This is a genomic window from Frigidibacter sp. RF13 (assembly GCF_026626305.1).
Taxonomy (GTDB): domain Bacteria; phylum Pseudomonadota; class Alphaproteobacteria; order Rhodobacterales; family Rhodobacteraceae; genus TMP-24.
In genome coordinates this window covers 112908-168164 of the sequence record NZ_JAPNUE010000004.1, presented here as the reverse complement: position 1 = coordinate 168164, position 55257 = coordinate 112908, and the positions used below count along the sequence as shown (strand labels likewise).

54 protein-coding genes and 2 tRNA genes (2 of these 56 running past the window's edge) are annotated in these 55257 nt (G+C 64.7%); 29 read left to right on the top strand and 27 right to left on the bottom strand.

Translation table 11 applies throughout. The features are described from left to right. The 3 genes from OU426_RS10705 to OU426_RS10695 form a co-directional block, all read right to left on the bottom strand. Nucleotides 1–226: the 5' portion of a hypothetical protein gene (locus tag OU426_RS10705; protein ID WP_267633974.1), read on the bottom strand. Its footprint begins 113 nt before the window's first position; the window shows 226 of its 339 coding nt (coding positions 1–226); its start codon is at nt 224–226; the stop codon falls past the left edge of the window. Between the two features lie 4 nt (nt 227–230). Further along, nucleotides 231–2015 (bottom strand): SLC13 family permease, encoded by a 1785-nt coding sequence (locus OU426_RS10700; RefSeq protein ID WP_267633973.1) that lies wholly within the window; start codon nt 2013–2015, stop codon nt 231–233. Nucleotides 2016–2169: 154 nt separating this feature from the next. Beyond that, entirely contained in the window at nt 2170–2985 is an 816-nt protein-coding gene (locus OU426_RS10695) for a TIGR00282 family metallophosphoesterase (RefSeq protein WP_267633972.1), read from the bottom strand. A 171-nt stretch (nt 2986–3156) separates the two neighbouring features. Here OU426_RS10695 and OU426_RS10690 point away from each other — a divergent pair, with 171 nt between their 5' ends. Continuing rightward, entirely contained in the window at nt 3157–3783 is a 627-nt protein-coding gene (locus OU426_RS10690) for a hypothetical protein (protein WP_267633971.1), read from the top strand. A gap of 54 nt (nt 3784–3837) precedes the next feature. Here the strand turns inward: OU426_RS10690 and OU426_RS10685 are convergent, their stop codons facing one another. Both OU426_RS10685 and mgtE read right to left on the bottom strand, forming a co-directional pair. Continuing rightward, nucleotides 3838–4404 carry a 5-formyltetrahydrofolate cyclo-ligase gene (locus tag OU426_RS10685; RefSeq protein ID WP_267633970.1) on the bottom strand — a complete coding sequence of 189 codons (567 nt, stop codon included), beginning with the start codon at nt 4402–4404 and terminating at the stop codon, nt 3838–3840. Then, a complete protein-coding gene (gene mgtE / locus OU426_RS10680; RefSeq protein WP_267633969.1) occupies nt 4401–5798 on the bottom strand; it encodes a magnesium transporter in 1398 nt (465 codons plus the stop codon). The genes OU426_RS10685 and mgtE overlap by 4 nt, the downstream gene beginning before the upstream one ends. Nucleotides 5799–5925: 127 nt before the next feature. Between mgtE and guaD the strand changes: the two genes are divergently transcribed. After that, entirely contained in the window at nt 5926–7218 is a 1293-nt protein-coding gene (gene guaD, locus OU426_RS10675) for a guanine deaminase (protein WP_267633968.1), read from the top strand. Nucleotides 7219–7298: 80 nt separating this feature from the next. Here guaD and OU426_RS10670 read toward each other — a convergent pair whose 3' ends face one another. Both OU426_RS10670 and OU426_RS10665 read right to left on the bottom strand, forming a co-directional pair. After that, the gene (locus OU426_RS10670; RefSeq protein ID WP_267633967.1) at nt 7299–8540 is read right to left on the bottom strand and encodes a flavin monoamine oxidase family protein; all 1242 of its coding nucleotides are present in this window, start codon (nt 8538–8540) and stop codon (nt 7299–7301) included. A 76-nt stretch (nt 8541–8616) separates the two neighbouring features. Continuing rightward, nucleotides 8617–9957 carry an 8-oxoguanine deaminase gene (locus OU426_RS10665; protein ID WP_267633966.1) on the bottom strand — a complete coding sequence of 447 codons (1341 nt, stop codon included), beginning with the start codon at nt 9955–9957 and terminating at the stop codon, nt 8617–8619. Nucleotides 9958–10199: 242 nt separating this feature from the next. Between OU426_RS10665 and rpmG the strand changes: the two genes are divergently transcribed. Continuing rightward, on the top strand, nt 10200–10367 hold the full coding sequence (gene rpmG / locus OU426_RS10660) for a 50S ribosomal protein L33 (RefSeq protein WP_023666545.1): 168 nt from the start codon (nt 10200–10202) through the stop codon (nt 10365–10367). Between the two features lie 75 nt (nt 10368–10442). Here rpmG and OU426_RS10655 read toward each other — a convergent pair whose 3' ends face one another. The 3 genes from OU426_RS10655 to OU426_RS10645 all read right to left on the bottom strand — a co-directional run bounded on the left by OU426_RS10655 (nt 10443) and on the right by OU426_RS10645 (nt 13101). Next, entirely contained in the window at nt 10443–11840 is a 1398-nt protein-coding gene (locus OU426_RS10655) for an arylsulfotransferase family protein (protein WP_267633965.1), read from the bottom strand. Nucleotides 11841–12040: 200 nt separating this feature from the next. After that, entirely contained in the window at nt 12041–12763 is a 723-nt protein-coding gene (locus tag OU426_RS10650) for a Bax inhibitor-1/YccA family protein (RefSeq protein WP_267633964.1), read from the bottom strand. A 113-nt stretch (nt 12764–12876) separates the two neighbouring features. After that, on the bottom strand, nt 12877–13101 hold the full coding sequence (locus tag OU426_RS10645) for a YjiS-like domain-containing protein (protein WP_267633963.1): 225 nt from the start codon (nt 13099–13101) through the stop codon (nt 12877–12879). Between the two features lie 127 nt (nt 13102–13228). Between OU426_RS10645 and OU426_RS10640 the strand changes: the two genes are divergently transcribed. Then, on the top strand, nt 13229–14140 hold the full coding sequence (locus OU426_RS10640) for a LysR family transcriptional regulator (protein ID WP_267633962.1): 912 nt from the start codon (nt 13229–13231) through the stop codon (nt 14138–14140). Here OU426_RS10640 and OU426_RS10635 read toward each other — a convergent pair. After that, nucleotides 14068–15039 carry an NADPH:quinone oxidoreductase family protein gene (locus OU426_RS10635; RefSeq protein WP_267633961.1) on the bottom strand — a complete coding sequence of 324 codons (972 nt, stop codon included), beginning with the start codon at nt 15037–15039 and terminating at the stop codon, nt 14068–14070. The two genes, OU426_RS10640 and OU426_RS10635, sit on opposite strands and share 73 nt — an antisense overlap. Nucleotides 15040–15362: 323 nt before the next feature. On the opposite strand from OU426_RS10635, the gene OU426_RS10630 reads away from it, so the two are divergent. After that, nucleotides 15363–15725: a helix-turn-helix domain-containing protein gene (locus OU426_RS10630; protein WP_267633960.1), complete on the top strand. Its 363-nt coding sequence runs from the start codon at nt 15363–15365 to the stop codon at nt 15723–15725. A 99-nt stretch (nt 15726–15824) separates the two neighbouring features. Continuing rightward, nucleotides 15825–16634 (top strand): inositol monophosphatase family protein, encoded by an 810-nt coding sequence (locus tag OU426_RS10625; protein ID WP_267633959.1) that lies wholly within the window; start codon nt 15825–15827, stop codon nt 16632–16634. Between the two features lie 114 nt (nt 16635–16748). On the opposite strand, the gene OU426_RS10620 is transcribed toward OU426_RS10625, so the two are convergent. Continuing rightward, nucleotides 16749–17870, bottom strand: a complete 1122-nt coding sequence (locus OU426_RS10620) for a PA0069 family radical SAM protein (protein WP_267633958.1) — start codon at nt 17868–17870, stop codon at nt 16749–16751. A 165-nt stretch (nt 17871–18035) separates the two neighbouring features. Between OU426_RS10620 and OU426_RS10615 the strand changes: the two genes are divergently transcribed. From OU426_RS10615 to OU426_RS10605, 3 genes are all read left to right on the top strand, one after another. Further along, nucleotides 18036–18734, top strand: a complete 699-nt coding sequence (locus OU426_RS10615; protein ID WP_267633957.1) for a cobalamin B12-binding domain-containing protein — start codon at nt 18036–18038, stop codon at nt 18732–18734. 131 nt (nt 18735–18865) lie between these two features. Beyond that, on the top strand, nt 18866–19039 hold the full coding sequence (locus OU426_RS10610) for a hypothetical protein (protein WP_267633956.1): 174 nt from the start codon (nt 18866–18868) through the stop codon (nt 19037–19039). Continuing rightward, nucleotides 19036–19662, top strand: a complete 627-nt coding sequence (locus tag OU426_RS10605) for a DUF1638 domain-containing protein (protein WP_267633955.1) — start codon at nt 19036–19038, stop codon at nt 19660–19662. The genes OU426_RS10610 and OU426_RS10605 overlap by 4 nt, the downstream gene beginning before the upstream one ends. Nucleotides 19663–19752: 90 nt before the next feature. Here the strand turns inward: OU426_RS10605 and OU426_RS10600 are convergent, their stop codons facing one another. After that, complete coding sequence (locus OU426_RS10600) at nt 19753–20181, bottom strand: SufE family protein (RefSeq protein ID WP_267633954.1); 429 nt, start codon at nt 20179–20181, stop codon at nt 19753–19755. 120 nt (nt 20182–20301) lie between these two features. Here OU426_RS10600 and OU426_RS10595 point away from each other — a divergent pair, with 120 nt between their 5' ends. Next, entirely contained in the window at nt 20302–20778 is a 477-nt protein-coding gene (locus OU426_RS10595; RefSeq protein WP_267633953.1) for an SH2 domain-containing protein, read from the top strand. Between the two features lie 127 nt (nt 20779–20905). Here the strand turns inward: OU426_RS10595 and rnd are convergent, their stop codons facing one another. The 4 genes from rnd to OU426_RS10575 form a co-directional block, all read right to left on the bottom strand. After that, complete coding sequence (gene rnd / locus OU426_RS10590) at nt 20906–22063, bottom strand: ribonuclease D (RefSeq protein ID WP_267633952.1); 1158 nt, start codon at nt 22061–22063, stop codon at nt 20906–20908. Nucleotides 22064–22228: 165 nt separating this feature from the next. After that, entirely contained in the window at nt 22229–22816 is a 588-nt protein-coding gene (gene purN / locus OU426_RS10585) for a phosphoribosylglycinamide formyltransferase (protein WP_267633951.1), read from the bottom strand. Further along, nucleotides 22813–23856 (bottom strand): phosphoribosylformylglycinamidine cyclo-ligase, encoded by a 1044-nt coding sequence (gene purM / locus OU426_RS10580; protein WP_267633950.1) that lies wholly within the window; start codon nt 23854–23856, stop codon nt 22813–22815. The genes purN and purM overlap by 4 nt, the downstream gene beginning before the upstream one ends. 63 nt (nt 23857–23919) lie before the next feature. Beyond that, nucleotides 23920–24342, bottom strand: coding sequence for an ABZJ_00895 family protein (locus tag OU426_RS10575; protein ID WP_267633949.1), 423 nt, complete (start codon nt 24340–24342; stop codon nt 23920–23922). A 95-nt stretch (nt 24343–24437) separates the two neighbouring features. Here OU426_RS10575 and OU426_RS10570 point away from each other — a divergent pair. From OU426_RS10570 to OU426_RS10525, 10 genes are all read left to right on the top strand, one after another. Next, nucleotides 24438–24514 (top strand) — tRNA-Ile (locus OU426_RS10570). Between the two features lie 355 nt (nt 24515–24869). Beyond that, nucleotides 24870–26957 carry an oxidoreductase gene (locus OU426_RS10565; RefSeq protein ID WP_267633948.1) on the top strand — a complete coding sequence of 696 codons (2088 nt, stop codon included), beginning with the start codon at nt 24870–24872 and terminating at the stop codon, nt 26955–26957. Between the two features lie 91 nt (nt 26958–27048). Further along, entirely contained in the window at nt 27049–28563 is a 1515-nt protein-coding gene (locus tag OU426_RS10560) for a trimethylamine methyltransferase family protein (RefSeq protein WP_267633947.1), read from the top strand. A gap of 7 nt (nt 28564–28570) precedes the next feature. Further along, nucleotides 28571–30589, top strand: a complete 2019-nt coding sequence (locus tag OU426_RS10555; protein ID WP_267633946.1) for a CocE/NonD family hydrolase — start codon at nt 28571–28573, stop codon at nt 30587–30589. Between the two features lie 18 nt (nt 30590–30607). Beyond that, the gene (locus tag OU426_RS10550) at nt 30608–31558 is read left to right on the top strand and encodes an ABC transporter permease (RefSeq protein ID WP_267633945.1); all 951 of its coding nucleotides are present in this window, start codon (nt 30608–30610) and stop codon (nt 31556–31558) included. A gap of 7 nt (nt 31559–31565) precedes the next feature. Further along, nucleotides 31566–32399: an ABC transporter permease gene (locus tag OU426_RS10545; RefSeq protein ID WP_267633944.1), complete on the top strand. Its 834-nt coding sequence runs from the start codon at nt 31566–31568 to the stop codon at nt 32397–32399. After that, nucleotides 32396–33367, top strand: a complete 972-nt coding sequence (locus tag OU426_RS10540) for an ABC transporter ATP-binding protein (RefSeq protein ID WP_267633943.1) — start codon at nt 32396–32398, stop codon at nt 33365–33367. Before OU426_RS10545 ends, OU426_RS10540 begins: the two co-directional genes overlap by 4 nt. After that, nucleotides 33364–34323 (top strand): ABC transporter ATP-binding protein, encoded by a 960-nt coding sequence (locus OU426_RS10535; protein WP_267633942.1) that lies wholly within the window; start codon nt 33364–33366, stop codon nt 34321–34323. The genes OU426_RS10540 and OU426_RS10535 overlap by 4 nt, the downstream gene beginning before the upstream one ends. A gap of 15 nt (nt 34324–34338) precedes the next feature. Then, nucleotides 34339–35889, top strand: a complete 1551-nt coding sequence (locus tag OU426_RS10530) for an ABC transporter substrate-binding protein (protein WP_267633941.1) — start codon at nt 34339–34341, stop codon at nt 35887–35889. A gap of 35 nt (nt 35890–35924) precedes the next feature. Further along, entirely contained in the window at nt 35925–36521 is a 597-nt protein-coding gene (locus OU426_RS10525) for a TetR/AcrR family transcriptional regulator (protein ID WP_267633940.1), read from the top strand. A 3-nt stretch (nt 36522–36524) separates the two neighbouring features. Here the strand turns inward: OU426_RS10525 and OU426_RS10520 are convergent, their stop codons facing one another. From OU426_RS10520 to OU426_RS10500, 5 genes are all read right to left on the bottom strand, one after another. Next, nucleotides 36525–37334 carry an ABC transporter permease gene (locus tag OU426_RS10520; protein WP_267633939.1) on the bottom strand — a complete coding sequence of 270 codons (810 nt, stop codon included), beginning with the start codon at nt 37332–37334 and terminating at the stop codon, nt 36525–36527. Next, the gene (locus OU426_RS10515) at nt 37331–38143 is read right to left on the bottom strand and encodes an ABC transporter permease (RefSeq protein WP_267633938.1); all 813 of its coding nucleotides are present in this window, start codon (nt 38141–38143) and stop codon (nt 37331–37333) included. The genes OU426_RS10520 and OU426_RS10515 overlap by 4 nt, the downstream gene beginning before the upstream one ends. Before the next feature lie 51 nt (nt 38144–38194). Further along, complete coding sequence (locus tag OU426_RS10510) at nt 38195–39310, bottom strand: ABC transporter substrate-binding protein (RefSeq protein WP_267633937.1); 1116 nt, start codon at nt 39308–39310, stop codon at nt 38195–38197. 52 nt (nt 39311–39362) lie between these two features. Beyond that, nucleotides 39363–40418, bottom strand: a complete 1056-nt coding sequence (locus OU426_RS10505) for an ABC transporter ATP-binding protein (RefSeq protein ID WP_267633936.1) — start codon at nt 40416–40418, stop codon at nt 39363–39365. Between the two features lie 103 nt (nt 40419–40521). Further along, nucleotides 40522–41406, bottom strand: a complete 885-nt coding sequence (locus tag OU426_RS10500; RefSeq protein ID WP_267633935.1) for a LysR substrate-binding domain-containing protein — start codon at nt 41404–41406, stop codon at nt 40522–40524. Nucleotides 41407–41612: 206 nt separating this feature from the next. Between OU426_RS10500 and OU426_RS10495 the strand changes: the two genes are divergently transcribed. The 4 genes from OU426_RS10495 (at nt 41613) to OU426_RS10480 (ending at nt 46126) form a co-directional block, all read left to right on the top strand. Then, nucleotides 41613–43229 carry a zinc-binding metallopeptidase family protein gene (locus OU426_RS10495; RefSeq protein ID WP_267633934.1) on the top strand — a complete coding sequence of 539 codons (1617 nt, stop codon included), beginning with the start codon at nt 41613–41615 and terminating at the stop codon, nt 43227–43229. A 15-nt stretch (nt 43230–43244) separates the two neighbouring features. Continuing rightward, a complete protein-coding gene (locus tag OU426_RS10490) occupies nt 43245–44174 on the top strand; it encodes a dimethylarginine dimethylaminohydrolase family protein (RefSeq protein ID WP_267633933.1) in 930 nt (309 codons plus the stop codon). A gap of 96 nt (nt 44175–44270) precedes the next feature. Next, complete coding sequence (locus tag OU426_RS10485; RefSeq protein WP_267633932.1) at nt 44271–45071, top strand: dimethylarginine dimethylaminohydrolase family protein; 801 nt, start codon at nt 44271–44273, stop codon at nt 45069–45071. A gap of 53 nt (nt 45072–45124) precedes the next feature. Further along, nucleotides 45125–46126: a GT-B fold glycosyltransferase domain-containing protein gene (locus OU426_RS10480; protein WP_267633931.1), complete on the top strand. Its 1002-nt coding sequence runs from the start codon at nt 45125–45127 to the stop codon at nt 46124–46126. A gap of 24 nt (nt 46127–46150) precedes the next feature. Here the strand turns inward: OU426_RS10480 and OU426_RS10475 are convergent, their stop codons facing one another. Further along, complete coding sequence (locus OU426_RS10475) at nt 46151–46621, bottom strand: nucleoside deaminase (protein WP_267633930.1); 471 nt, start codon at nt 46619–46621, stop codon at nt 46151–46153. Between the two features lie 23 nt (nt 46622–46644). Then, entirely contained in the window at nt 46645–47526 is an 882-nt protein-coding gene (locus OU426_RS10470) for a phosphotransferase (RefSeq protein ID WP_267633929.1), read from the bottom strand. Nucleotides 47527–47678: 152 nt separating this feature from the next. Between OU426_RS10470 and OU426_RS10465 the strand changes: the two genes are divergently transcribed. Further along, nucleotides 47679–48431: a DeoR/GlpR family DNA-binding transcription regulator gene (locus OU426_RS10465; protein ID WP_267633928.1), complete on the top strand. Its 753-nt coding sequence runs from the start codon at nt 47679–47681 to the stop codon at nt 48429–48431. Nucleotides 48432–48437: 6 nt separating this feature from the next. Here OU426_RS10465 and OU426_RS10460 read toward each other — a convergent pair whose 3' ends face one another. After that, on the bottom strand, nt 48438–48740 hold the full coding sequence (locus tag OU426_RS10460) for a chorismate mutase (RefSeq protein WP_267633927.1): 303 nt from the start codon (nt 48738–48740) through the stop codon (nt 48438–48440). A 364-nt stretch (nt 48741–49104) separates the two neighbouring features. Here OU426_RS10460 and OU426_RS10455 point away from each other — a divergent pair, with 364 nt between their 5' ends. From OU426_RS10455 to OU426_RS10440, 4 genes are all read left to right on the top strand, one after another. Beyond that, complete coding sequence (locus tag OU426_RS10455; RefSeq protein ID WP_267633926.1) at nt 49105–49707, top strand: acyl-homoserine-lactone synthase; 603 nt, start codon at nt 49105–49107, stop codon at nt 49705–49707. A gap of 221 nt (nt 49708–49928) precedes the next feature. Further along, complete coding sequence (lon, locus tag OU426_RS10450; protein WP_267633925.1) at nt 49929–52334, top strand: endopeptidase La; 2406 nt, start codon at nt 49929–49931, stop codon at nt 52332–52334. Nucleotides 52335–52420: 86 nt separating this feature from the next. Next, nucleotides 52421–52816, top strand: coding sequence for an HU family DNA-binding protein (locus OU426_RS10445; protein WP_267633924.1), 396 nt, complete (start codon nt 52421–52423; stop codon nt 52814–52816). A 12-nt stretch (nt 52817–52828) separates the two neighbouring features. After that, nucleotides 52829–52903, top strand: a tRNA-Val gene (locus OU426_RS10440). A 90-nt stretch (nt 52904–52993) separates the two neighbouring features. Here OU426_RS10440 and OU426_RS10435 read toward each other — a convergent pair. Both OU426_RS10435 and rpoD read right to left on the bottom strand, forming a co-directional pair. After that, a complete protein-coding gene (locus tag OU426_RS10435) occupies nt 52994–53296 on the bottom strand; it encodes an antibiotic biosynthesis monooxygenase family protein (RefSeq protein ID WP_267633923.1) in 303 nt (100 codons plus the stop codon). Nucleotides 53297–53421: 125 nt separating this feature from the next. Beyond that, a protein-coding gene (gene rpoD, locus OU426_RS10430; protein WP_267633922.1) for an RNA polymerase sigma factor RpoD crosses the window boundary here: on the bottom strand, nt 53422–55257 show its 3' portion. It continues 153 nt past the right edge of the window; the window shows 1836 of its 1989 coding nt (coding positions 154–1989); the start codon falls outside the window, past its right edge; it ends in the stop codon at nt 53422–53424.

Here is a 55257-nt window from a genome sequence, read left to right as displayed (position 1 = left end):
GCTCGAGATAATTGCGCTTGCGGACCACGACCTGCCAGTCAGCGGCATGCGGGCAGCCTTCCAGCCGTCCCGCGCCACCGGTCTGGCCAACGTCGGCGCGGCAGGTCACGCCGTTCGGAAAATAGACCGTCAACCGCTCGCCCCCCAGCCAAACCCGCTCCGGCACCGGCGTCGCACTGGCCGGAAGCGCAATGAGCGAGAGAAGAAAGGCGAATGCGATCCGCATGTCACTACCCCTGCAAAGGCCAGACCCAGGCGATCATCAGGATCGCCGTGATCCCTGTCACAATATCGAGCGGTATGCCCATCCGCAGGAAGTCTGTGAACTTGTAGCCGCCCGGCCCGTAGACCATCATATGGGTCTGATAACCGATCGGCGTCGCGAACGCCACCGAAGCCGAGAACATCACGGCGACGGCGAAGGGCCGCGGGTCAAGCCCGAGCGTCAGCGCGAGATGCATCGCGATCGGCGTAAAGATCACGGCGACCGCATTGTTTGACAGGAACTCAGTCAGGAGCAGGCCCAGGAAATAGACAATCGCCAACGTGGCGAGCGGCGGCAGATGCTGGATATGGGGCGAGATCGCATCGACGATCAGCCGGACCGCGCCGGAACTGTCCAGCCCCTCGCCCACCGCGAGCATGCCAAAGATCATCGCCAGAAGCCGCCCATCGATGGCGTGCAGCGCCTCGTCGGGATCAACCGCGCGCGTGACCAGAAGGAAGGTCACGGCGAGCATCGCCAATACGAGGATCGGCGCGACATCCAGGGCGGCAAGCGCAACGACCGCCGCCAGCCCGCCGATGGCCAGTGGCATGTGGCTGCGCCGGTAGGGTTTGGCCGAAGGTTTCGACACATCGACAAGGTCCACGTCGCTCGCCAGTCTCTGGATATCTTCCGCCGCGCCTTCCAAGAGGAGCGTGTCACCCACCTGCACCATCAGATCGTCAAGCTGGCGGCCGATATTCTGGTTGCGGCGGTGGACAGCGAGCACATAGACGCCGTAGCGGCGGCGCAGGCGCAACTCGCCCAGCGTGCGGCCGATCAGCCGGCAACCGGGCGTGATCAGCACCTCGACCGTCTCGGTCTCGACCGACGACAGCTTGTCGACCAGTCGTACATCCTTGCGCTGCTGAAGATGCAGAAGCTCGGCCATTTCGGTGCGCAGGACCACCCGGTCGCCCTCGCGGAGGTCAACCGATGCAAGGTCGCGCCTCAGCGAAGCATCGCCCCTCAGCACGTCCACAAGCCGCACGCCGTCGCGCTTGAATATCTCGACCTCGGTGACCCGCCGCCCGATCAGACCGGACTCTTCCGGCACCGCGACCTCGGTGAAGAACTTCACCTTGCGCCGGTCGCCGAGAAGAACCCCCATCGACTGCCGCTCAGGCACCAGCCGCCGGGCGAAAATTGCCATGAAAATCGCGCCGACCAGCGTTACAGCCAGACCCACCGGCGCGATCTCGAATATCGAGAAGGGGGTCATCCCCTGCTTCTGCACAACGCCGTCCACAAGGATGTTGGTCGATGTGCCGATGAGGGTGATCATGCCGCCGAGCACAGTGAAATAGGATAGCGGCATCAGGAAGCGCGAGGGCGAAACCCCGAGCTTCTTTGCCACCTGCATGAAGATCGGGATCATCACCGCCACCACGGGAGTGTTGTTCATGAAGGCCGAGCCGACGATCACTACGAGATAGAGGAGGACGATGGTCCGTGCCGGATGATCCTCGACATGGCGCTCGGCGATATTGGTGATCGCCTGAAGCGCACCGGTGCGCATCAGCGCCCCCATGAGCATGAACATGAAGGCGATGGTCCAGGGCGCGGAATTCGACAGGGTTTTCGTCGCCTCGTCGATCGGCAGGATGCCGAGGACGATCATCAGCGCCGCCCCCGCCATCGCCACCACTTCTGGCGCGAACTTCTCGCTGAGGAAGAGCGCGAACATCACCGCGACGATCCCGAGCGCGAGCCAGGCCTGCACCGTGTCCAGAAATTCGAAAGGCAGCATTCTATCCCCAGCGCGGAGCCGCTTGCGGGCCCCATCGGGCCGAGCCATCGCACGCCCGGCGCCCCCGATCAAGCTTTCTGAGCCTGTCACAAGGCTTTAGCGGACTGCGCGGCGCAGATCCGGCGCAACGATAGTCCGGCAATCCCGGGGATTCTCAGTCCGGCATCGCGGGCGAGAGACGCCCGCCCAAACGGATCATCCTGACCTTGGTGGCTTTGCCGGAACGGTCGTCCGTTTCGACGAAAACGCCCGAAAGCGTCGCCTCGCCCTCGGCCGGAGTGAAGCGCTCCTTGCCCATGCCGGTCACGAAGCGCCGCATCGGCTCCAGCTTCTGCATGCCGATGACCGAATCGTAGTCGCCGCACATGCCGGCATCGGTCAGATAGGCGGTACCGCTGGTGAGGATCTGTGCGTCGGCGGTCGGCACATGGGTGTGGGTGCCGACCACAAGGCTTGCCCGCCCGTCGCACCAATGGCCCATACCCATCTTCTCGCTTGTGGCTTCGGCATGGATGTCGATCACCACCGCCTGCGCAAGCCCGCCCAGAGGATGGGCCTTCAGCACGGTATCGATGGCCGAGAAGGGATCGTCGAAGGGCCGTTTCATGAAGACCTGCCCCAGCGCCTGCGCCACAAGTACCTTGCGCCCGCCCGGCGCATCGAACAGCCGCGCGCCGCGCCCGGGCGCGTTCTTGGCGTAGTTCAGGGGCCGGAGTATGCGCGGCTCGCTTTCGATGTAGGACAGCATGTCCTTCTGATCGAACGCGTGATCACCAAGGGTCAGACAATCCACGCCCGCCGCCAGTAGGCTCTTGGCATGGTCGGGCGTGATCCCGGCACCGCCGGTCGCATTCTCGCCATTCACCACCACGAAATCGAGCCGCCAGTCGGAGCGCAGGCCGGGCAGCCGATCGGTGATCGCCTTGCGGCCGGTCCGGCCCATCACATCGCCAAGAAACAGAATGCGCATATGTCCTGCCTATGCGTCCAACCGGGCCAGCGCAAGCCCCCGAAACCGGCGCGAAAAGCACGGTCTCTGGCGGGATTTCGCCTGTCGATTGCAAAAAGGTTGACGCGAGGTTTCGCCGCCGCCTAGCCTACGATTGGGTTGTTGCGGGCCAAGGGCCCGGTGGGAGGGGTAATGAGCGCTGTGGGACGCCTTGTTCAGGCTGGTCTGTTTGTTGCGATGAGCGCGCTTGGCGCTTCGGCCGCGACGATGAATTTCGTTACATTGCCCGACGAGGGCGCGCAGCTCGGCAGTTACAGCGAAAACGGTATCGTCGCGACCGCGCTCGGCGGCGCCCTTGCTTATGAGGGTACTCCCGGTTTTGCCCATCTCGATGATTCCGGTACCGGCCTTGCCTACGGGATCGACTTCACGATGGGCGGCCTCTTCGATGCGGTGGAGTTCTCGCTCACGTCGCTCGGTTACGATTTCTGGGACCCTCCCGGGCCACTGTCGGACAATCTGATCGTCACCGGCTTCAACGGATCGTCGGTCGTCAGCATGGCGGGCTTCATCCTGAGCGACGTCTTCGGTGCGACCCAGACCTTCACGCTGGGACCCGCCTTCTCGGGCCTTACCTCGTTGCGGATCGAGCTGATCTATCCAACCAACAGTGCCTCCTGTGGCGCGCCCTGCGGGCATCTGGACCTTGATTATGTGACGCTGAACGGACCTTCGGCGGTGCCGCTGCCCGCGTCGGGCCTCATGCTCGTCGCGGCCGGGTTCGGCCTCGGCGCGCTGCGGCTCCGCCGCCGTGCCTGACGGCGAGCAGGTCCCGGCCGCTCTTCTGCCCTCGCAGGCGTCATCGCAGATTGGTCAGCCGCCAGTCACGGCGATGACTTCGGTCTCGGTCACGATCAGGTCGAGCTTTTGATCCGTCGGCTCGGTCGGCACCACGCCCACCTCCTGCGCCGCGAAAGCGAAGCCGATGGCGGTGACAGGACCGCGCGCGCGCAGTCCTTCCAGCGTCCGGTCGTAGAAACCACCGCCATAGCCCAGCCGGTAGCCGCGCCGGTCGAAGGCCAGGAGGGGCACGATCAGCACTGCGGGAACGAGTTCCACCCCGCCCTCCGGGATCAGCGCCTTGAAGGCCCCTTCGACCATGCGGGCGCCGGGGGTCCATTGGTGGAAGCGCAAGGGCTGCGCCGCACCGGGGATGACCGGCACCGCGACCCGTCCGCCCGCTGCGTGATGGGCGGACATGGCGGGCAGGCAGTCGATTTCGGTCCGCATCGGCATGTAACCCGACAGTACCTTGCCGCGATGGGCCTGAAGCACATCGGTCAGAAGGACCGCATCGCTAGGCAACCGCGCCGCGAAGGCGACCTTGCGCCGCGCGAAAGCCTCGTTTCGCGCGGCTGTCTTGATGTCCGTCAGAGTCATAGCAGGATCAGGCTCGCCAGTCCGAGGAAGGTGAAGAACCCCACGACATCCGTCGTGGTGGTCACGAATGTCCCCGATGCCAAAGCAGGATCGAAATCAAACTTCTCAAGCGTAAGCGGCACAAGAACGCCCGCAAGCGCCGCGACCAGCTGATTGATGATCATCGCGGCACCGACAACACCGCCCAGCATCCACGATCCATAGATCGCATAGCCGACCACACCCATCACGCCCGCGAAAATGAGGCCGTTCAGCATGCCCACGACCGCCTCGCGCCGGACGACGCGTGCGGCATTGGCACCGGTAAGGTCCTTGGTCGCCAGTGCCCGAACCGCGACGGTCAGCGACTGGGTTGCCGCCGTGCCGCCCATCGAGGCCACGACCGGCATCAGCGCGGCAAGCGCCACCAAGGCCTCGATCGTTCCGGAAAACTGCGCGATGACGAGGGCGGCAATGTTGGCGGTCAGAAGGTTGATCAGAAGCCAGGGCACCCGCTGGCGCAAGGTCTCGACCACGCCGTCCGAGATCGAGCTTTCCTCGCCCACGCCAGCCAAGAGCAGCACATCTTCCTCGTGCTCCTCGTCCAGAACCGCCATCGCATCGTCGATGGTGATGACGCCGACCAGCCGTTCATGCTCATCAACGACCGGCGCCGAGATCAGGTGATACTGATTGAAGGCATAGGCGACGTCGCCCTCGTCCTCCATCACCGAAATGGTGCGGAAACTGTCCTCGACAATCTCCTTCATCGGCGTCGCACGTTTCGACGACAGGATCTTGCCGAGCGTCACATAGCCGGTCGGATGCCAGCGAGGATCGACGAGGATCACATGATAGAACTGGTCCGGCAGTTCCGCCTCGCCGCGCAGGAAGTCGATGGCCTGGCCGACCGTCCAGTCCTCGGGCGCGGTCACCACCTCGCGCTGCATGAGGCGGCCGGCAGAATATTCCGGATAGGTCAGTGATTGCTCGACCGCCGCCCGGTCGCTGTCTTCCAGCGCCTCGAGAATGCGTTCCTGCTGCGGCTCTTCCAGATCCTCGATCAGGTCGACGACATCGTCGCTGTCGAGTTCGCGGACCGCCTCGGTCAGGACCTCGTGCGGCAGGGCCGCGATCACTTCCTCACGGATCGCCTCGTCAAGCTCCGACAGGATCTCGCCGTCGATGCCACGCGACCAGAGCGACAGAAGCTGCGCCCGTTCGCCAGACCCGATCTGTTCAAAAAGGTCAGCAATATCGGCGGCATGCAGGGGTTCCATCAGCCCTTCGATGGCCGCCGCATCACCCGCCTCGACCGCATCAAGGATCGCCTCGACCGTCTCGGGGTCGAGCGCATAATCCTCCTCCTCGCGGTCCTCGACCGCCGGGCCTTTCTGATGCTCGTCCAGGCTCATCCATCCCCCGCCGAATTACCGCGACCTTATCGGAAGCACTTTCAAAGAAACAGGGGCAAAGGGCGGATTCCCTCAGGCCCGGCTTGGCCTTAGACTGCGAAAGCAACGGAAATGCAAAGGGCTGGGAATGGCCGATCTTCTGCTGGGACAGACACTTGCCTTCGCGGGCGATCCGATGACCGAGGGGCCGGAGGCCGCACGCCATTCGGCGCGCGGAGGCGTTCTGGTCGATGCCGGCAAGATCATCGCAGTCGGCGAGGCAGACGATCTGCGCCGCAGCCACCCTGAGGCGCGTGTCCATGATTACGGTCAGGCGCTGATCTCGGCAGGGTTCGTCGATGCTCATGTTCACTACCCCCAGACCGCGATGATCGCCTCCTGGGGCAAACGGCTGATCGACTGGCTGAACAGCTACACCTTCCCCGAAGAGATGAAGTTCGCCGACAAAGCCTACGCGTCCGAGATCGCGAACCGCTATTTCGACCTGACGCTCGCCAACGGCACGACGACGGTCTGCTCCTATGCGACCATCCATCCCGAAAGCGTGGACGCCTTCTTTGAAACGGCCCAGGCGCGGGGCCTGCGCGCCTATGCGGGCAAGACCTGCATGGACCGGAACGCGCCCGAAGGGCTGCGTGACACACCGCAGACCGGCTATGACCAAAGCAAGGCGCTTCTGGAGAAATGGCACGGGCAGGACCGGCTGTCCTATGTCATCACGCCCCGCTTCTCGCCCACCTCGACACCCGAACAGTTGATGGCTATGGGCGCGCTCTGGCGCGAATATCCCGACTGCCTGATGCAGACCCACCTCAGCGAACAGACCGACGAGGTCGAGTGGGTCAAGTCACTCTTCCCCCAGTCACGCGATTATCTCGACACATACGAGGTGCAGGGACTTTTGCGCGAAGGCGCGCTCTTCGGCCATGCGATTTATCTCACCGAGCGAGAGATCGCCCGCATCCGCGAAACCGGCGCGGCGCTTGTCCATTGTCCGACCTCGAACACCTTCATCGGCTCGGGCCTCTTCCCGACCATGGCCATGGCGCAGAAGGGCATCCGCGTCGGGCTCGCCACCGACACCGGCGGCGGGTCATCATTCTCGATGCTGCGGACCATGGCCGCTGCCTATGAAGTGGGCCAGCTGCGCGGCACGCCGCTGCACCCATCGCAACTCTGGTGGCTGGCCACGCAAGGCTCTGCCCGCGCGCTCAGGGCCGATCACCTGATCGGCAATCTCGCACAGGGGATGGAAGCCGACATCGTGGTGATCGACCTTGCCTCGACGCCGGCCATATCGCAGCGTTCCGCGCGCGCTAAGGACATCTGGGAAGCCCTCTTCCCGACGATCATGATGGGTGACGACCGGTCGACAAAGGCCGTCTGGGTGGGCGGCAAACCAGCCGCTCTTCAGCCCTGACAGGCTTCATCGCTGACGACCCTACCGCGATGAACAGGCGCAAGGGTGCGATGCGCGGCCAAGCGTTCTGCCACGAGCCGTCAGCCTAACATTGCAAGCAGCCGAGCGGCGACATCCCGCCCGCTCTGATAGGCGCCATGGGCCGTCGCCTGCGCGCGCGGCGAGAAGGCTTCGCCTGCAAAGGCGATGCGGCCGGTGTCGGCGGCGATCATCCGGGCGCGCGACGACGCCTTGCCCGACACAGCATAGCTATAGGCGCCGCGGGTGAGTGGGTTTGACTGCCAGCCCGTCACCGCCGCGCCGGTGATCCGCTCGCGGATAGTGGAGCCGAAGGCCCGTTCAAGCGCGCTGCGCGCCTCATCCTTCATCGCAGCTTCGCCCGCCGCCACAAGATCGCGCACATGGCTTCCGGCCAGATGCAGGATTAGCATCGGCGCTGCTCCCTCGACCACCTGAACCCAGGGCAGAAACCGGTCCGCGCCCATGTCGACGGCAAGACCCGTGCGCCCGATCAGCTCTTCCGGCAGACGATCAAGCGCCAGCGCCACCTTCTCATAGCTGCCGCACGGCACATGGGCCATCTCGTCCAGCAGATCGCGCGCCGGGCCCTTGGGAAGCGAGATTGCGCCCGACAGAAGTACATTGGTCGAAACGGTGACGATCGCCGCCCGTGCATCGATCGCGCCGCCCGGCCCCTCGACCCTGACCCCGCCGGGCCGCTCGGCGATGGCGGTGACGGGCGCGTTCAGCCGGACCGGCAGCCCTTCAGCCATGCGCGCGATCAGCGCGCCGAGGCCGGAGCGGACGGGCCAGTTCACGCCAGTATCCTCATAGGCCGCATAGCCCTGCGCCGAGACCTGTTCCGGATCGTCGCAGGCCATATAGGTCATGACCGAGCGCAGGAACGGATCCTCCATGCCCCGCGCGGCAAGTGCCTCGCCAAGCGACCGGTCGGGGGACTCCGTCCCCGCCGCATAGACCGCCGCGAACCCCTCTTCGAGCTGGAGGTCCGCCGCCGCCTCCTCGGCCGCGTCCAGCCAGCGCCCGCCGCGCCATTGCGCGGTCGAGAAGGCCACCTGCTCGCGCCCGACATCGGCGCCGAACCGGTCGGCCCAGGGGACCAAAGGATTGATGTCGGCGCTGTGCAGCCAGTGGCAGCCGTGATCCCATGCACCGGGCAGAGACTGGGCGTCGGTGAAGGCCCGCCCCCCGATCCGGTCCGCGGCCTCCAGTATCACGAAGGACCGGCCGCGGGACTGAAGCTCCAGCCCCGCCCCAATTCCAGCGGCGCCCGCGCCGACAACAACTACGTCCGTGTCCATGACTGCACCTGCCTTTGACAGGCAGCCTGCGCGATGCGTCGCCGTGAAGCAAGCTCAGGCGGGTCAGACCGGCCGCTCAGCCCGCGAGGCGCCGTGCCATTCGGTTCTGATCCTCGATCACGCGCGGCAGGTCGATGGTCGTCACCCGGCCCTCGCGCACCACCTGGCGCCCATCGACCAGCAGGTGCCGGACCCGGGTGGGGCCGCAGAGCATCAAGGCCGCGACCGGGTCCCAGGCGCCCGCTGCCTCGATGCCGCGCATGTCCCAGATGGCGATGTCGGCCCGCTTGCCGGGCTCCAACGATCCGCAGTCAGTCCGCCCCAGCACCTGCGCGCCGCCGAGGGTCGCAATCTCCAACGCCTCGCGCGCGCTCACCGCGTCGGCGCCATTGGCAACGCGCTGCAGCAGCATCGCCATCCGCGCCTCGGTCACCAGATTGCCCGCGTCGTTCGAGGCCGAGCCGTCGACGCCAAGCCCGACCTTGACCCCTGCGTCACGCATCGCACGGACTGGTGCGATCCCTGATCCGAGACGGCAGTTCGAACAGGGGCAATGGGCAACGCCGGTACGCGTGCGGGCGAACAATCCGATCTCGGAGGTATCGAGCTTCACGCAGTGGGCGTGCCAGACATCGTCGCCGGTCCAGCCGAGGTCTTCGGCATACTGACCGGGCCGGCAGCCGAAGTTCGCGAGAGAATAGGCAATATCCTCGTCATTCTCGGCCAGATGCGTGTGCAGCATCACGCCCTTGTCACGGGCAAGGATCGCGGCTTCACGCATCAGGTCGCGACTGACAGAAAAGGGCGAGCAGGGCGCGAGGCCCACGCGCACCATCGCGCCTTCGGCCGGATCGTGGAACCGGTCCACGACACGCACCATGTCACGCAAGATCGCCTCTTCCCCTTCGACCAGCGCATCGGGCGGCAACCCGCCCGCGCTTTCGCCGATCGACATGGCGCCGCGCGTCGGGTGAAACCTCAGCCCGATCTCGCGCGCCGCGTCAATCGTATCGTCGAGCGTGCCGCCGTTCGGGAAGAGGTAGAGGTGGTCGGAGGTCAGCGTACAGCCCGACAGCGCCAGTTCCGCCAGACCGGTCAGTGCGGACACCCGCAATTCCTCTGACCCCATGCGCCCCCAGATCGGGTAGAGCGTCTTCAGCCAGCCGAAGAGAAGCGCATCCTGCCCGCCGGGCACCGCCCGCGTCATCGACTGGTAGAGGTGGTGGTGGGTGTTCACGAGGCCCGGGGTCACCACACAGCCCCGTGCGTCGATCACCTCGGCCGCCGGGGCGTGGAGCCCCTGCCCCACCGAAACGATCTTGCCGCAGCGCACGATGATATCAGCGCCCGCGAGTTCCCGCCGCGACCCGTCCATGGTCACGACCCAATCGGCGTTCCTGATCAGGAATCCTTGCATCCCTATCCCTTTCCAACACCCCCTTCGGTGTCATCGGGATGCGGCCGACAGAAGGGAGCTGAAGGACTCGGACGCCCGGCCTTGATACCTGAGCAGAGCCGTTGCGTCAAAGCTCCGCGCGGTGCATCTCTGCGTCGTTTGGCTGTTGACTCTGCCCGGCGCATCCGTAAAAGGCGGGCTTCAAGGATTTCACCGGCGGCCGTCCGTTCTGTTTGGGCCCCCCGGGACTATGGAGACAAGAAATGGCGAAGCCGACGACGATCAAGATCCGTCTGAACTCGACGGCGGGCACCGGGCACTTCTATGTGACCAAGAAGAATGCCCGCACCATGACCGAAAAGATGGTCGTGAAGAAATACGATCCCGTGAAGCGGGAGCATGTCGAATACAAGGAAGGCAAGATCAAGTAAGATCGCCGCCTGACGAAACTGATAGGGCCGCACCGAAAGGTGCGGCCCTTTGACTTTGAGGCACGCGGCCGTTTCTCAGTTGCCGGAACCGCCGATCAGCACCGACTTGCGGCCGTCGCACGCCGAGATTGCCTGCAACGCCGCATCGGCCGTGTCGGCCGGGACATAGCGGCTCCAGGACATGCGGAAGGGAACGCCCTTGGCCGAGCGGTTGATATATTCGGCCCAAAGCGTGCGATCGGGAGCATAGACAAGGATGCGCCCTGACGTATCCTCCTCGACAAACATATGGCCCGAGGGCGCGAAATCCATCAGGCCGTTCGAAACCGCCAGCACCGGGACATCGCCGAGATCCGCGCCCATCGCCTTTTCGTAAGGGCGCGTCACCTGGTCGGTAGCAAAATCGTAAAACATCACATCCGTATTGCCGAAGATCTCGCCGCCCCGGCCCCGATCGCCGTAATTGTTGTTGAAGATCGCGATCGTATGATCGTCGATGATGTCGATGTCATGCTGGCCCAGCCACGGCCCCTGCTTGAACCAGACAATCTCGTCGGTCGAGGGCCGGTAAAGCATCGCGACCGAGGGATGGCGCATCGAGACGAACAGATCGCCCTTCTTCCAGTAGGGACCATCTTCGAACACCGGTTCGATATCATTGGTATGCAGCGGATCGTCATTGAAATACTGGTATATGATATAGGAATGACCGTGCCGGATCAGGATGTCGGCCAGCGAACGCTGCATCGTGATCTGGCCGTTCGCATCAACACGGGTCAGCGCATCCTCCCGGAAAGTCTCCAATGTCGAAACCTGCGACGGCTCGATGAAGGTCGGACCCCAGAAGCCGCCCTCGGCATCGACCGTCACCGAATGATGGAAGGTCACGCTATCTTGCCGCCAGACCATGTCGCCGCAAGCTGACAGCCGGAAGAGCGGAGAGAACTGCCCGCCGAACACCAAAGACCCGTCAGGCATGAGAAGAGGATGCAGCGCGCGATAGCGCCGGTTGGCCCACTGGGTATAGGGCACGATCTTGGAAACCGTCGGCGCGCCTTCCATCAGCAGTTCCGGAACCGGTTCCCAGCGGTAAAGGACCGAGAAGTCCTTCAGGTCCACAAGCTCGACCACCGATTTGTCTGCATCCCCGTCGATGCGCGACAAGAGAAGATAGCCGGGCGGCGGGGCGCCCTTGCCGTAAACCGTCCAGCCCGCCGGGCGAGCAGCCAGCCGATGGCCCTGATCCGCGCCACGGGGCTCGGCTTCCGGAAACAGAACCTCGCGCATCGTGGAGGGAAAGCTCGCGACCGAGTAGGCCGCAGCGCGGACACGCGACTTGCTGGGATGAAAAGTCGCACGGGCTGCGCCCTCACGTACTGCAATATCTGCGGCAAAAATCGCAGCGCCCGCCCCGACAAGAGCAAGCAGCAATACCACCCAGGCCGGAACCTTTCCGAACAGAAATCTTTCCAAGATCGCCCCCCCCAGTAGGCGCCGCGCACGCATCGGCGAATATCCGACCGTTCTCCCGCTCACTCGCCTCGTCAAGCGCGACAGCCCGATTGTTTACCATTTCACAAGACAGGACGACGACATCCCTGACAAGGCCCGTCATCCGAAACGAAAACGCCGGGCAAAAGCCCGGCGCTGGTCTTGATCGATGGGCTGCGGGGTTATTCCCGGTTGCCGAGAAACTGCAGGAGGAACATGAACATGTTCAGGAAGTCGAGATAGAGGTTCAGCGCCCCCATGATCGCCGACTTCGCGAGCCATTCCTGATCGCCCGACTGCGCATGGGCGATATAGGTATTCTTGATCGCTTGGGTATCGAAGGCGGTGAGGCCCGCGAAGATCAGGACGCCCACAACCGAAATCGCAAAGGCGAGCGCGCCCGAGGCGAGGAACAGGTTCACCAGCGAGGCGACGATCAGGCCGATCAGGCCCATCATCAGGAAGGTGCCGAAGCCCGACAGGTCACGCTTGGTCGTGTAGCCGTAAAGCGACAGGCCGGCGAACGCGATCGCGGTGACGAGGAAGGTCTGTGCGATCGACACGCCGGTATAGACGGCGAAGATATAGCTGATCGAAAGACCCATGAGTGCCGCGAAGCCATAGAACACCAATTGTGCGGTGGCCGACGACATGCGGTGCAGCGTCGCGCCGAAGGCAAAGACCACGGCAAGCGGCGCGAACATCACCACCCATTTCAGGGGCGAGCCGAAGATCGCCATCAGAAGCTGCTCGTTCGTGCCAACCGCCCAGGCGACAAGCCCGGTCAGCACCATGGCCACGGACATCAGCCCGTAGACCTTGTTCATATGGGCCTTCAGGCCCTCGTCGATGGCGGCGGCGCTGGTGGCGCTGCGGCCGTAGTTGATGGTCTGGTAGTCGGCCATCTTTCCCTCCTCGGAACCGTTTCTTGCCCGCGACGACGAAGACGCGCGGGGTTGCCCTTCCATATTGGGCGCGTCCCGCGTGATTTCAAGGATTTCCGACTGCGGTTGCGGACCTATTTCTGCCAGTGGTCCGGCGCATCCCATGCCCGGCGCGCCACTTCGCGTGCCACCACATTGGGATCAAGGCCCAGATCGGCGAGCCTGTGAGCTTCCAGATCCTTCAGCACCCGGCGTTGGCGGGACAGTGCGATCGCACGGGCTAGAGCGCGCGCCATGCGGCGTGGGGTCAGCACCAGAAAGTCCGGAAGACGCGCGAGGTAGGAAGTATGGTCAGGCATTTCAGTCTCCTTTCATGTCATCAGCTGATCAAGATCGTGTCGTGGATCAAATCTGTTGATGTTCACCTGCAGATGCCATACATTCCACCCATGAATTTACTTTCGATAAGACATCACGGATCATGATATGGCTCGCAATCTCGACCTGACGGCGCTGCGCGCTTTTCTGGTCACCGCCGATGTCGGTGGCGTGACCCGGGCCTCGGCCCTTCTCAATCTCACACAATCGGCCGTCTCGATGCAGATCAAGCGGCTGGAGGAGAGCCTCGGCCTGTCGCTCTTCTTCCGAACCGCTCGGCGTCTGTCGTTAACGCCCGAGGGCGAGCAGCTTCTGGCCTATGCGCGCCGCATGCTTGATCTGAACGACGAGGTTCTGGCGCGCCTGCAAAGCACCTCTCTGGTCAGCGAACTGCGCGTCGGCGTGCCCCATGACATCGTCTATCCTGCGATCCCGGAAATCCTGAAGGTGATGGCGGCACGCTATCCGCGTCTCAGGATCAACCTCACCTCGGCCTTTACCACCACGATGAAGGAGCAGTTCGCGCGCGGCGAACTGGACCTGATCCTGACGACCGAGGAAGAACCTGGCGCGGGCGGCGAGAAACTTTCATGCCACGATCTGATCTGGGTCGGCGCGCCCGGCGGAACCGCCTGGCAGAACCGCCCGGTGCGGCTGGGCTTCGAGGAAAGCTGCAAGTTCCGCGCCATCGCGCTCGAACGGCTCGATGCCGCCGGGATTCCCTGGGAGATGGGCTTCTTCGGCCGTTCGAACGAAGCGGTCCAGGCAATGATCGCCGCCGACCTCGCGCTGACCGCCCGGCTGAGGGGCTGGAGCCCGGGTTCGACCTGCGCGATCCCTGCCCATTCAGACCTGCCCGCGCTCGGCAGCCTTTGGATTTGCCTTTACGACAGCGGCCTGCAGAAGGGACCGATCATCGAGGATCTGAAGACCCAGATCCGCGCCGCCTATTCGGACGCGCCGCAGCGTACCACCACCTTGCCGGTCGATCTGCGCTCCCTCAAGAGAGCAAGCGCCTGATCGGCCTGTGACAGCGGCAGCACATGGCTGACATGCGGCTTCAGCCGCCCCGCGCCATACCAGGCGAAAAGCTGCGCGAGACTGTCGCGCAGCACCTCGGGCCGGAAATTCAGATACCCGCCCCAGTAAAGCCCTATGACCGAAAGGTTTTTCACCAAAAGCCGGTTCGTCGCGACCTGCGGCACGGTGCCGCCGGCAAAGCCGATGGCGAGCATCCGCCCCTCGGGCCGCATGGCGCCCATGGCCGCCTCGAAAATATCGCCGCCGATCGTTTCATAGGCGACGTCGACACCGCCGAGTGCCTTCAGCTCTGCCTTCAGGTCGGCGCTGCCGCTGTCGATCAGGTGATCCGCCCCGGCCGCGGCCGCGACCGCGAGTTTGTCGGCACCGCGCGCCACGGCGATCACGCGCGCGCCCATCAGCTTGCCGATCTCGACCGCCGTCAGCCCGACCCCGCCGGCCGCACCGGTCACCAGAAGCGTCTCGCCCGGCCTGAGCACCGCCCGCCGGTCGAGCGCCAGATGGCTGGTGCCATAGGCAATCGGGAAGGCCGCAGCCGTTTCAAACGGCATCGCTTCAGGCAAGGGAATGCAGCGGTCGGCCGCGAAACATCCCGTCTCGGCGAGACCACCCTGCCCCGCAATCACCGCGACCCGCGCGCCCGGCGCAAGACCCGTCACGCCCGGCCCCAACCTGTCCACGGTACCGGCGATCTCCATTCCGGGGACATAGGGCAAGGCGGGCTTTTCCTGATAGCGCCCCTCGATCATCAGGAGATCAGCGAAGTTCAACCCGCAGGCGGCTATGCGCAGCCTGACCTCGCCCGGCCCGGGCTCGGGCGTCGGAAGATCGGTCATGATGGGCGATTCGCCGAGGCGTGAGACGAGGAGAGAACGCATATGACGGTTCCGGTTGGGCTGGCTGGGGCCCTCTCCTAGGCGTCAAACCGCCCGCAAGCAACAAATAAGACTGTTTGCTTGCAAACAGCAAAGGTTGACCGCTGCTTTGTTGTATTTTGCAATGCAAATCGCGACTACAACCTGCGGTGAAAATTTTTGTTGTGCAGTCCGCAAACGGCGAGCTGTACTTTTGTATAGGCTCAATCACGGCAACCTGGCCGACTTTTGAATTCCCTGAAACACCTATTTCTTGTATTACAATATGACGAATTGATCATATTGGCGCCGCCGCGCCGTTCGCTGTTAGAGAGTTGGAGAGCACTATGAAACACCCTGTAGATGTGCATGTCGGCAAGCGGGTTCGCCATCGTCGCTGGATGATCGGCATGACCCAGCAGCAGCTGGCCGACAAGGTGGGCATCAAGTTCCAGCAGATCCAGAAATATGAAACCGGCATGAACCGGATTTCCGCTTCGCGGCTGTGGGACATCGCCGATGCGCTCGGCGTGTCGATCAGCTTCTTCTTCGAGGGCCTGGGTGCCGAGGCGCCGGTGATCGACGAACAGATGGGCGACATCCTCGCCGACAAGGAAGCGCTGATGCTAGTGCGGTCCTACTACGCGATCCCCGAGGCGCAGCGCCGCCGCCTGTTCGATCTGGCAAAGGTCCTGTCGGACGCCGCCTGACTGCAAGGGGAAGCCGGAGAGGCGCGGTGAATTTAGCACCTGCTTGACCGGCACGAAGCGCGCGGCCTATGCCTCCGGGGCACGATACGGAGGCGCGGCATGGGGATGTCGGACAGATTGGTGGAAGAGCTTCTCGGCGCGGCGCACGCCCTGGCGGATGCCGCGCGCGAAGAGACGCTTGCCTATTTCCGCAGACCGGATCTTTCGGCCGAGAACAAGCATGCCTCGAGCTTCGATCCGGTGACGCTCGCCGACCGCGCCTCCGAGGCGCGGATGCGCGCGATACTGGCCGACCTGCGGCCCGAGGATGCGATCCTTGGCGAAGAATTCGACGCAAAACCGGGGACGTCCGGACTGACCTGGGTTCTCGACCCGATCGACGGCACCCGCGCCTTCCTGTCGGGCGCACCCACCTGGGGCGTGCTGATCGCCGTGGATAGCGGCAATGGCCCGATCCTTGGGATCATTGACCAGCCCCATATCGGCGAGCGGTTCGTGGGTGGTCTCGGTCGGGCCGACCTGACCGGCCCGCGCGGCATGAGCGCCCTGAAGACGCGGGAATACCGCCCTCTGGGCGAGGCGATCCTTTTCTCGACCTTCCCCGAGGTTGGGAGCGACATCGAACGCGCCGCTTTTCACCGGGTTGCGGGACAGGTACGCCTCACCCGCTATGGCACCGATTGCTATGCCTATGGCCTGATCGCCGCGGGCCAGATCGACCTTGTAGTCGAGGCGGGCCTGCAAGCCTATGATATCCAGGCACCGATCGCAGTGATCGAGGCGGCAGGCGGGATCGTGACCGACTGGCAGGGCCGACCTGCCCATCACGGCGGCCGCGTCCTTGCCGCCGCCAACCATGCGATCCATGCCGAGGCGCTCGCCATCCTGCGCCAAGCGCCCGAAGGCTGACTTTCGATCAGCGGTGATCCGGCGGAGCCGCGCGCGGAAGCGCGCGGCACGCCATCTCTCGCCGCCCGCGCCAGGGCGCAGGCAGCTCGGGCCGGCGCTTGGCAACAAGCGCTGTCAGAGTCCCTCGAACAGCGCGAGTTGCCCATCACGTGCCAGGGGCCGCCGGAAGGCGCCGCAATCGAGCGGCGGCAGCCGCCCGTCAAGCCCGCAGCGGCGGGCCGCGATCTGGAAGCGTCGCGCCAGGAGGTCGGCATAGGTCCCCTCCCCCCGCATCCGTTTGCCCCAGTCGGCGTCGTAATCTGCCCCGCCCCGCATCTCGCGCAGGAGGTTCATCACATGGGCCGCCCGCCCCGGCTCCGCCCGCGCCAGCCAGTCGCGGAACAGAGGCGACACCTCCAGCGGCAAGCGCAAGAGGATCCAGCTTGACGCCCGCGCGCCCGCGTCAGCGCCCGCCTGCAGGATCGCCTCCATCTCATGGTCGTTCAGCGCCGGGATCATCGGCGAGGCCATGACCCGCACGGGCACGCCCGCATCGCTGAGCGACCGGATCGCCTGCAAGCGCCGGGCAGGCGCGGGCGCGCGCGGCTCCATCCGCCGCGACAGACCGGGATCGAGCGTGGTGACGGATATGCCGACCTGCGCCAGCCCGCGCCGCGCCATGTCGGCGAGAAGGTCGATGTCACGCTCGATAAGCGCGCCCTTGGTCACGATCGCCACCGGATGATTCCAGTCCGACAGAAGCTTCAGGACCTCCCGCATGATCCGGTAGCGCGCCTCGATCGGCTGATAGGGATCGGTATTGGTGCCGATGGCGATCGGCGCCACCTTATAACCCTTGCGACCGATTTCGCGCGCCAGCACCGCCGTCGCGCCGGGCCGGGCGACGAGCTTCGTCTCGAAATCGAGCCCCGGCGACAGGCCGAGAAAGGCGTGCGTCGGCCGTGCGAAACAATAGGAGCAGCCATGTTCGCAGCCCCGATAGGGGTTGATCGTCCGGTCGAATGGCAGATCGGGCGAAGCGACGAAATTCAGCATCGACCGCGGCCGCTCCTCGCTCACCTCGGTCCTCAGAAGCCGCTCCTCCTCTGGCATGTCCCAGCCGTCGTCAGCAGGCGCCCGCGCATAGGGCTCAAACCGGCCCGCATCGTTGGTCGCGGCCCCGCGTGCCCGGACCCTGAGTGCTGGATCGGCGGTCGTAAGAGGATCCGACGGGAGAGAAGACTTGGTCCTGATCATCCCGCAAGACTAGAACATAACATGAACATAATCCACTGCCCTCGATCCATGTCCGACACCGCCGAGACCCGCCGGTCGCCTTCCGACGCGCCGAGGTCGCAAATCGCCAAGTTGACTTCCCCCCCGCCTCGTAATTACGTCGCAAGGACCGTCAGGAGACATGCCATGGCCGATGAAGGCGACATCATTCTTTCCGAGCTCGACGACGAGGAGCTTGTGCTTCAGATGCACGATGACCTCTACGACGGTCTCAAGGAAGAGATCGAAGAGGGCGTGCGCATCCTTCTGGACCGCGGTTGGGCGCCCTATGATGTGCTCACCAAGGCACTCGTCGCCGGCATGACCATCGTCGGCGCCGACTTCCGCGACGGCATCCTCTTCGTTCCGGAAGTGCTGTTGGCCGCCAACGCGATGAAGGCCGGCATGGCGATCCTGAAGCCGCTTCTGGCCGAGACCGGCGCCCCGAAAGTAGGCAAGATGGTGATCGGCACCGTCAAGGGCGACATCCACGATATCGGCAAGAACCTTGTCGGCATGATGATGGAAGGCGCAGGCTTCGAGGTCGTGGATCTTGGCATCAACAACCCGGTCGAGAAATATGTCGAGGCGCTGGAGCGCGAGGATGCCGACATCCTCGGCATGTCCGCCCTTCTCACCACCACCATGCCTTACATGAAGGTCGTGATCGACACGCTGAAGGAAAAGGGCATGCGCGACGATTATATCGTGCTGGTCGGCGGGGCCCCCCTGAACGAGGAATTCGGCAAGGCGATCGGCGCCGATGCCTATTGCCGCGACGCGGCCGTGGCAGTGCAGACCGCCAAGGACCTTATGTCGCGCCGCAAACATAACCAGCTGACCTGAGTAATTCAGCGGCTGGCGGGTTCGCTCCCGATCCTTACCCCGAGGGGCGCGGCTCCCCGGGGTTTTTCTTTGCGCGGACGGGCGCTTGCGGTTAGGCTCGCCGCGCCCCAGATGCAGGCAAGGAGGCTGAAATGACCGCGCTGAAAACCGCTTTCCTCGTCATGTCCGTGATCTTCGTCGCGGCGGTAACGATCTGGTTCGCCTTCCAGATGGCGGGTGATGGTCGTTCGGTTCTGTTTGCCGCCGCCGGGCCGGTGCTGCTCGCGGCAGCCGTTCTGGCACATCTGAAAGGCCGCAAGGGATGATCCCTTCGGACGAGAGCCTGACCAGCGACGGGCTTCCGCCCGCGCAAACGGGCCGCGTCCTTCTTATCGCCTGCGGGGCGCTGGCGCGCGAGATCCTTGATCTCAAGGCAGCGAACCACTGGGATCATCTCGACCTGACCTGCCTGCCTGCAAACCTCCACCTCTACCCCGAGCGGATCACCGAGGCGGTGACGGCAGCCGTCGAGAAGCACCGCGCCGACTACGCGTCGATCTTCGTCGTCTATGCCGATTGCGGCACCGGCGGGTTGCTGGAGGCCCGCTGCCGTGACCTCGGCGTAGAGATGGTCGCAGGCCCCCATTGCTATTCCTTCTTCGAAGGCAATGCGGCTTTCGCCGCGCGCGATGAGATGACCGCCTTCTACCTCACCGATTTCCTCGTCCGCCAGTTCGACGCCTTCGTCTGGAAGCCGATGGGCCTCGACCGCCACCCGGAGCTGCGCGACATGTATTTCGGCAACTACGAGAAACTCGTCTACCAGGCCCAGACCGACGATCCGGCGCTCGACGACAAGGCCCGCGCCTGCGCCGCCCGCCTCGGTCTCGCCTATGAACGCCGCTTCACCGGCTATGGCGATCTCACATCAACGCTCGCGAGGCTTTGACCGCTTCCGATCTTGGACGGGAAGCGCCTCTGCCCATTTCATCTTGGCCCAAATGCCTCGGGGGCGCGGGGGCAGCGCCCCCGCCCGAAGTCAGCCTTCCGCCGCCTCCGCCGCATGTTTGCGGATCCGCGCGACCATGGCCCTGACCCCGTTCGACCGCTGCGAAGACAGATGCTCGTCCAGCCCCAGCCGCTTCAGCTCCGCCGCCGCATCGACCTTCAGCACCTCCGCGACCGTCAGGCCAGAATAAAGCGCATGCAGGATGGCAATCAGGCCGCGCACGATCATCGCATCGCTCTCGCCAAGGAAATCGAAACGGGCATCCGGGCCTGCGCCCGCAATTTTCGGCAGAAGCCAGACCTGGCTTGCGCAGCCGTCAACCTTGATCGCAGGGCTGCGCAGCGCCTCCTCAAGACCCGGCATCGCCTTGCCCATCTCGATCACATGACGGTAGCGCTCTTCCCAGTCCTCAAGGAAGTCGAATGTCTCTGCGATATCCTCGAAGGCGGGGCTGGCCATCTCACTCTCCCGGGGGTCCCCGCCTCCCTAGCGCCTCCATCCGCAAAGGTCCAGAACGGCTCCCCTTTTCACAGGCGCGCGAATGGGCTACCCAGACGGGAAGCAAACCGGAGCCCGCCCATGAACCGCCGCGCCGCCCTTCTCGCCACCCTTGCCTTTCCGCTGGCGGCGGCAGGCTGCGGACGCATCCGCGAGAGCAGGCTCAATCCCTTCAACTGGTTCGGCCGCGCCCGGCGCGAAAAGCAGGCGGCAGTCCTGAAACCGAACGAGGCCGCCGACGGGCGTTTCCTCGTCCGCGAAGTGACCGAACTGAAGGTCGAAAAGACCCAAGGCGGCGCCATCATCCGCGCCACCGGCCTGCCCCCGAGCCAGGGCTGGTGGGAGGCAGAACTGGTCTCCGAAACCCGCGGCCGCCCGGACGAGGACGGAACCCTCACCTACCGGTTCCTCGTCTTCCCGCCGCTGAAACCGACACCCGCCTCGACCCCGCGCTCGCGCCAGCTGACCGCCGCCGTCCATCTCTCGGACATAAGGCTTGAAACGGTGCGCAAGATCGTCGTCCAAGGCGAGACGAACGCCCTCTCGACCGGCCGCTGACCTTTCACGTTCTGTCCTGAAATACTCCCGCCGGAGGCGCCCGAGGCTCGCGCGCCCGGCGCGGGAGCCGAGAGATGGCTTGGCGCCGCAGGCGCCTCATTTTGACAGGCAGCCGAAAGGCCGCCCGTCAGACCACCACGACCCGCACGGCCCCGCCCATCGCCGACAATGCGATCTCGCCACGGCAGAGCCGCAAGGCATCGGCGCCGAACACTTCCTGCCGCCAGCCCTGCAGCATCGGCAGATCGCGTTCGCCCGCCGACAGGGCATCGAGTTCAGACGCCGCCGCGATCAGCTTCGGCGCCACGCCCGCCTCCTCGCTCTTGGCTTTCAGAAGCACACGCAGAAGATCGGCGAGCGCGGTATTGACCTGCAGTTGCTCGCGCGCGCCATCGACCTTCGGGAAATCCTCGGGCTTCATTTCCATCCCGGCCTTCACCGCCGCGAGGATGCCTTCGGCGATATCTGCCTTGCGCCCCTCGCGCATCAGAAGCCGCGAGCGGCCAAGTTCTTCCAGGCTGGTTGGCCGGGTCGAGGCAAGCTCCAGCAGCGCATCGTCCTTGAAGACGCGCGAGCGTGGCACGTCACGGGTCTGGGCATAATCCTCGCGGAAGCGCGCAAGCTCGCGCACCAGCGCCATGAACCTCCCCGAATTGGTGCGGGTCCGAACCTTCTGCCAGGCTTCCTCGGGCCGGGTGATATAGGTCTCGGGATCAAGAAGGATCGCGATCTCTTCCTCGACCCACTTCTGGCGCCCGGTCCGCTTCAGTTCCTTGGCGAGATGTTCGTAGATCACACGCAGGTGAGTGACATCGGCCAGAGCATAAGTCTGCTGCGCCGCGCTCAAGGGGCGGCGCGACCAATCGGTGAAGCGCGAGGACTTGTCGAGGTTTTCGCGCGCAATCTTCTTGACCAGCGTCTCGTAGCCGACCTGCTCGCCGAAGCCGCAGACCATGGCCGCGACCTGGGTGTCGAACAGGGGAATCGGAAAGACCTTGCCTTCGACGAAGAAGATCTCCAGATCCTGCCGCGCGGCGTGAAAGACCTTCACCGTCGCCTCATGACGGAAAAGATCGTAAAGCGGCTCCAGCGACAGATCACCCCCCGTCAACGGATCGACGAGAACCGCCTCGCCTTCCTTGCCGGGCAACGCCATCTGGATAAGGCAAAGCTTGGAATAATAAGTCCGTTCCCTCAGGAACTCCGTGTCGATCGTTACATAGGGCTGGGCCTTGGCGGCCTCGCAAAACCGGGCCAGATCATCGGTCGTGGTAATCGTGCGCATCGCAATCCTGACTGGCGCGGGTTCGTCCCGCCTGTACTCCGGGTGATAGGCGGTCTCTTGCCGATTGCCTAGTCTGACGCGCCGTCACGACAGTCCACGGGCAAAACTGTTGCCTTTCTGTGATGTTTTTCCCGCAAGTACCCGGGATTTATGCGGGAATCGCCGTCAGAGATAGAGAGGCGCCCGCTCTCCCCCCGCGAAGCGCCGCAGCACGGCCGGATAGAGCTGATGTTCCATCACCAGAACCTTCGCGGCGAGGCTGTCGGGCGTCTCGCCCGCCGCGACCGCGATCTTCGCCTGACCGAGGATCGGCCCGGCATCAAGCTCGGGCGTCACTTCGTGAACCGTGCAGCCTGCCTCCGCGTCGCCCGCCGCGATCGCCCGCGCATGGGTGTGAAGGCCCGGATATTTCGGCAGAAGCGAAGGATGGATGTTCAGCATCCGCCCCCGGAAGGCTTCGACGAAGCGCGGGGTCAGAACGCGCATGAAGCCTGCCAGACAGACGATGTCGGGCCGCGCAAGGATGAGATGCGCCATCAGCGCATCCTCGAACCCGGCGCGGTCCTTGCCATAGGGCCGGTGATCGACCGCTGCGGTCGGAATGCCCAGCATCCGCGCCCGCTCGAGCCCGGTGGCGGACGGGTCGTTCGACGCCACCAGCACCGGCCGTGCGGGATGATCGCCTTTCATGCTGGCGGCCAGCGCCACCATGTTGGAGCCACCCCCGGAAATCAGGATGGCGATCCGCTTCACAGGAGCGCGCCCTTGTACTGAGCGCCCGCCCCTTGCACCACGCGCCCCATGGGCACCACCGTTTCTCCCATGCCTTCAAGCAATGCCTGCAGCGCAGCAGCCCGATCGGGCGCCACGACCAGCATCATGCCGATGCCGCAGTTGAAGGTCTTCAGAAGCTCGGGCTCGCTCATGCCCGCGGTCCCGGCCAGCCAGCGGAAGACCGGCGGCAGGGTCCAGGCCGAAAGGTCGATCTCGCAGGCCAGCCCTTCGGGCAGGACGCGCGGCGGGTTTTCGGTGAGGCCGCCGCCGGTGATATGGGCCAGGCCATGCACCCCGCCAGCGCGGATCGCGGCCAGCGCCTGTTTCACATACAGCCGCGTCGGCGCCAGAAGCGCCGCACCCAGAGTACCCTCGCCGAAGGGCGAGGCGGCATCCCAGCCAAGGCCCGACATCTCCACCACCTTGCGCACGAAGGAATACCCGTTGGAGTGAACCCCGTTCGAGGCCAGCCCCAAAAGCACATCGCCCTCAGCCACGCCCTTGGGCAGGTCTTCGCCGCGCTCCATCGCGCCCACGGCAAAACCTGCAAGGTCGAAATCGCCCTTATGATACATGCCGGGCATTTCCGCCGTCTCGCCGCCAATGAGCGCGCAGCCCGACTGTACGCAGCCCTCGGCGATCCCTTCGACGATCCGCGCCGCCTGATCCACCTCAAGCTTGCCCGTCGCGAAATAGTCGAGGAAGAACAAGGGCTCGGCGCCCTGGCAGACCAGGTCGTTCACGCACATGGCGACAAGGTCGATGCCGATCGTATCCAAAGTGCCGGTATCGATCGCGATCCTCAGTTTGGTGCCCACGCCGTCGGTAGCTGCAACGAGGATGGGATCGACATAACCCGCGCCCTTCAGATCGAACAAAGCGCCGAAACCACCGAGTCCGGACATCGAGCCGGCGCGAGAGGTCCGTTTCGCCGCCGGCTTGATCCGTTCGACCAGCGCATTGCCCGCGTCAATATCGACGCCGGCGTCGGCATAGGTGAGCCCGTTCTTGGTGGTCATGGCAATCCCCCGGAATCCGTCGCCGCCGCGATACCTGAAACCGCCAGTGGGGGCAACGCGCGATCAGCGCCGAAAGCGCGTCCGGGCGGCTTGTCCGGCTCCGACGCCGAAGGAAAAGCGCGATACTGGAAGGGCCGCAGCGACGTAGGCGCAAAGGATGACACCCATGATCACGCCGCTATCGCTTTCTTGTGCCAGGAATTCCTGCATCGCGATCCCCAGCAACGCGGCCAGCAAGAGACCCTGGATCGCCGCGAACCAGCCGGAATAACGCCATGCCTCCGGCGGTGTAGCCGCCCGGCCGAAGTGACGCCCGAAACTCATCCCTGCCACAAGTGCGGGAGCGACAAGCGCAAGGATCATGCATCCAGAAAAGATTAGCGCAGCGCCGGATCGGAGCGTGATTGCGCTCGCAACCAGTACCAGCGCCCCGGTCAGGATCAGCCCCAGCCCGTAGACGACAGTCACCCGCCAAAACCCCGGCATGAAAAGCCCTCCATCTTTCAGCATCTAGCCGTGCCAATCCGTTTTCGCAAAGACGTTGACCTCGTCCACGACCCGGCATAGTGAAACGACAGGTCGGGCCTGTAGCTCAATTGGTTAGAGCAGGGCGCTCATAACGCCTTGGTTGGGGGTTCGAGTCCCTCCGGGCCTACCAAGATAGCGCAACCCATGAATAGGGGCTGGCATTGCCGACGGGCGATGATCCTGACGCGCTCCTGATCTTCGGGTGAATAATTGTAGACTGTCCCAAACGTGAGCCTTCGGCGCTTCACTGAAACCGTGTGCCCGAAGCGAAGGAGATTGCGCGAGATAAGCCGCTCAAAAGTCACGATGTTCACTGGCTTTCTTTAGACTGTAAATTCACTTGCAAGGTTGTGTCACAGAGGCTCGTGGCCGGTGACAATCTCTCGTGGCCATGCCTCAGAGCTTGCTGGCACATGCCGAGGCGCAGGGACTTGACGGATCATCGATTCGAGCGCAACTATACTGGAGTATAGCAAGGTGAGCGCATGGCCCGGACTGCCCGTTACGATCTTCTGTTCGAGCCGGTCCGCATCGGCCCCAAGCTTGCGAAGAACCGGTTCTTTCAGGTTCCTCACGCCTCGGGCATGACCAATGCCAACCCGCATGTGCGCGCGGCCTTTCGCGGCATGAAGGCCGAGGGCGGCTGGGGCGTGGTGTCGACCGGCGCCTGTTCGGTTCATCCCTCCTCTGACGACAGCCCCTTTCCCTTCGCTTCGCTCTGGGATGCCTCAGATATCCGGGCACATGCGCTGATGACCGAAGCCGCGCATGAGCATGGCGCGCTGGCGGCGGTCGAATTGTGGCATGGCGGGGCGGCGGCGATGAACCGCACCACCCGCCATGCGGCGCTCTCGCCGTCCGGCGTGCCTTGGATGGCGACGCATCCGGGTTTCATCTCGGCCGCGCGGCCGAAGGTGATGGACGGGGGCGACATCCGCGACCTGATCCGCTGGCATGCCGAGGCGGCGGTGCGGGCCGAGGAGGCGGGTTTCGACATCCTTTATGTCTATGCGGGCATGGGCTACCTTCCCTACCAGTTCCTGCTGTCCGACTATAACAAGCGCGCCGACGCCTATGGCGGTTCGGTCGCCAACCGGGCACGGCTGACGCTCGAACTGATCGATGCCGTGCGCGAGGCGACGGGAGGGCGCACTGCAGTGGCGCTGCGCATCTCGCTTCAGGAATTGCGCGGGCGGCCGTCTGACAGGGCGGCATCCGAGGCGCATGAGGTGATTGAGGCGCTGAAGGACGCGCCCGACCTCTTTGACGTGAAGATGGATTATTCCGCCACCGATTGCGCGCCCTCGCGCTATGTCGGCGAGGGCAGCCACGAACCCACGGTCGATTTCGTCAAGGCGATCACCGACAAGCCGGTCGTCGGTGTCGGCCGCTTCACCTCGCCCGATACGATGGTGTCGATGGTCAAGCGCGGCGTTCTTGACCTGATTGGCGGCGCCCGGCCCTCGATCGCCGATCCATTCCTGCCGAAGAAGATCGAGGAAGGCCGCGAGGCCGAGATCCGCGAGTGTATCGGCTGCAATATCTGCATTTCTTCCTGGCACGATGGCGTCTGGGTCCGCTGCACGCAGAACCCGACGGCGGGCGAGGAATGGCGGCGCGGCTGGCATCCCGAGATCGTGCGGAACGACAGTGAGGGTTCTGTCCTGATCGTCGGCGGCGGCCCGTCGGGGCTCGAGGCGGCGCTGACGCTCGCCCGGCGGGGCTTTCAGGTTTCGGTCGCCGAAAGGGCACGGGAGTTCGGCGGGCGGCTTCTGTGGGAAAGCAGGCTGCCGGGCCTGCGCCAATGGTTCCGGGTCATCGACTATCGTCTCGGGCGGCTCCGCGAGATGGGGAATGTCTCGCTCTTCCCCGAAAGCGAGTTGACGGCGTCCGATGTGCGCGATTTCGGCGCCGACCATGTGGTGGTCGCAACCGGTGCGCGCTGGCTGAACACTCTCTGCAAGGACAGCGAGTTGCCGGGTGATCCTCTCATGGCGCCACGGGTCTACACGCCGGATGATATCGCCCGGGGCGCTGAGATCGAGGGACCGGTCGCGGTCTTCGATTTCGATAATTACTACATGGGTTCGGCCATCGCCGAGCATCTGGCGGCGAAGGGGCTTCAGACGACCTACATCACGTCTGCGGGCGCCGCGCAGGCCTGGGGGATCATGACCAACGAACAGCCCCATGTGCACCGCGCCTTCCTGAAGGCAGGAATCGCCTACCGGACACTGGAACTTGTGACGGGCTTTGACGGCGAGACCCTGCAGCTTGCGCAGATCTTCACCGGAGAAGCCCGAGCGATCGGCGCGCGATCACTCGTCGTCGTCGGCCAGCGCGCGGGTGGGTCGGCGCTTCATGACGCGCTTGCGCGAGAAGAAGGCCTGCCCTTCACCCTGTCGCTGACCGGCGATGCCAATGCCCCGGGCGCCATCGCCCATGCTGTCTATCAGGGCCATATGATGGCGCGCGGGCTTGGCCTGCCGCTCGGTGCGACGGATGCCCGCCGCGACGCGCCCTTCCCGCCGCCAGGGCTTCAGCCTCATCGTTTCGACGAGGCCGCTCAATGAGGCGCGGGCAAAATTCTTCGAAGAATTTTGCCAAGATTTTTCGAAAAATCTTGGCGCGCGAGAACCGTCGGCAGTCTTCGGGACAGGCAACATGAGCGCCCGCACCCGCCGTGCACCACGAAGCGCCGCCGCCATCCGGCAGGCGCCGTTCGGTCAGCGGCCAAGGCCCTACCGGCCGGTCGAGGTACTGAGCACCGATCAGGTCGAGGCGATCCATCGGACCGGCCTGACAATCCTTGCCGAAATGGGCATGCGCGTCCTCGACCCGTCCGCGCGCGACCTCTATGCCCGCGCGGGCGCGACCGTCGATGGCCAGACCGTCCGCCTCGACCCCGGCCTGATCGCCGAACGGCTGGCAACCGTGCCCGCCCGCTTCACCCTCGAAGCCCGAAACCCCGCGAAGAACCTGATCGTCGGCGGCGACCACTGCATCTATGCCGCGGTCGGCGGACCGGCCTATGTGATGGACAACGACCGTGGCCGCCGTGACGGCAGCTATGCCGAAATGTGCGACTATCTGCGCCTGATCCAGATGCTGAACGTCCTCCATCAGGAAGGCGGCGGCCCGTTCGAGCCGATGGACCTACCCGCGAACACCCGGCATCTTGATATCTACCGGGCCGAGATCGGGCTGCTGGACAAGAGCTGGCAGGGCCAGACGCTCGGCCGCGCCCGCACCATGGACGGGATAGAGATGGCGGCACTGTCGCTCGGCACCGATGCCGAGGGGCTGAAGGACCGCCCCGTCCTGATCGGCGTGATCAACACAAATTCGCCCTTGCAACTCGACATTCCGATGGCCGAGGGGCTGACTTGCATGGCCGAACATGGCCAGCCGGTCGCCGTCACGCCCTTCACGCTCGCGGGCGCCATGGCGCCGGTGACGCTCGCCGGGGCACTGGCCCAGCAGCACGCCGAGGCAATGGCAGGGATCGTACTGACGCAGATCGTCCGGCCCGGCTGCCCGGTGCTTTACGGCGGCTTTACCTCGAACGTCGACATGCGCTCGGGCGCGCCCGCCTTCGGCACGCCGGAATATGTGAAGGCCGCGCAGGCCTCGGGCCAGCTTGCCCGCCATATCGGTGTGCCCTTCCGGTCGTCGAATGTCACGGCGGCGAACGAGGTCGACGCCCAGGCGGCCTATGAGAGCCAGATGGCGCTTTGGGGTGCGCTCATGGGCGGGGCGAACCTTCTGGAGCATGCGGCGGGCTGGATGCACGGCGGGCTGACGGCGAGCTTCGAAAAGCTCATCCTCGATGCCGAGCTTCTTCAGATGATGGACGCCTATTTCACGCCCATCGACACGTCGCCAGCGGCGCTTGGCCTCGACGCGATCCGCGAGGCGGGCCCCGGCGGCCATTTCTTCGGCACCGCCCATACGATGGAACGCTACGAAAGCGCCTTCCACACGCCGCTTCTGTCGAACTGGGACAATTACCCCAACTGGCTGGAGCGTGGCGGCGTCGATGCCCGCGCGCGCGCCAACACGGTCTGGAAGCAGCTTCTGAGTGAGTATGAAGAACCAGCCCTCGACCCCGGCATTGCCGAGGCGCTCGACGATTTCGTCGCGCGCCGCAAGGCCGAGGGCGGCGCACCGATGAACTGAGGGGCAGATGGCAGATATCCGCGAGACATTCCCCCACGAGATCGAGATCGTCGAGAATGTCTTCGTGCCGATGGCGGACGGCACACGGCTCGCCGGAAAGCTCTGGCGCCCCAAGGGTATAGGCCCGGTGCCCGCGATCCTCGAATATCTGCCATACCGCAAGCGTGAAGGCACAAGACCACGCGACCAGAAGATGCACGCCTGGCTTGCCGGGCACGGCTATGCCTGCCTCAGGCTCGATATCCGCGGCACCGGCGACAGCGAGGGGCTGATCGACGACGAATATACCGTGCAGGAACAGGAGGATGGCGTCGCAGCCATCGACTGGATCGCGGCACAGGACTGGTGCGACGGGCAGGTCGCGATGTACGGCATTTCCTGGGGCGGCTTCAACGGATTGCAGATCGCGGCGCGCCAGCCGCCCGCGCTAAAGACGATCATCACCGTGGGTTCGACCGACGACCGCTACGCGACCGACGTCCATTATGTGGGCGGCTGCCTGTCGAAGGACAATTTCGACTGGTCCACCACCATGTTCGCCCATAACGACCTGCCACCCGACCCGGCGATCGTAGGCGAGAAATGGCGCGAGATGTGGATGGCACGGATCGCGCACAACAGCCCCTGGATCCTGCCCTGGCTGACCCATCAGCGCCGAGACGCCTACTGGAAACAGGGATCGGTCTGCCAAGACTTCTCGAAGATCACCATCCCGGTCTTCGCCGTCTCCGGCTGGGCCGACAATTATTCCGAGAGCGTCCCGCGGCTTCTGGCCGGTCTGTCCGGCCCACGCCTCGGCCTGATCGGCCCCTGGGCGCATTCCTTCCCGCACGATGTGGCTGTCCATCCGGCGATCGGCTGGCTGCAGGAAGTGCTGCGCTGGTGCGATCACTGGCTGAAAGGCCGAGCTACCGGCATCATGGATGGGCCGATGTACCGCGTCTGGATGCAGGAGAGCGTTCCTCCCGCGACTTGCTACCTCGACCGCCCCGGCCGCTGGGTGGCCGAGACAAGCTGGCCGTCACCCCGGATCGAAGAGCGGGTGCTCCACCTGAATGAGGGCGGCACGCTTGCATCGTCCGCCACGCCCCCTGCCCCGGCGCAGGTCTGCTCGCCCCTCTGGGTCGGGCTCGCGGCGGGCGAGGTCGGGCGCTATGGCGAGGATGCCGAATGGCCGCCCGACCAGCGTGAGGATGACGGCGGCTCGCTGGTCTTTGTCAGCGACCCGCTGCCCGAGCGCACCGAAATCCTCGGCGCGCCGCAGCTTCGCTTGCGCTTCGCCTGTGACAAGCCGCTGGCGCTCGTCGCCGTCCGACTGAACGATGTGAGTCCCGACGGCCGCTCGACGCGGGTATCGCTCGGGCTCCTGAACCTGACCCATCGTGACAGCCACGAACATGCAGCAGCGCTTGATCCGGGGCGCACCTACGACGCAACGGTGGATCTGGACGATATCGCGCACGCCTTCCCGGCGGGCCACCGGATCGCCGTGTCGCTGTCCACAACCTACTGGCCCATCGCCTGGCCCTCGCCGGAGCTTGCGACGCTCACGGTCGTCACCGGCGAGAGCCACCTGACGCTCCCGGTCCGCCCGCCCGATCCGGCGGACGAGGCGCTCCGGTCCTTCGACCCGCCCGAAATGGCCGCGCCCACGCCGACCATCGACCTGCCGGTCGAGACAAAGCACCATCGTACCGTCAGCCGTGATCTTCTGATCGGCGAGATGGTCGTCGACTTCCCGCGCTGGACCTATGCGAAGGAAATGCCCGACATCGGACAGACCGTCCGTTCCGACGCGCTCGCCCGCTACCGGATCATCGACAGAGACCCTCTGTCGGCCAGCTGCGAAACCGAGGCGAATGTGGTGATCGAACGCAAGGACGGCACTTTCGGTCATCATTCGACCGGGCGGCTGACCTCAGACACCAGCCATTTCCGCGTCGAGATGAGCCTGCGGATCACCGAGAACGGCGAGACGATCTTTGAGCGAACGTGGGACGAAAGGATCGCGCGCGACCATGTCTAGGAGGCCAGACCGCGACCCATGCTGAGATATGCCATCAAGCGCATCGGCCTTGCTGTCGTGATCCTCTTCACGGTGATGCTGGCGATGTATGCGATGGTGTTTCTGGTGCCGGGCGATCCGGCCTCGCTCGCGCTCGGGCCGCGGGCTACGCCGGAACTGAAGGCGCTTCTGCGCGAACGCATGGGGCTCGATCAGCCGGTCTTGTCGCAGATCTGGCATTTCTTCGCCAGCGCCGCGACCGGCGACCTCGGCTACGATGTCTGGTCGAAGCGCCCGGTGCTGGACCAGATCCTCGAATTCTTTCCCAACACGCTGATCCTCGGCGCGCTGGCGCTCGGCTGGGCGCTTGTGGCGGGCGTCGGCCTCGGCTGCCTCGCCGTCGTCTGGCGAGGGCGGATGATCGACCGGCTGCTCGGCATATTGTCAGTCAGCCTCATCTCAGTCCCGGCCTTCGTCGTAGCGATCTATGCGCTTCTCGTCTTCGCGGTCTGGCTTCGCTGGCTGCCAGCCATCGGCGCGGGAACGCCGGGCGATCTGGCCAGTCAGGCGAAAGCGGTGATCCTGCCCGCCTTCGCGCTCGGGCTCGGATGGGTCGGCTACATCGCCCGCCTCGTCCGCGCCTCGATGTTGGAGGTGATGGGTGAAAACCACATCCGCACCGCCCGCGCCTTCGGCCTGCCCGAAAGCCGGATCGTGCTGCGCTATGCGCTTCGCATAGCCATCATCCCGACCATCGCCATTCTGGCGGTCGGCCTCGGTTCCGTCCTCTCAAGCGCGGTCTTCGTCGAGACGGTCTTTGGCCGTCCGGGCATAGGTACCCTGATCACCGGCGCCGTGCAGAAGCGGAACTATCCGGTGGTGATGGGCACCGTCCTCTGCATGACCGCCTTCTATCTTGTCATCGTCACCACCGCCGATCTGCTGATCGCCCGGCTTGACCCGAGGGTGCGCGATGTTTTCCGGGGCTGACCGCAGCTTGCTCAGATCGCTCCTCAGCGACCCGATGGGCGCGCTGGGGCTGGCGCTCGTCCTTGTCTTTCTTGCCATGGCGCTGTTCGCGCCCTGGCTTGCACCGGCCGACCCGGTGAAACTTGACGTCAGCCAGAAGTTTCAGCCGCCGAGCCTCACCCATTGGGCGGGGACCGACCAGCTTGGCCGCGACCTGCTGTCGCGCATCATCTACGGCGCGCGTACCGCACTTTCGATCGCCGTCACTTCGGTCGGGCTTGCCGGCCTCATCGGCCTTCTTCTTGGCATGATCGCGGGCTACGGGCCACGCTGGCTGGATGCGCTTCTGGTTCTCCTCTTCGATTCCCTCTCCTCCCTGCCGATGATCCTCTTCGCGCTCGCCGTCATCACGGTGGTCGGCCCGGGCACGGCAACGCTCATCCTTGTTGTCGTCATTGTCTCGATCCCCGCCTATGCACGGCTGATCCGCGCCCAGACGCTGAGCCTCGCGGGCGCCGATTTCATCCAGGCCGAACGGGCGATGGGAGCGGGACCGGTGCGTGTCCTTCTCCGCCACCTCTTGCCCAATGTCGTCGGGCCGCTCGTCATCCTCCTGTCGATGGACATTCCCGTGGTGATCATGCTCGAAGCGGGGCTTTCCTACCTCAACCTCGGCGTCCGCCCACCCACTCCCTCCTGGGGCAATATCCTATATGACGGCTACACATCGCTGCGCTCGGCCCCCTACATGGTGCTGATCGCCGGCCTGCCGCTCGTTCTCTCCACCCTCGGCTTCACCTTCTTAGGCGAAGGGCTGCGCGATGCGCTCGACCCCAAGCTGCGCCACGGGGTGCCGCGATGACGGGGCCAGTCCTGCAGATCGACGGGCTGACATTGGACTATGCCGTTCCGGGCGGCAGGCTTCACGCGCTTCGCAATGTGTCGCTTTCTATCAAGAAGGGCGAGGTTCTCGGCATCGCCGGTGAAAGCGGCTGCGGAAAATCCACGCTCGCCGCAGCAATGATCGGCCTCACGGGCGCCAATGCCCGCCGCGTTGCCGGGACCATCCAGATCGACGGGCAGGACATGGAGGCACTGACCGAAGACGACCGCCGCCGCCTGCGCGGCCGCAAGATCGCCATGGTGTTTCAGGACCCGATGACAGCCTTCAATCCGGTTCTGACGATCGGCGCGCAACTGACGGATTTCCAGCACAATATCGACGGCGTGAGCCGCGCTGAAAAACGTGCCCGCGCCGAGGCGATGCTTTCCCGCGTGGGCCTTGCCGACCCCGGCCTGATCATGGGGCGCTACCCGCACGAACTCTCCGGCGGCATGCGCCAGCGCGCCGCCATCGCCGCCGCCCTGCTGCTTCAGCCCGAAGTGCTGATCGCCGACGAACCGACCACCGCGCTTGACGTGACGATGGAAGCCCAGATTATCCATCTCTTCCGCGAACTGCGCGACGATTATGACGGCGCGATGGTGATCGTCACCCACCATCTCGGTGTGATCGCCGAGCTTTGCGACCGGGTGGCGATCATGTACGCGGGCGAGGTGGTCGAGGAAGGGCCGGTGGACGCGATCTATCATCGCGCCCGCCATCCCTACACGCGGGCCCTGATGGCCTGCGACCCGGCGATGATCGTGGCACGCACCGCCCGCCTGCCGACCATCGGCGGCGCCCTGCCTGACCTGCGCGCCCCGCCGCCCGGTTGCGCCTTCGCGCCCCGCTGCCCGCTTGTGACCGGCCGCTGCCGCACTGACGCGCCTCCGGATGTCCAACTCACGCCCGGCCACCGCGCACTGTGCCACGAGGTCCGGCCATGAGCGCGCTTCTGTCGATCCGGGACCTGTCGGTCGATTTCGCGCTCGGTAGCTGGCTGGATATCGGCGCACGCAGGCAGCTCAACATCCTGACCGGCATCTCGCTCGATCTCGCGCCCGGCGAGACGCTCGCCATCGTCGGCGAAAGCGGATCGGGCAAGACCACGCTCGCCCGGGCGATCCTTGGCCTGCAACGGACGAGCGGCGGGACGATCCGTTTCGAGGGCGCGCCGCTTGCCGCCCCATCCGATTTCGCCCGCGTCCGCCGCCGCACGGCAATGATGTTTCAGGATGCGGTCAGTTCGCTGTCGCCGCGCATGGCGGTCGGCGAGGCCGTCACCGAACCGTTCGCGATCCACCGCGAACCGCTGACCGACCGCCGCCAGACAGCGCGCGACCTGCTGGCAGAAGTCGGCCTTCGCCCCGAAACCGCAAGCCGCTTTCCGCATGAACTCTCCGGCGGGCAGGCGCGCCGGGTGGGCGTCGCCCGGGCGCTCGCGCTCCGTCCCGCACTTGTCATTGCCGACGAACCGACGGCGGGGCTCGATGTCTCGGTGCAGGCCGAGATCTTGAACCTGATGGCGGAGCTGAAAGACCGCCTGTCGCTCAGTTACCTGATCATCACCCATAACCTCGCGCTTGTCCGCCACGTCGCCGACCGCATCGCGGTTCTCTATCTCGGGCGGCTGGTGGAGACGGGACCCAGCGAGACGATCTTCGCGCGCCCCGCCCATCCCTACACGAAAAGCCTGATCGCGGCCGAGCCGATCCCCGACCCGCGCCGCCGCCGCGCCGATCTGGCGATCAAGGGGGAAATCCCGAGCATCCTGCGTCGGCCTTCGGGCTGCGTCTTTCACACCCGCTGTCCGATCGCACAGAACCGCTGCCGTACCGAGGCCCCCGCGCTCCGGCGTGGCGACCCCACCCACGAATTTCGCTGCCATTTCGCTGATATCTGACCAAGGGAGGACGACATGAACTGGACGACCAATCGACGCCGTTTCCTCGCGACCGCAGGCGCGGGCCTCGCGGCCCTCGCTGCCAACCCCCGCTTCGCCTGGGCGGCGGACGGGGACACGCTCCGCATCCGCATGGATTCGGATTTTCAGGTGCTGGACCCCTGGGGGATCATCGGCGGCCTCGACGAGGTGATCCCGCGCTGCACCCAGGTCTCTCTCGTCCGGATGGGCGACATGCGCGAGGGCAACAACTGGGAGCTTTACGCCGCCGAGAAACTGGAATGGACCAGCGACACGAGCCTTGCCTTCACTCTGCGTGAGGGGCTGACATGGACCGGCGACTATGGGCCGGTGACGGCGGCGGACGTGAAGTTCAGCTATGAGAGGATCGCCGGGTCCGACAGCGCCTGGGCCTATCAGTTCGAAAAGCTGAAGGAAGTCGAGGTGATCGACGACCGGAGCGGCGTGATCCACCTGACCGAGGCTTTCGCGCCCTTCATTGTCGTCGCGATGCCCTATTACGGCGGCCATATCGTCTGCAAGGCGGCGGTCGAGGCGGCGGGCGGGCAATATACGACCGAGATCCCCGCCCAATGCGGCCCCTATCTTCTGGGGGCATGGGAACAGCAGCAGAAGGTCACGCTGAACGCCAACCCCGCCTGGGCGGGCGAGAAACCCGCTTTCTCGACCGTCGAGATCTACATCGTCGGTGACGATCAGGCGGCGCAACTCGCCTATGAGGCGGACGCGTTCGACTATACCCGCGTCACCCCCGGCGCGGTCGCGAAGCTGAAAGAGGCGATGCCCGCCGGTGCGACGCTGATCGAAGCGGAATCGACGCGTTATGTCTGGCTGACCATCAACCAGAATGCCGAACCGCTGAAGGACCTCCGCGTCCGGCAGGCGATCCAGTACGCCTATGACAGCGACGCCGTCTTGCAGGGTGCCTATGACGGGCTGGTCGCGCGGTCTGCGGGCGTGGTGCAACCCGGCACCGCCTTCGCACGCGAAAAGAACATCATCGCCACGCGCGATGTCGAGAAAGCCAAGGCGCTGCTTGCCGAGGCGGGCGCCGAGGGGCTGACTTTGAACCTCGTGGCGCTGACGGACTCGACCTCTCAGACCATCGCCCAGATCATCCAGGCAAGCCTTGGCGAAGCGGGCATCACCGTAGAAATCCAGCCGACGGAGGATGCCGCCTACTGGGCGCTCGGCGACAAGACAGCGGGAGATGATTACCTCTCGCTTGAACTCGTCCTGCAAAGTTTCGCGGGCGGCGTCGATCCGACCGAGAACCTCGTCTGGTTCCGGCCCGACCAGATCGGCGTCTACAACTGGACCTTCTTCGACAGCGCCGAATATGAAGACCTCTACCAGAAGTCACTGGTCGAGCGGGATACCGACAAGCGCCGGGCGATGTTCAACCGGATGGAGGATCTGATGGAGGAATCTGGCGATTTCGTCTTCATCTGCTTCGAGCCGCTGACCGCGCTTCATGATTCCGACCTGAAACCGGTGATCCTTGCCGACGGCCATCCCGATCCGGTACGGTTCACCAAAATCTAGGGTCGGACGTGGCGGTCACGCCGCGCGGGTGTTGAATGGTAAAGATCGAGCATGTTCCGAAATACACCCGCCTGACGGGCGAGGAACGCCGCGCCGAACTGGTGGCGGCGGGCCTCGCCTGCATGGCGCGCGGCGGCATCCAGGAGTTTACTGTCGACAAGATCTGCGCCGAGGCGGGCGTGTCGCGCGGGCTCATCACCCATCATTTCGGCTCGATGAACGGGCTTCTCGCGGCGGTCTATGCCACGATGTACCGCGCCGCCACCACGGCGCGCGACGATGGCAGACCGCATCTCTCGGCGCTTCTCGACGCCTTCTTCGCGCCCGAGGTCTTCAACCGCGACGCCTTGAACATCTGGCTGGCGCTTTGGGGCCAGGTGTCAGTCAATCCCGAGCTTGGCGCAGAACACCGGCGGCAATATGCGGCCTACCTCGCCGACGTCGCCTCTGCCATCGCCGAAATGGCGGCGGCCCGCGACCGTTCTGTGGCGGCCGAAGACCTCGCGCGCGCGCTTATCTGCATGGTCGACGGGCTCGGGCTGCAGCATTGCATCGACCCGCCGAGCATGAGCGCTGAGCGCGCCCGCGCGCTATGCCATGCGCTCCTGGAACCGCATCTCGGACCGCTCTGACCTTCAGCCATCGCTGCGGCGCAGATGCTGGATCAAGGTCTTGGTCAGCACCACCGCCACGACAATCGCCAGCAGAACTACGGAAATCGCCGCGATTGCCGGGTCGATATTATCCCTGAGCCCCATCCACATCAGCCGCGGCAGCGTCACCGCATTAACTGAGGTGATGAAGAGAGTGACCCCGATTTCCTCCCACGAGAGGACGAAGGTGAGAAACAGCGCGCTGAGAACCCCGAAGCGGATATTGGGCAGGATCACCTTCACGAGCCGCGTAAAGGTCGAGGCGCCCATCGACCGCGCGGCAAGGTCGATCCGCCGGTCAATCTGTGAAAGCGCGACCGAGATCAGCACCACGGCGAACGGCGCGATCATCACCGCATGGGCCAGAACCACGCCCGCGAACGTGTCGAAGGCGAGAAAGCTGTTCACCTTCGAAAGCGAGATGAGGAAGAAATAGAGCGTCAGCGCCGACACAACCGGCGGCGCCACCATCGGCAATAGCGCGAGGCCGAGGTAAAGCGCCTTGAAGCGCGGCTCGATCATCCACAGGCCCGTCGCGAACAAAGTGGCAAGGCCAGTCGAGACCAGCGCCGATACCAGACCGATCCGGATCGACAGCCAGGTGCCCGCCGCCCAGGCGGGATTGTCGATGAGCGACCGGTAATGGCGGAGCGACCATTCCTCGGTCGGCACGGACAGATAGCGGTTCGGCGTGAAGGACACCGGGATCACCGCGATGAGTGGCATCATGAGAAAAACCGCCACAAGCGCCGCAAGCACCGTGACGACCGGGCCGGGGGCCAGCGGTTTCATCGCACTCCTCCCGCCCGGCCCTGCCGCATCATTAAGGCCAGAAGCGCGCCGACACAGACCATCAGGATCACACTGACCGCCGCGCCGAGGCCCCAGTCCGGGCTCTGGAAGATGCGCAGATAGACCAGTTCCGCCGCCATCACGCTCCGCCCGCCGCCAAGGATTGCGGGGGTCACGAAGAAACCGAGTGCGAAGACGAAGACCAGAAGTGCCGCGCCCAGGACGCCCGCGCGTGTCATGGGCACCATGACTTGCCAGAAGATCCGCGCCCGCGAGGCGCCCATGCCCCGGGCCGCCATCAGCACGCGCTCGTCCAGGCCACGGAAGGTGGTGGCGAGCGGAAATGCTGCGAAGGGGATGAGGAAATGCACCATGCCGACGATGACGCCGAACTCGTTGCGGACAAGCGTCAGGGGTTGCCCCAACACACCAAGGCTCATCAACCAGCTATTCAGAAGCCCCTTGTTCGACAGAAGCGCGAGCCAGCCGAACGCCCGGGTCAGGACCGAAATCCAGAAGGGGATGAGGATGCAGAGTTCGACCAGAAGTCTCTGCAAGGGGCTGCCCCGCACCCACAGAAGCGTGACGACATAGGCCGCCGCGACCGATACGACCGTCACCACGGCGCAGATGCGCAAGGTCCGCCAGAAGACCGAGAGGACCAGCGGGTCAGTCAGCGCGGCATGATACTGGCCGAGGCCCGGCTCCGGCAGGGTCACGCTCCAGCGCAGCACGCCGAGGAAGGGCAAAAGGTAGGCAAGCCCCAGAAGGAGCATCAGCGGACCAAGAAGGGCGGCGGTGCGGGTCATCTTGCTGTCCGTCAGGCCCGCCGCCGGGGCAAACCGGCGGCGGGACAATCCTCAGGCCGACACGAGCGCAAGATAGGCGTCAAGCGCCGGGCCGTAGTTGGTTTCATACCAGCCCATGTCGAGTGCCACCTGCACCGCGGCATTGGCCGGATCGACCGGGTTGAAACGCGCCTCCTCGGGCGGCAGAAGCGAGTCAGCGGCTGGGTTCGCCGGCCCCTGCCCCAGCATCTTGAACATGACAAGCTGGCGCTCGGGATCCTGGGCCGAGGCGATGAATTTCATCGCATTCGCCGCCCCGCCCGGGTTGCCCTTGACCACCGCCATCGCGCCCGGCGCCAGAAGCCCCTGGTTCCAGGTGAAGGTGATGTCGCCGCCACTGTCCTGCTCGATCAGCCGCGCCCGCGTCGACCAGACAAGCGCCATCGACGCCTCGCCGTTCAGAAGCACCGACTGGCTTTCAGACCCACCGCCCCAGAAGGTGACGACATGATCCTTGATCGCCGCGATCTTCGCATGCGCGCGCTCCAGATCGATCGGATAGAGCTGGTCAGGCGCTACGCCGTCCGCCAGAAGGGCTGCTTCCCACATGCCAGCGCCCCATTTGTACATCGACCGCTTGCCCGGGAATTTCTCGACATCGAAGAAATCCGCCATGCTTTGCGGCGGGTTGTCGCCATAGGCGTTTTTGTCGTAGGCGATGATGTAGCTGTAGAAATAGGCCGAGGCGGCATAGTCCCAGCCGAAGCCTTCGCGCATCTTGGCCCGGTCGACGACGGCGTAGTCAATGGGCTCCATCATTCCCTTTTTACCCAAGGCCTCGGCCGAGAACGGATCGGCATCGACGATGTCCCATGCGGGATTGCCGCTTTCGAACTGCGCCTGGATCGAGCCTTCCAGCGGGCCGGACCCGTCCTGTTTCACGACGATCCCGGTCTCTGCCTGGAAGGGCGCGCCGTAGGCCGCGTCATAGGCCGCGCCCGCGTCGCCGCCCCAGTTGACGAAGACCAGCTCGCCCTCGGCTGCCTGCGCCATCGTGCCCCTGAGGCCAAGCGCGCTTGTCCCCAGCAAGAGCGCCGCGCCCTGCACGAAGCTGCGGCGGCCGATCGCGCCCGATTTCAGTTTTTCGGACAGGATCTCGAGCCCGTCCTTCACAAAAGGTCCATGCATGTCTCTCTCCCTGTTTGCTTCCTTTTGCCGCCGGGATGCCCCGACGGGTCGTTCAAAGTGCGAAGGCCCGGGTTTCGGGCCAGCTGAGCCAGACCGAGCTTCCAGGCATAAGTCCTTCAGGCAATACGCCGGTCGGCTGCCGCAGGATGAGCTGTGTGCCACCCGGGGTGGTCAGTCCCATCCGGGTTTCGGCGCCCTGATAGGTCAGGTCGGTCAGGCGCGCAGCGATGGCATTGCCCTTTGCCGGCTGGGTCAGATGCAGCCCCATATACTCCGGCCGAACGGCGATATGGTTTGTGGTCTTTGCGATGCCGTCGCAGGTCAGCGGCTGGCCCTCGAAACTCAGGCGCCCGTCTTCGCCGCCCACGGGCAATATGTTGATATCGCCCAGAAACTCCGCAACGAACCGGTTCGCGGGGCGTTCATAAACCTCTTCCGGCGGCGCGATTTGCTGCAGCCGGCCCTTGTCGAAGATCGCCACGCGGGTGGACAAAGCCAGCGCCTCGGACTGGTCATGCGTGACGAAGACGAAGGTCGTGCCCGTCTCGCGGTGCAGGCGCTTCATCTCTTCCTGCATCTGCCCGCGCAGGTTCTTGTCGAGCGCCGAGAAGGGCTCGTCCAGCAGAAGAACCGGCGGCCCGTAAGCGAGCGCCCGGGCCAGCGCCACCCGTTGCTGCTGGCCGCCCGAGAGAGCTGAAGGGCGCTTGTGGGCGTGGCCGTCGAGCCCGACCATCGCCACCATCTCCTCGACCCGGCGGGCGACATCGGCGGCGCTGCGTTTCTGAACCCGAAGCGGAAAGGCGATGTTGTCGGCGACGGTCATGTGGGGGAAAAGCGCATAGCCCTGAAAGACCATGCCGAAGCCCCGCGCCTCGGCCGGAAGGCCGGTCACATCCTGCCCGTCGACCCAAAGAGAGCCTGAACTGGCCGCTTCAAACCCTGACAGAACCATCAGAAATGTTGTCTTGCCGGAGCCGGAGGGACCGAGCAGGGTCAAAAACTCGCCACGGCCGACCGTCAGGCTCACCCGCTCGAGCGCCGTGAAGGCGCCGAAAGTCTTAGTTATTGATTTTGCTTCGATTTCCGAAGCTTTTCCTGACAGCGCCATGCATATCCCCCTGAGGGTGATTAAGGGCCGGGGCTGACGCCAAGGCAATCGAATTGTTTTGCCCTCATCGGCGAATGAAATTTCTCATTCGCCCGGGCACCCATCAAACCACAGTCAGCTCCTCGCGCAGCCAGGTGCGGAAGGCGACGACCGGGGGCGTTCCAGCCTTGGTCTCAGGCACCACCATGTAATAGGCGCGCGGCGAACGGATCGCGAGATCGAAGGGCCTGACAAGCGCGCCCGACGCCATGGCGGCGTGGCAGATGAACTCGTCGCCCATGCAGATGCCTTGGCTCGCCAGCACCGCCGCATAGACGAGGTTCATGTCCTGAAATAGGATGCCCGTGCGCCCCGCCTCTTCGCCGAGCCCCGCGAGGTCGCACCAGCGCATCCAGTCCTCGTGCGAGAAGAGATGCAGGAGGCTAGCCCCGGCCAGATCCTCCGGCCCGTCGAGGCCACCGAGGCGGTTCAGATAGGCGGGGCTGCAGAGCGGGGTAAATTCAACCTCTTTCAGCAGCTCCACCTCCATGCCCTGATGGGCGCCAAGGCCGAAGGAAACGAAGACATCGACGTCGGGATTGGTGACGTCGTCAAGCCTGCGGGGCGTGACGATGGACAGCGCGATGTCCGGCGCGCGGTCGGTGAACCGGCCTAGTTTGTTGCACAGCCAGGACGAGGCGAAGCCGGGCGGGCAACTGACGGTCAACGTCCCGGTCAGGCCCCTGCCCGCCTGACGCTGGGCCGACCCCGCCAGCGCGGACAAGGCCCGGCGCACGTCCTCGGCATAGGCCAGACCCTGAGGCGTCAGCTCGACCCGGGTTCCGATCCGGTCCATCAGCCTGAAGCCCAGATCGCGTTCGAGAAGCCTCAGCTGGTGGCTCACGGCGCTGCGGGTCAGGTGCAGTTCGTCCGCCGCCTGCCAGACCGTGCCATGGCGGGCGAAACTGTCGAGCGCGCGCAGCGCCTGCATCGAGGGGATACGGGCCATCGGTCGTCTCCTTCGCTCGCCACCTTAGCGCACGGCTCCGCCCCCGCCAGTCCCCCTGTCAACCCCTTGGTGAAAATCATTTGCCGAGCGCGGGAAAAGGTTTCACTACCGCTCGCGCCGACGGGACGTGTAGCGATGGGGCAGGACCTGTCCCGCATGCGTGTGCCTTCCGTCCCGCATCCGTCCCGACAGCGTCCCGACATTCGATGACCGCCCGCGAGGGGAATGACGTGACCGCCGCCGCCTTATCCATCGCCCAGAAGGATGCGCTCGCCGCCGTCGACGCGCGGTCGGGTGATCTGTCGGACTGGTGCGCCACGATCTTCGAGTTTGGCGAAACCGCCTGGCGCGAATACCGGTCCGTCGATTGGTATGTCGCGCGGCTACGGTCCGAGGGTTTCACAGTCGAGGTAGGCTCGGGCGGCATGCCCACGGCCTTCTGCGCCGACTGGTCGAACGGGGACGGGCCCATCATCGGCATGTATGGCGAATACGACGCAGTGCCCGGCAATTGTCAGGCGGCCACCACCCGCCGCGCGCCGCGCGACGGTTTGGGGTTTCAGGCGGGCGGCCATACCGACCCGCATTCGGGGTTGGGCATAGGCGCGCTCGGCGGGCTGCTGGCAACCAAGGCGGCGATGGAGAAGCACGGGATCAGGGGAGGCCTGCGGTTCACCGGCGAACCGGCCGAGAAGGTCCGGGGGTCGAAGCCGATCCATGCGGCGCAGGGCTATTACGATGGCCTCGCCGCGATCCTGTCGTTCCACCCGTTCTACATGCTGCCGATGTGCAACACGGTCCGCTGGGATACGCATTGCGGCGCGGCTTACGCGATGATCTACCGCTTCATCTGCGATGCGCCCGAAGGCTGGGGCCGGGCAGATGGCGCGCCAATCCCGCAATCGCATTCGGCGGTCAGGGCGCCCGGCGCGAATGACGCGCTGATGATCATGTACCAGTCCTCGAAGTCGCTGCGCGAGGCGATGCTGCCGCATCAGGGTGGCTGGTCGGTATCGGAAGCGATCCTGACCGCCGGGCAGGCGACAGCGGACAACCTGCCCGCGGGGCTGGCCGAAATCCAGTACATGATGCGGACGCCGACGGTGGCGATGGCCGAGCAGATCACAACCGTCCTTGACCGCAACGCCGAGGCCGCCGCGATGATGTCGGGGTGCCGGTGGGAACGCCATTGGGTGTGCAAGTCACGCCCGGGTCTGGCTAATCACGGAGTGGCGCGGGTAGTCTGGGAGGCGATGCAGGCCGTCGGTGCCCCGCGCTGGAGTGATGCGGCGCGGGAGGTCGCGCGGGAGATACAGCGCGAGCTGGGGCTCGCCCCGATGATCAACCCGTTCATCGACGAGATGGAACGTCTGGTCGATCCCGAGGAAGCGGAAGCGATCCTGCGCCACGACCTGCCGCCGTCGCAGGCGAATTCCACGTCGGACGATTACACCGACATGTGCTGGCATGCGCCGACCGCGCGCTTCTACATCGCGCGGCCCGCGCTGAAGGCGCCCGATGGCTTCACCTACCCGAACTGGGTGATGAATGCGCTTGGTGGCATCCCTTCGACCATCGACCCGATGGTCGTGACGGCCGCGAAGGTGCTGGCCACCTCGGCCCTGCGGCTGTTGGAAGACCAGGCCGCGCGCGACGCGGCTATGGAGGAATTCAAGTCCCGCACCGGCGGGGGGATCGGCGGCCGGGCCTGGGTGGCGCCTTTGTGCGACTACCCGCCGCCGATTCATTTCCGCTGGCCTGAATATGTCGAAACCACACGCGGCCGCGACTGGTGGATTCCCTCCGCCATGCCCGGCGCCTGAATGAGGATGTGAGAAATGGCTCTGGACCGCCTGCCCCATGCCGAAGGCTTTACCCTGCAGCGCCGCAATCCGAAGGGCGGCACGAAGCCCCTGTCCTACTGGGGGTTCCAGAACGAGACCGATCCGCTGACCGACGTGCTGCTGGGCTCGCCCGCCTATCTCTACCACCGCGCGACCTCGAGCCTGTCGCGCAAGCATCTGCGCGAGGCGCCCTGCGATATCCAGATGGCCCAAGGCCAACATGCCGAACTGGTCTCGGCCTATGAACATTTCGGCGTGAAGGTGCATATGTTCCCGGCCGAGCCCGAACTGACCATGCAGGTCTATGCGCGGGATTCCAGCGTGATGACGCCTTATGGCGCGGTCATCACCGCGATGGCCAATTGGTGGCGGCGGGGCGAGAATTACGCCGCGATCCGCGCCTATGAGGCGATGGGCATCCCGATCTACGACATGGTGACGGCGGGCACGTTCGAGGGCGGCGATTTCAACGTGATCGAGGAAGGCTGCGTGCTGATCGGCTGCGGCGGCGCGCGCACGCAGGAGGAGGGCGCGCGTCAGGTTGCTGGCTGGTTCGAGAAGGAAGGCTGGGAGGTCCGGCTGGCCTTCATCGACGAATATTACGTCCATATCGACCTGATGGTGGTGCCTGTGGCCGAAAAGCTGACGGCGGTGTGCCTCGCCTGCACCGACCCCTGGATCGTCGACTGGCTGAAGGCCAAGGGGCACGAGATTCTTGACGTGCCTTTCCAGGACACGATGGCCTTGGGCTGCAATTTCATGAGCCTCGGCAACGGCAAGGTCATCGCGCCTGCTGCCTCGAAAACGCTGGTCGGGCAGCTTCGGGCGCGGGGTTTCGAGGTAGCGGAGGTCGAGACGGCAGAGATTTCCAAGACCGGCGGCGGAATCCATTGCATGGCGCAGGCGCTGAGGCGCGCAAGGTAGGGCGATCCGAAATCTTTCGAAGATTTCGGACCGGAACCTTTGAAGGTTCCGGCGGCGGCGCGGATCGGCTAGGAGGGCGTGAAAGTGGAGGCAGACATGTCCGACAGATCCTATCGTTTCACCCATGCCATCGTGCGCGCGCCCGCCGATAGCGCGACCGCGGGCCTCCGCGCCGTCGACAGCGGTGCGCCGGACATCGCGCTGATGCGGCGCCATCATGCGGATTATGTCGCAGCGCTTCGGGGCGAAGGGGCTGTAGTTGTGGAACTGCCAGCGCTGGAGGCCTTTCCCGATGCGCAGTTCGTCGAGGATACCGCGCTCTGCCTGCAGGAGGGCGCGGTGGTGATGCGGCCCGGCGCGCCGTCGCGGCTGGGCGAAGCGGCGGAAATGGCGCCAACGCTTGCGCGTTTCTACGACGAGGTGCTCAGGATCGAAGGGCCGGGCACCATCGAGGCGGGCGATGTGCTGACCACCGAGACGGAAATTCTTGTCGGCCGGTCGGCCCGGACCGATGCGGCGGGGATCGCCGAGATGGCGCGGCTGGTCGCGCGTTGGGGCTACCGGGTGCGGGAGCTGGAAACGCCGCCCGGGGTTTTGCATTTCAAGACCGACTGTTCGCTTCTCGACGCTGAAACCATCCTCTCGACCGAACGGCTTGCCGCTGCCGGCGGCTTCGACGGTTACCGGGTGATCCTGACCGCCGAGGGCGAGGAAGCCGCGGCCAATGCCATCCGCTTCAACGGCGCGGTCATTGTGCCCGACGGTTTTCCGCGCACTGCCGAAAGGTTGGCAAAGGCAGGCTACCGCGTCGTTTCGGTCGGCAACAGCGAATGCGCCAAGCTTGATGGCGGCATGTCCTGCCTCTCGCTGCGCTTCTCGCCGCCCAAGGCGGGATAGGGCTTGCCTGGCCTCTGGCCGCCCCTATAGTCGTCCTGCGGGGCCGAGGCGCGATGACGAAAAAGACTGAAGAAACAGGGCGTTTCGCGCTTGTCTGCATCGGGCAGGACGGGCGGCTCGGCTTTGAGGCGATCATCCTGGCCGCCACCTTGCGCGCCGCCGATCCCGGTTTTCGCGGCCGTCTGATCGTTGCCGAACCGCAACCCTGCCCGTTGTGGCGCCGTGACCCCCGCATGAGCGCACCGGTGAAGGCACTGCTTGCCGACCTCGGCGCGGAAATCCTGCCGTTCGAGAACCGGACCTTCGGGGACGCCTACCCCGAAGGCAACAAGATCGAGATGTTGACCGCCCTACCCGAGGGCGAGCCTTTCGTGTTTTTCGACACGGACACGCTCTTCACCGGCGCCTTGTCCGGCGTGCCCTTCGATTTCGATCGGCCCGCCGCGTCGATGCGGCGCGAGGGCACCTGGCCCGAACCGCCGCTCTACGGGCCCGGGTACGCGGCGATCTGGCAGGCGCTTTACGACCGGTTCGGCCTGTCGTTCGAGCCGACGCTCGACCTTTCCCAACCGGCCGAACATTGGGAACGCTATCTCTATTTCAACGCGGGCTGGTTCTTCCATCGCGACCCGCGGGCCTTTGGGCAACGCTTCCTCGACTATGCCCGCACCATTCGCGACGAAGAGATCGAGCTGCTGGCCTCGCAGGTGCTTTTCCCCTGGCTCGACCAGATCGCGCTGCCGCTTGTCATTCATTCCTTTGGCGGCGGGCGGCCCGACCCGGGCCTTGCGGGTCTCGACGGCGGGGTGAGTTGCCATTATCGGGCACTACCGCTTCTCTATGCGCGCGAAAGCGACGCGGCGGTGGCGGCGCTGGAGGCAGCGGTGGCGCCAAACCGGATCAAGAAGGTGCTGAAGGAGTATGAGCCCGCCAAACGGCTGGTCTATCAGGGGGGCGGCGCGAAGATCCGAAAGGCTTTCGACCGCAACGCCCTGCCCCGGCGGGAACAGGGGATACGCAAGCAGATCCGCGACATGGGATTGTGGCTGAGGTAGGCAGATCGAAAGCAGGTCGAACCGCTACCAGAAGTCCTTGTGCCCGCTAACGATCTCCGTCTCCAGTTCGGGAAACGGGCCACGGACAGACACGGGGCGTCGTCCAGCAGCGAACACCTCGTGACAGCTCAGATCAAGCGTCAGGTTTTCGGGATTGTCGCCAGTCAGCTCCGCCAATCTTTTCTCGGTCAACCCATAGACAACCGCACCTATGCCCGCCCAGTAGCAGGCGCCTGCACACATGCAGCACGGCTCGACCGATGTAACCAGCGTGCAGCCTTCCAGAAACGTCGGGTCATATTTCTGCGCGGCGGCGCGGGCAACGTTGGTTTCAGCGTGCCCCACGCCGCGATCTTGCTTGTAGGTGTTGCCCGACGTCAGAAGAACCTCTCCCTCCGGCCCTACCAGAAGTGCGCCGAATGGGTGATTGCCGCCTGCTCGGCTGTCTGCGGCGATCTTTGCAGCCAAACGCAGATAGTCGATGTCGCTTTTCATGATGGCCTCCTGAGCCTGCACTCTCAGTCGAGTGCTCCGTGACGCTGCCGATAGTCGCCAAGCGCTGTTTCGAACCTTCCCAGATAGTCGCGGGCGTGAGTGTCGTAGTCTGCTCCGGGCGCGGCGAGGAAGATTTCCGACACCATCGCCCACATCGCCTCGCGCATCAGGGCCGCGCATTTCATTGCAGCGAAGCTTTTCAGGAAGGCCGCGTCGGGCGCGGCGCCGAGATAGGCTTCGATCATCGTTCCTTCTTGCACCAGCGCCATGCCGCCGTTGCCCGCCGCACTGGCGAGGTCGAACATCGCCGTCCCGAAGCCTGCATATTCGAAATCGATCAACCAGAGCCGCCCGTCTGCCTCAAGGAAGTTCCCTGGCAGCAGGTCGTGATGACCGACGATGATCGGCAGCGGAATCTGCGCCGCCTCCAGCGCCGCATTCACGGCGAGAAGGCGCGGCAGTTCGGCCGCGAAGCGGCTGCGGTGGGCGGCAAGCGTGCGGCCATAATCGCGGATCACATGAAAGACCCAGAAGACCGCACCCGGCCCTTCCAGATGCGTCAGCATCCGGCCGTGGAAGTCTGCGAGAAGCCGCCCTATCCGGTCGGGATTGGCGCGCATGTCGGTCTCGGTCCAGGTGCGGGCGTCGAGGAATGCCGACACCATAGCCCCCTCGCCCGCCCATTCGACCTCTGGCGCGAAACCGGCGGCATGGGCAGCGCGGGCGGCGGCCAGTTCGCGGTCACGGAAAACGTGATGGAAAGGGAAATCGACGCCGAAGCGCACCACATGGGCGCCACGCCCGTCGGTCACCTTCCAGCTTTCGTTCGAGAGGCCGCCCTTCAGCGGCAGGGCCTCGATCTCGCCCTGCCAGCAAGGCAACGCACGGATCCTCTCAAGGCTCATGGCTCCTCCCCCTTTCGACCGAGCTTTCCGGCCCGGCCGCGCCCTGTCAATCGGCTTTCGTGGAAATTCTTGGCTTTGCCGCCCGTAACGCGCCCGTTTCTTGCCAAATGACCCATAAAATCCTAAAGTTCCCACGAAATCCGGGGGACCTGATGCTGTCCAAACGCCACGCGGCAATTCTCAAGCTTCTCGAAGCGAACGGCATGATGCCGCTTTCGGCGCTGGCCCGCGCGCTCGACGTCTCGCATGAGACGGTGCGGCGTGATGTGCGCCCGCTTGAGGAGGCGGGTCAGGTCCTGCGCATCCATGGCGCGGTGGGGCTCGCCGGTCAAGTGGGCGAGGCGCCGTTCCAGAAGCGGATGCGCGAGAATGCGGACGCCAAGCGCCGGATCGCGCGCGCGGTCGCTGCAACGATCCGCGATGGCGAGGCGGTGATGCTGGACACCGGCACGACGACGAGTTTTCTTGCGCGTGAGCTGGTCCATCACCGCAAGCTGACAGTCATCACCAATTCCTCCGACATTGCCCGCACGCTCGCCACCCAGAACGGCAACCGCGTCTATATGGCCGGGGGCGAGTTGCGCCCGGATTCCGGCGCGGCCTTCGGCACGTCGGCGCTTGAGTTCGTGCAGCAATTCTCGGTCGCGCATTCTGTGATCTCGGCGGGCGCGGTGGATGCGTCCGGCGTGATGGATTTCGATCTGGAAGAAGCGGTCTTTGCCCGCACGATCCTTGAACGCGGCGAGCGGCGCGTGGTGGTGACCGATCATACGAAATTCGGGCGGCGCGGCCTGATCGCGGTCTGTCCGTTCGCGGCTATCACCGATCTTGTCACCGATGCCGCGCCGCCTGCCGATATTGCCGAGGCGCTGGCCGCGGCGGGCGCGAACCTGTCGGTCACCTGAGATGGCCTAGCCGAGCGCGCGCTCCTCGCGCGCGATCGACCAGTCGATCAGATGTCGCCAGATGGTTTCGGCAAGGTCGGGATCGAGCCCCTCGGCCTCGGCCCGTGCGCGGACCTTCGCCACCACCTCCTCGACGCGCCAGTCTATGCGGGCGGGGAGCTTCAGCGGCCGCTTGATCTCGGCCGCGCGGTCGATATAGCCCACGCGGCGTTTCAATAGCGCCACGAGTTGGGCGTCGACCTGATCGATCCCGGCGCGGACATCCTCCATCGAGCGGCAGGCGCTGGGATCTCGGGGCTGATCGGTCATCGGCGGGTTTCCACGGCTTCGGGCCACCCCCTTCCGGCAGAGCCGCCGCGCCTGTCGCGCTGTCCTGAGCGACGGCAGGCAGAAGAGGACGCGGCTGGACTAAGCCGGAAGCGCCTGCAAGGCAAGGGCCTAAGAGCGCACAAGCGCGCGGCCGGTGGCCGCAGCGGCCGAAAACGGATCCGCCAGAGCCATCCGAGACCCAAGGGTGGTTATACCGCTTGCCGCAATGGCCGCGAGAGGGCCAGCGCAGCCAAGGAAATTCGCGCATCCTGAGGTGGTACACTTAAAATTTTAGTCTCTTTTTAAGTTATCAATCGTTTCTGAATGGTTGTCTAATAACCGTGCCTTAAAAGGAGGGGCAACCATGTACAACATCACGTTCGATCTGTCCGACATGTACCGGTATGGGTCCGCCTTTTACGATTATCTCAGGTTGAGAAAGCAGTATTTCGTCGACACGCTTCACTGGGACATTCCCCATAACGAAGCGGTCGAAATGGACCAGTACGACAATCCCATGGCCCACTATTCGCTGGTCATGAAGGATGGAAAGGTCGTCGGCGGGGCGCGCGCCATGCCCACAACCTCGCGTTGGGGGGAACATACCTACATGATCCGCGACGCGGTGGCGGGAAAACTGCCGGGCATCCCGACCGGGTTGCTGCAAAACGGCATGGTGACGCCGCAGGTCTGGGAATGCACGCGGCTGATTACGGCGGATTCCGTCGACAATCACGCCGATCGCGGGCGCGTTCTGTCGCTGGTCATGCAGGGGGTGTCCGACATTGCCCGCCGCCATGGCGCCAGCGAGCTGATCGCCATCGCCCCGGTCCTTCTGGTTCGGGCCATGCGTCAGTTGGGCTGGCCGGTCAATCGTATATCCGAGCCCTATTACGGCAAGGAGGACGGGCGGTGTTATGCCGTCCTGCAGATGCCGGTCGAAGATATGCGGATCGCGGCCGAATAAGCGGTACCCGCCAATCCGCCGATTGCCGAGGCCGTCGGCGGACCCTGTCATGAAACCGGGTTCCCGCTTGTGCTGCCCGGCGTGGAAGCTATTCTTCCGAACAACCCGGCGCTGGTTGAAGTGAACAGGCGCTGCGCTTAGATACGGTGCCTGAACAGGGGAAAGCCGGGGCTGCCGATCACCGGGGCCGGTGCTTTCCTGCAAGACCTAAGGAAACGCGAATGACAGACCATGCGACCCAGAGCTACCCGGTATTGCCGCTGCGCGATATCGTGGTGTTCCCGCATATGATCGTGCCGCTCTTCGTGGGGCGCGAAAGGTCGGTGCGGGCGCTCGAAGAGGTGATGAAGGACGACCGGCAGATCCTGCTGTCGTCGCAGATCGACCCGACGGTCGATGACCCGACCACCGAGGGTATCTACCGTACCGGCGTTCTTGCCAATGTACTGCAGCTTCTGAAGCTGCCCGACGGCACCGTGAAGGTGCTGGTCGAGGGCCGCACGCGCGTGCGGATTACCGAATTCATAGAAAACCCCGATTTCTTCGAGGCGGAGGCCGAGGCGCTGGACGAGACACCCGGCGAACGGTCGGTCGTCGAGGCGCTTCTGCGCTCGGTCGGCGACGAGTTCGAGAAATATGCCAAGATCAAGAAGAACGTCCCCGAAGAGGCTTTGTCGGCCGTGGCCGAGGCGCGCGAGCCCGCGAAGCTCGCCGACCTCGTCTCGGGCCATCTGGGCGTGAATGTCGGCCAGAAGCAGGAGCTTTTGGAAACGCTCGACGTGGGCGAGCGGCTTGAGAAGGTCTATGGCCTGATGCAGGGCGAAATGTCGGTCCTGCAGGTCGAGAAGAAGATCAAGTCCCGCGTCAAGACCCAGATGGAGAAGACCCAGCGCGAGTACTATCTGAATGAGCAGATGAAGGCCATTCAGAAGGAGCTGGGCGACGGCGAGGACGGCCAGAACGAGATCAACGAGCTTCAGGAAAAGATCGCCAAGACCAAGTTTTCCAAGGAAGCACGGGAAAAGGCCGAGGCCGAACTGAAGAAGCTGAAGTCGATGTCGCCGATGTCGGCCGAGGCGACGGTGGTGCGGAACTACCTTGACTGGCTTCTGTCGCTGCCCTGGGGCGTGAAGAGCCGCGTCAAGAAAGACCTGCGTGCGGCCCAATCGGTGCTGGATGCCGACCACTACGGGCTTGAGAAGGTCAAGGAGCGGATCGTCGAATATCTCGCCGTTCAGGCGCGCCAATCCTCGCTGAAAGGCCCGATCCTCTGTCTCGTCGGCCCGCCCGGCGTCGGCAAGACGTCGCTCGGCAAATCGGTCGCCAAGGCCACGGGGCGCGAGTTCATTCGCATCTCGCTTGGCGGCGTGCGCGACGAAAGCGAGATCCGCGGCCACCGCCGGACCTATATCGGCTCGATGCCCGGCAAGATCATCCAGGCGCTGAAGAAGGCCAAGACCACCAATCCGCTCATCCTGCTCGATGAGATCGACAAGATGGGGCAGGATTTCCGCGGCGACCCCGCCTCGGCGATGCTGGAGGTGCTGGACCCCGAACAGAACGCGACCTTCGTCGACCATTATCTTGAGGTCGAATATGACCTCTCGAACGTGATGTTCATCACCACGGCCAACAGCTACAACATGCCCGGGCCGCTGCTCGACCGGATGGAGATCATCCCGCTCGCGGGCTACACCGAGGATGAGAAGCGCGAGATCGCCAAGCAACACCTGCTGCCCAAGCAGATCAAGAACCACGGGCTGAAGAAGGGCGAGTTCAAGGTTACCGACGAGGCGCTGACCGAAATGGTACGCACCTATACCCGCGAGGCGGGCGTCAGGAACCTGGAACGCGAGATTTCCAAGCTGGCGCGGAAAGGCCTGACCAAGATCCTCAAGAAAGAGGTGGCCAAGGTCGAGATCACGCCTGCAGTCTTGGAAGATTATCTGGGTGTGAAGCGCTTCCGCTATGGCCTCGCCGAGAAGGAAGATCAGGTGGGCGTCGTCACCGGCCTCGCATGGACGTCGGTGGGCGGCGATCTTCTGCAGATCGAGGCGCTGAAACTGCCCGGCAAGGGCCGGATGAAGACCACCGGCAAGCTCGGCGATGTGATGAAGGAATCGATCGAGGCAGCGGCAAGCTATGTCCGTTCGGTCAGCCCGGAACTGGGTGTGAGGCCGCCGAAGTTCGAGAAGATGGACATCCACGTCCATGTGCCCGAAGGCGCGACACCTAAGGACGGGCCGTCGGCGGGTCTGGCGATGGTAACCTCGATCGTCTCGGTCATCACCGGCATCCCGGTCAGGAAGGACATCGCCATGACCGGCGAGGTCACGCTGCGCGGCAATGCGCTGGCGATCGGCGGGTTGAAGGAGAAGCTGCTGGCCGCGCTGCGCGGCGGCATCAAGACCGTCTTCATCCCGGAAGAAAACGCCCGCGATCTGCCGGAGATTCCGGACAATGTGAAGGCGGGGCTCGAGATCGTGCCCGTCTCCCATGTCCGCGAGGTTCTGGCCCGCGCGCTGGTGCGCCAACCCGAGCCGGTCGTCTGGGACGAGGAGGCGGAGGAGCTGGCGGCGAAGGCCGCCGCCGAGCGGCCCGAGGGATCGGGCGCCACCGCCCACTGACACCACAAAGGCGGCCCTTCGGGGCCGCCTTTTTTCTTGCGCGAAACCATCGGCCGGGCACTAATCGCGAAGTGAAGGAGTGACCCATGCCTGCCATGAAGACCAAGACACCGGCCGATGCGCCGAAGCCTGCCCGCAAGCGCCCGGCCAAGGCGGCAGAGAAGCCCGCGGAAGCAGGCGCCAATACCGCGGATAGGGACGAGGCTGCCACGGTCCTGAAGCTTCGCGATCTGGTTGAGCGCGCGGCGAGCCGGTCAGGCGCCAAGAAACCGGCGGCGAAACCGGTGATCGAAGCGGCACTCGCGGTGATCGCCGAGGCGCTGGATGCGGGCCAGAGCCTGAACCTGCCGCCGCTCGGCCGGGTGCGGATCGGCAAGGTGAAGCACGGCGCGCAGGGCGCGATGCTGACCCTGAAGCTGAAGCGCGGCGGCCCGGCGCGAAAGGTCGACGCCCCTCTTGCAGAGGGCGGCGAAGCGAGTTAAGAGCCGCAAACCGGGCGATTAGCTCAGCGGTAGAGCGCTTCGTTCACATCGAAGATGTCAGCGGTTCAAATCCGTTATCGCCCACCATTCTTCCTCAAAAGCGCGCCCGATCCGGCGCGCTTTTGCATTGCGGGCCCAAGTGCTGCCTGTCCTATAGCGGCAGCGGATATTCGCGCCTCAGGACGATAGGTTCAGGACCACCTCGCCCGACCAGGGTTCGGTCACACCGCGGCCGCCACCCAGATCCTCGAGTACTGGGCGAAGCCGGTCGAGATTACCGATCATCGCCTGACGCGATGCGACGAGCGCATCCATGCTGTCCCAGTCACCGACGATAACGAAGCTGCGCTCACCCGATTTCACCACCTGGAAGTTCCTGAGGCCGGGCATGGTTTTGCCCGCGAATTCCCTGTGGATGCGAAGGAACTCCTCCTCCTTGCCCGGTTTCACGCGCATATGGACAACATTCATCGCGGTCATGGCTTCCCCCATTGTGCCAAGGACTCGGCGCCAGAATATCACGAATCTGATGCGCACGCGATTTTCCTACTGCTGGATGCAGCGGGCGAGACCTCTGTCACCGGTGCAGGCAATCCCGATTGGACTTATTGGTCGAGGAAGCTTCTCAACTTTCGGCTCCGGCTCGGATGCTTCAGCTTCCTCAGCGCCTTCGCTTCGATCTGGCGAATACGTTCGCGCGTGACGCTGAATTGCTGGCCGACTTCCTCAAGCGTATGGTCGGTGTTCATGCCAATGCCGAAGCGCATGCGCAACACCCGCTCCTCACGCGGGGTTAGAGAGGCCAGAACGCGGGTCGTCGTTTCGCGCAGGTTTTCCTGGATGGCGCTGTCCAGTGGCAGGATCGCGTTCTTATCCTCGATGAAATCGCCCAGTTGGCTGTCTTCCTCGTCGCCGATCGGCGTTTCGAGCGAGATTGGTTCCTTGGCGATCTTCATCACCTTGCGAACCTTCTCGAGCGGCATCTGCAGCTTTTCGGCCAGTTCCTCGGGCGTCGGTTCGCGGCCGATCTCGTGCAGCATCTGGCGGCCCGTGCGCACCAGCTTGTTGATCGTCTCGATCATATGGACCGGAATGCGGATCGTGCGGGCCTGATCGGCGATCGAGCGCGTGATCGCCTGCCGGATCCACCAGGTCGCGTAAGTCGAGAACTTGTAGCCCCGGCGGTATTCGAACTTGTCCACGGCCTTCATCAGGCCGATGTTACCTTCCTGAATGAGATCAAGGAATTGCAGACCGCGGTTCGTGTACTTCTTCGCAATCGAGATCACCAGACGCAGGTTCGCCTCGACCATTTCCTTCTTGGCCTGACGTGCTTCCTTCTCGCCCTTCTGGACCTGGTTCACGATCCGGCGAAACTCGGTGATGTCGACGCCGACATATTGGCCAACCTTGGCCATCTCGGACCGCAGATCCTCGACCTTGTCGCGCGAGCGTTCCAGAAGCGCCTGCCAGCCCCGCCCGGCCTTCTCGGCCATCCGGTCAAGCCAGGTCGGGTCAAGCTCATAGCCCCGGTATTCGTCGATGAATTCGCGGCGGTTGATGCGCGCGGCATCGGCCAGCTTCACCATGCCGCTGTCCAGCTGCATGATCTTGCGGTTAATGCCGTAGAGCTGGTCGATGAGCGCCTCGATCCGGTTGTTGTGCAGGTGCAGTTCGTTGACCAGCAGCACAATCTCGGACCGGAGCTTCTGATAGGCCGCTTCCTCGGCGACCGAGAAACTGCCGTCCTCGTTCAGCGTGGCCGACATGCGCAGGTCCTGCATCTCGGCGAGCCGCGTATAATCACGCGCAATGATTTCGAGCGTTTCCAGAACCTTGGGCTTCAGCGCCGCTTCCATCGCCGCGAGCGACATGTTCGAGGCTTCGTCATCCTCGTCCTCATCATCCGCCCGCGCGATCGGATTGCCGTCGGCATCAAGCTCCGGCTCGTCGGACGCGGCGCGGCGCGGCGCCGCCGCCTCGCCCACGTCGACCTCTTCAAGGCCCGGCCCGTCCATCTCGCCGTCGCCGTCGAGCGAACGGCCGAAGGTCGCCTCGAGGTCGATCACATCGCGCAGGAGGATGTCTTCGTTCAGAAGTTCGTCGCGCCAGATGGTGATGGCCTGAAAGGTCAGCGGGCTTTCGCAGAGCCCCAGGATCATCGTATTGCGGCCCGCTTCGATGCGCTTGGCGATGGCGATCTCGCCCTCGCGCGACAGAAGCTCGACCGAGCCCATCTCGCGCAGATACATCCGCACCGGGTCGTCGGTGCGGTCGAGCGTCTCGCCCGAAGACGTCGCGACCGCCACCTCGCGCGAGGTCGAAACCTCGACGACCGCGCCACCCTCGGGGTCCTCGGCCTCTTCCTCCTCGATGACGTTGATGCCCATCTCGGAAAGCATCGACATCACATCCTCGATCTGTTCCGAGGAAACCTGTTC

What these genes read in the sequence shown, in the direction of transcription:
- OU426_RS10505 (WP_267633936.1), bottom strand. Translation starts at nt 40,418, where the DNA reads ATGGCGCTGTCAGGAAAAGCTTCGGAAATCGAAGCAAAATCAATAACT.
- OU426_RS10490 (WP_267633933.1), top strand. Translation starts at nt 43,245, where the DNA reads ATGGCTCTGGACCGCCTGCCCCATGCCGAAGGCTTTACCCTGCAGCGC.
- OU426_RS10605 (WP_267633955.1), top strand. Translation starts at nt 19,036, where the DNA reads ATGATCCCTTCGGACGAGAGCCTGACCAGCGACGGGCTTCCGCCCGCG.
- OU426_RS10615 (WP_267633957.1), top strand. Translation starts at nt 18,036, where the DNA reads ATGGCCGATGAAGGCGACATCATTCTTTCCGAGCTCGACGACGAGGAG.
- OU426_RS10565 (WP_267633948.1), top strand. Translation starts at nt 24,870, where the DNA reads ATGGCCCGGACTGCCCGTTACGATCTTCTGTTCGAGCCGGTCCGCATC.
- OU426_RS10495 (WP_267633934.1), top strand. Translation starts at nt 41,613, where the DNA reads ATGACCGCCCGCGAGGGGAATGACGTGACCGCCGCCGCCTTATCCATC.
- OU426_RS10685 (WP_267633970.1), bottom strand. Translation starts at nt 4,404, where the DNA reads ATGACTCTGACGGACATCAAGACAGCCGCGCGAAACGAGGCTTTCGCG.
- OU426_RS10575 (WP_267633949.1), bottom strand. Translation starts at nt 24,342, where the DNA reads ATGCCGGGGTTTTGGCGGGTGACTGTCGTCTACGGGCTGGGGCTGATC.
- OU426_RS10470 (WP_267633929.1), bottom strand. Translation starts at nt 47,526, where the DNA reads ATGAGCCTTGAGAGGATCCGTGCGTTGCCTTGCTGGCAGGGCGAGATC.
- OU426_RS10650 (WP_267633964.1), bottom strand. Translation starts at nt 12,763, where the DNA reads ATGGCCGACTACCAGACCATCAACTACGGCCGCAGCGCCACCAGCGCC.
- OU426_RS10460 (WP_267633927.1), bottom strand. Translation starts at nt 48,740, where the DNA reads ATGACCGATCAGCCCCGAGATCCCAGCGCCTGCCGCTCGATGGAGGAT.
- OU426_RS10700 (WP_267633973.1), bottom strand. Translation starts at nt 2,015, where the DNA reads ATGCTGCCTTTCGAATTTCTGGACACGGTGCAGGCCTGGCTCGCGCTC.
- OU426_RS10620 (WP_267633958.1), bottom strand. Translation starts at nt 17,870, where the DNA reads ATGATCAGGACCAAGTCTTCTCTCCCGTCGGATCCTCTTACGACCGCC.
- OU426_RS10560 (WP_267633947.1), top strand. Translation starts at nt 27,049, where the DNA reads ATGAGCGCCCGCACCCGCCGTGCACCACGAAGCGCCGCCGCCATCCGG.
- OU426_RS10610 (WP_267633956.1), top strand. Translation starts at nt 18,866, where the DNA reads ATGACCGCGCTGAAAACCGCTTTCCTCGTCATGTCCGTGATCTTCGTC.
- rnd (WP_267633952.1), bottom strand. Translation starts at nt 22,063, where the DNA reads ATGCGCACGATTACCACGACCGATGATCTGGCCCGGTTTTGCGAGGCC.
- OU426_RS10530 (WP_267633941.1), top strand. Translation starts at nt 34,339, where the DNA reads ATGAACTGGACGACCAATCGACGCCGTTTCCTCGCGACCGCAGGCGCG.
- OU426_RS10670 (WP_267633967.1), bottom strand. Translation starts at nt 8,540, where the DNA reads ATGGACACGGACGTAGTTGTTGTCGGCGCGGGCGCCGCTGGAATTGGG.
- mgtE (WP_267633969.1), bottom strand. Translation starts at nt 5,798, where the DNA reads ATGAGCCTGGACGAGCATCAGAAAGGCCCGGCGGTCGAGGACCGCGAG.
- OU426_RS10480 (WP_267633931.1), top strand. Translation starts at nt 45,125, where the DNA reads ATGACGAAAAAGACTGAAGAAACAGGGCGTTTCGCGCTTGTCTGCATC.
- OU426_RS10690 (WP_267633971.1), top strand. Translation starts at nt 3,157, where the DNA reads ATGAGCGCTGTGGGACGCCTTGTTCAGGCTGGTCTGTTTGTTGCGATG.
- OU426_RS10645 (WP_267633963.1), bottom strand. Translation starts at nt 13,101, where the DNA reads ATGCCTGACCATACTTCCTACCTCGCGCGTCTTCCGGACTTTCTGGTG.
- rpmG (WP_023666545.1), top strand. Translation starts at nt 10,200, where the DNA reads ATGGCGAAGCCGACGACGATCAAGATCCGTCTGAACTCGACGGCGGGC.
- purM (WP_267633950.1), bottom strand. Translation starts at nt 23,856, where the DNA reads ATGACCACCAAGAACGGGCTCACCTATGCCGACGCCGGCGTCGATATT.
- OU426_RS10485 (WP_267633932.1), top strand. Translation starts at nt 44,271, where the DNA reads ATGTCCGACAGATCCTATCGTTTCACCCATGCCATCGTGCGCGCGCCC.
- OU426_RS10500 (WP_267633935.1), bottom strand. Translation starts at nt 41,406, where the DNA reads ATGGCCCGTATCCCCTCGATGCAGGCGCTGCGCGCGCTCGACAGTTTC.
- OU426_RS10520 (WP_267633939.1), bottom strand. Translation starts at nt 37,334, where the DNA reads ATGAAACCGCTGGCCCCCGGCCCGGTCGTCACGGTGCTTGCGGCGCTT.
- OU426_RS10475 (WP_267633930.1), bottom strand. Translation starts at nt 46,621, where the DNA reads ATGAAAAGCGACATCGACTATCTGCGTTTGGCTGCAAAGATCGCCGCA.
- OU426_RS10515 (WP_267633938.1), bottom strand. Translation starts at nt 38,143, where the DNA reads ATGACCCGCACCGCCGCCCTTCTTGGTCCGCTGATGCTCCTTCTGGGG.
- OU426_RS10465 (WP_267633928.1), top strand. Translation starts at nt 47,679, where the DNA reads ATGCTGTCCAAACGCCACGCGGCAATTCTCAAGCTTCTCGAAGCGAAC.
- guaD (WP_267633968.1), top strand. Translation starts at nt 5,926, where the DNA reads ATGGCCGATCTTCTGCTGGGACAGACACTTGCCTTCGCGGGCGATCCG.
- OU426_RS10510 (WP_267633937.1), bottom strand. Translation starts at nt 39,310, where the DNA reads ATGCATGGACCTTTTGTGAAGGACGGGCTCGAGATCCTGTCCGAAAAA.
- OU426_RS10665 (WP_267633966.1), bottom strand. Translation starts at nt 9,957, where the DNA reads ATGCAAGGATTCCTGATCAGGAACGCCGATTGGGTCGTGACCATGGAC.
- OU426_RS10540 (WP_267633943.1), top strand. Translation starts at nt 32,396, where the DNA reads ATGACGGGGCCAGTCCTGCAGATCGACGGGCTGACATTGGACTATGCC.
- OU426_RS10550 (WP_267633945.1), top strand. Translation starts at nt 30,608, where the DNA reads ATGCTGAGATATGCCATCAAGCGCATCGGCCTTGCTGTCGTGATCCTC.
- OU426_RS10445 (WP_267633924.1), top strand. Translation starts at nt 52,421, where the DNA reads ATGCCTGCCATGAAGACCAAGACACCGGCCGATGCGCCGAAGCCTGCC.
- OU426_RS10555 (WP_267633946.1), top strand. Translation starts at nt 28,571, where the DNA reads ATGGCAGATATCCGCGAGACATTCCCCCACGAGATCGAGATCGTCGAG.
- OU426_RS10595 (WP_267633953.1), top strand. Translation starts at nt 20,302, where the DNA reads ATGAACCGCCGCGCCGCCCTTCTCGCCACCCTTGCCTTTCCGCTGGCG.
- OU426_RS10455 (WP_267633926.1), top strand. Translation starts at nt 49,105, where the DNA reads ATGTACAACATCACGTTCGATCTGTCCGACATGTACCGGTATGGGTCC.
- OU426_RS10625 (WP_267633959.1), top strand. Translation starts at nt 15,825, where the DNA reads ATGGGGATGTCGGACAGATTGGTGGAAGAGCTTCTCGGCGCGGCGCAC.
- OU426_RS10525 (WP_267633940.1), top strand. Translation starts at nt 35,925, where the DNA reads ATGGTAAAGATCGAGCATGTTCCGAAATACACCCGCCTGACGGGCGAG.
- OU426_RS10635 (WP_267633961.1), bottom strand. Translation starts at nt 15,039, where the DNA reads ATGCGTTCTCTCCTCGTCTCACGCCTCGGCGAATCGCCCATCATGACC.
- OU426_RS10695 (WP_267633972.1), bottom strand. Translation starts at nt 2,985, where the DNA reads ATGCGCATTCTGTTTCTTGGCGATGTGATGGGCCGGACCGGCCGCAAG.
- OU426_RS10630 (WP_267633960.1), top strand. Translation starts at nt 15,363, where the DNA reads ATGAAACACCCTGTAGATGTGCATGTCGGCAAGCGGGTTCGCCATCGT.
- OU426_RS10535 (WP_267633942.1), top strand. Translation starts at nt 33,364, where the DNA reads ATGAGCGCGCTTCTGTCGATCCGGGACCTGTCGGTCGATTTCGCGCTC.
- OU426_RS10435 (WP_267633923.1), bottom strand. Translation starts at nt 53,296, where the DNA reads ATGACCGCGATGAATGTTGTCCATATGCGCGTGAAACCGGGCAAGGAG.
- lon (WP_267633925.1), top strand. Translation starts at nt 49,929, where the DNA reads ATGACAGACCATGCGACCCAGAGCTACCCGGTATTGCCGCTGCGCGAT.
- OU426_RS10600 (WP_267633954.1), bottom strand. Translation starts at nt 20,181, where the DNA reads ATGGCCAGCCCCGCCTTCGAGGATATCGCAGAGACATTCGACTTCCTT.
- OU426_RS10640 (WP_267633962.1), top strand. Translation starts at nt 13,229, where the DNA reads ATGGCTCGCAATCTCGACCTGACGGCGCTGCGCGCTTTTCTGGTCACC.